Genomic DNA, 50312 nt, shown 5'->3' on the forward strand with positions numbered 1-50312 from the left:
ATTAATAGCTTCTTTTGGTAAAAATCTATCCAAAGCTTTATAAAAATCTGCTTCGGATTGGCAAAATCCAGTAATTAAAGTTAATTTTGGGCTGTTCTCAAAGTTTTCTTCAATAAACTGTGTAATTCGTTCGTTGATGGTTTCGTTTTGAATTATTAAACCATTCTGGATAATTGGCATTTTGGAAATAGAATCTTGAATCAAAACTTTTAAAGTGGGTGAAACGAGATTTTTATTATCGTTTAACGCTTCAGGCTTATATAAATCAAAATAAAAAATCTGCTGTTTGCTTTTTAAAGATTCTTCAATAGTTTTTCTATGTGAAAATGACATTAATAGAATCTCATTTTCAAGATACTTAAAAATGTGCTGGTTAATGATTTGCGTTTGTCTTAATTCTTCTGAGTTCTTAGAAGGAATATTTGAAAGATTCACCAAGAAAATCAAAAGAGTTGCTAAGTAAAGTTCAGCTTCTTGGCAATGATTAAGTAATTCTATTTTTTCGCTACCAAACACAACGGTAGCTTTTTTGGTTTGGTTTAAAAGAGTTGATTTGATTTTAAAAACAGCTTGCTTATAATCGAAAGTTTCATCACGGTTTAAATCTTTCAAAATATCAGCTATCCTTTGAGAATGAAAGCCTAAATCGCTAATTGGTAGAGCTTCTCGGTAAAATTCTGGAACTTCTTCATCACCCGTAAAGAGGCGGTTACTGGAAACGCGGTTAATTTCAGGAATGAATGAAATTTTGGGGTTGTTTTCACCCACTAATCTATTCAAAATACTGTTGACGAAATCTTCTTGGTTTCGTTTTTTCTTTTCAGATTTTTGCAAAATATAACAAAACCATCCTAATCTAAATTCTGTCACATGATTTCTCCTTGAGATTTCTGAGATTTTTTACCTGATGAATGAGATAAAAATATTCGCTACACTATAACCATAAACAAAGTCGACAATGTTTATAACGTAAATTATATCAAAATCAAAGGAGAAATCTCATGAATCATATTCAAAAATCGACCCCAAAAGCAGAACTTTCTCAACTTGTTAGCCCCTACCAGTTAGAAGTAGCTAAAACACTAAGTGAAGCTATGGCAGATAATCAAGCCTTAGAGCTTCTAGCTAATGATATTTTGCATAAAGTGGGCAATTTAGCACTTACTCAGTCTGAAATACTCAAAAATACTCCAGAAGCTAAAGACTATACAGATTATATTCTTAAAGCATTTACTTATTATGCTACTGAAAAGATGAAATGAGGTAGCTTTATGATGAATTACTTTATAGCTTTTATAATTATCGTTGTTGCTATATTTATTTGGGATTGGTTCGAAAAACCAAAACAAGCAAATAAAAAGCACTGTAGCGAAGAAGAAATCGCTCTGGCAGAATTTATGGAAAAACAGCAAGAAATCAATCAACTTTTCTTGGTCGCTAAAGCAGAAATGCGAAAAATTTCAAGAAAATAAAAGGATTGTTTAGCCTAGACAAATAGTCAAAACATGTTGAAATATACTACTGTTTCACTGCCTAAAATTCATTCTAATCGCTTTAAAAACTGAAGGCAGCGAAATTTAACTTTTTATCAATTTTCTTGTATAAATAGAGGCAGAAAGGAGACTAGCCATGAAAAAACTAATGGCATATATTCTTGGATTTGTTGCTTGTGCTTGGCTTATTAACTGGGCGGTGAAACTAATTCTGGAAGTTTGGTGGTTCTTGGTTTTGATAATAGCGGTTGTTTTTATTGGCTGGTTCGCCTTTCGGATTATTAAATCTAAAGATTGGAGGTAGAAATGAAAAGAAAATTCGATTCACTATCTTGGAGCGAGTGGAATTGGCAACGTCCTTTTTCTGAAGAAGACGTCAAAAGTTTACTTGGTCAGTTGGTTGGTCTAACTCGACGTAAAAGTATTATTTTTGAAGTTCGCATGACTAAAAACCGTGTGCAGTATCTTCTAGGGACGGAAGAACAAGATAAACGTCATATTCATCAGCTGATTCAATCGCACCGAGCTATTCAGTTTTCAAGAGCTCCAAAACGCGAAAAACTTTCGGTTGCACGGTTAGTGAACATCAAAGAATCTCACTATGCTTTAAAAACGGACTCTGTAGAAAACATGATACGTTCAAGCCTTGCAATTTCAAAAATACTTCAGCCAGATGAAACAGTAGTTGTTCAGTTGGTCATTGGTGCAGGCTCACCACCTCGGCCGCAGCCAAAAGATTTGCCGAATTTATCCGTTAAATGGTATCAAGTGATTACAAATAATATTCCTGAACTTTCCGAAAGTTCCAAAAAGCTGATGAAACAAAAATTAAACCAATCTACTTTTAAGTGTGAAATTCGTCTTGGTGTCCAATCTCGCAGTATTTTGCGAACAAAGGAATTTTTTAATAGTTTGTTAAGTAGTTTTCGCATGATGGAATCAAATGCAACCATTGAATTAAAACCATTAGCTATCCAAAAACTAAATCAAGCACAACCTTCTTGGGCTTATCCCTATAGCTTGGGAATTTCAGACCTTGCTTGTTTTCTACTTCTACCAATTGGTGAAGAAAATATTGCAGGCGTGCCAAATGTTCACCCTAAATTAGTGACTCCGCCTTTGGGCTACAATATTAATCGGAAGATTCAGCGAAGTCTGGCGCAAACGGTTGAAAGTCAACCAAGACCAATTCAAATTTCAGCACAAGCTGGCAAAAAGCACACCGTTTTTCTCGGTTCAACAGGTTGTGGTAAGACTACCACTATGAGTCATTTGATTTTATCAGATATAAAATCTAAACATCATAGTGTAGTTGTGGTAGATGCCAAAGGTCAACTTACTCATGAACTTTTAGAGCGCACACCAACTGAACACGATGAAGATACAGTAGTCATTTCACCAACCACCAAACGAGTTGTTGGCATCAATCCTTTTGAACTCACCAAATATGGTATTGAACCCGAAGTTATCGCAGATTATCTACTGGAGCTATTTAAAGGGCTTTATCCTGAACATTTTGGAATTTACTCGCTGGACATTTTGTCACACAGTTTTCTAACGCTTGCTAGAATTCCAAATACCTCTTTAGTGATGTTACCAAGTTTGCTCACTAATAAGTCCTTTCGAAATAAACTATTAAGAGAGTTAAAAGACCCAATTGGACTGGAGAGCTTCTGGAACTGGTTTGAGCTACTCAGTGAAGCCCAACGTCACCAGATATTAAACCCCATTTTGAATAAATTCCGACAGTTTTTGCTTCGTCCGCAACTTCGGGCAATGTTGGGACAAACTAATCCAAATTTCAGTCTTGCAGAAATCTTCAAAAGCCGAAAAATCGTATTGATTCCACTAAATAAATCGGTAATCGGTTCAGAATCTGCGAAACTCATTGGTAGCCTCATCACTTCATTGCTCTGGATGTTAATTTTGCGCCAGTCGTCAGTTGAGCCAAGCAAACGCCAATCGGTCTTTATCTATATTGATGAAACACCAAGTTTCCTAGGAATCCCCAATTCTAACTTAGATGAAGCACTTTCACAATCTCGCCAATTTAATGTTGGCTGGAATATCGGCTTCCAGCATCTTGCACAGATGTCACCTCAGTTAAAAGCTGGTATTGAATCTAATGTTGCGAATAAAATTGTTTTTGGCTTAAATCTTGATGAAGCTCGCGAAATGGCAAAATATACTCTGGAGATTGATAAGGAAGATTTTTACAGCTTACCACCATTTTGGGCATATATTCGTACTGAAATTTCACAAAATACTTATTGTTGGATTATTGGTAAAGCCTACCCACCTAAACCAAAAATTAGAGATAGTCGTGTACCATTTTTGAATAGCTTGAGCCGATACGGACAAGATATTTCAGAAATTGAAAGCCAATTCGAAAACTATATTTTTGAAAAATCTACTTCGAAAAATGAAAATTCTAACCCAAAATTAACAGATTTAGGGCGCAGAAAGCGTTCCAATCGCTCTTCGAATCGTGTTGATGAAGAAAAATCTTCCACCTCTGATAAATAAAGGTTTTCAGGATTTTTACTCACACGACTTACTCCGTAACTAAGCACATTTTACAGGAGCACACCCTTTAAATTTTAATGGAGAACAAAACAGATGAAATGGAATTACAAAATAGATAACAACACGCAAATTCTTTACTTTTTGAGTCAAGCAAGATTTGCGACCACTAACCAATTAGCCAGACTCTTTTTCGCGGATAGCGATCGATTTGAGACTACTATTCGCCGCACTAATTTTGCACTGCAAAGCCTGAAGAAAGCTGGATTGATTTCACACTTGAAACGGCGAGTTGGTGGCGCACGCCGTGGCTCTGCTTCTTATGTTTGGCAAATTACTTTTCAAGGACTAAAATTTCTTAAAAACCAAGATAAAACAGTTGTTTTGCGTTATAAAAATAAATACGAGCCAACCCAACATCATGTTGAACATACTTTAGCGATTACGGAAATTTTTGTTGAGACACTGGAGACCGTTCGAAATTCAGATAAACTGTCATTTGAAACCTTTTCGTTTGAACCAAATTCATGGCGAAGCTATCAGAAACTCTCTGGTATTGGAATGACTTTGAAACCAGACGCTTATTTGGAACTGATTAATCACGATTATGAAGACCATTATTTTCTGGAAATAGACCGAAGCACGGAAAGTCTTGTACGTATCCTAAATACTTGTAAGAAATATATTGAATATTATCGGTCAGGTATTGAACAACGCCAAAAGGAAGTTTTTCCCTATGTTTTGTGGGTTGTGCCGGATGACAAGCGAAAGCTGGCAATTTCGAAAGTGATCCAAAAAGAACTCTACAATTTTTGGGAATTATTCACTGTGATTACTTTAGACGAATATTCAGATTATATCAAAGGAGGGGTTTCGAATGAATCAGAAGAATCAAGATAGAGATTCAAAACAGGCTTTACACACCGCCGATGAAATTTGTCGAATTGGTCGAACGACTTACTTAATCCGTCACCGTTTTACTGGAAATCGCAATCTTGAAAATGTCCTAGAAAGGTTGATTTTAAGCGATAAATCACTACTTTAACAGTAGTAAAAATGGTATAATAGAGGTATAAGGTGTGTGAACTCCAAAAGGAGAAAAACACATGAACAGAACTTTGACAATTTCAGATTATAGACAGGTAGATACTTCAAAACTTTCAGATATTACGGTAGTTTATTGTCGCTTAAGTCAAGACGATGGTCTGGACGGAGATAGTAACTCAATTACCAATCAGAAGAAAATTCTGCTTGATGTAGTTACAAGAGAAAATCTATCTAATCCTATTTTGTTTGTCGATGATGGTTTCAGTGGAACAAACTTCGACCGTCCAGCTATTTCGGAAGCACTTAGACTAGTGGAAAATCGACAAGTTTCAAACTTTATCGTTAAGGATTTGAGCCGTTTAGGACGTTCTTATATCAAGGTTGGTCAACTAACGGAAATCACCTTTCCTAGTTTTGATGTCCGCTTTATCGCCTTTAATGATGGAGTAGATTCGAATAGGCCTAATGAGAGCAACTCCATTTTCTTACCAATTAAGAGTTTAATGGACGAAATGTATGCGGCGGATACCAGCAAGAAGATTCGGGCAGTGGTGCAATCTAAAGCGAGAGCTGGCGAACGTGTTACAGTAAATCCACCTTATGGCTACCTCAAAACCCCAAACAACCCTAAAAATTGGATTGTTGACCCAGTTGCCAGTGAAGTCGTGAAGCGGATTTTTCAGGAAGCGAAAAGTGGAAAAAGTCTCTCAGAGATTTCGAAAGGGTTAGAAAATGACAAAATTTTTAAACCAGACCGTCACCGAATAGAAATTGGTTTGAAACCTATTTCCTCCAGTCCAAATGTGGAGACTCTACCGTATTTTTGGACACGAGAAACCTTAAGCGCTATCTTAGGGCGTGAAGAATATCTGGGGCATACGGTCAATCTTCGAACACGGACAAAATCTTATAAAGACAAACGTAAAGTAGATAACCCAAAAGAAGATTGGCTGATTTTCAAAAATACTCATGAAGCAATTATCGACCAAGAAACTTTTGATATTGTTCGAAAAATGCGAAATCATAAGCGGTCTAATCAACGGTATAAAAATCGGATTGATCACGAGAATTTGTTTGCGGGATTGGTTTTTTGTGGAACTTGCGGAAGGAAACACTATTTCTGCCCATTTCAAAGTAAAACAGGACTCAATCACGACCACTACAAGTGTTCTGGATATCGCAAGCCGATTGATGGTTGCGAAAATCCACACTACATTCAAAAGTCCGCCTTGATTGAGATTGTGAGTGGTAAGCTCCGCCAAACTATTCAGGAAATCCACTTCGACCAAGAAGCCTTTTTGAAAAAGTTAGAACAGCAAAGCCAAGCTCAATTCAGCAAAAACAATAAACGCCAGCGCCAGCAACTTCAAAAGGATGAACACCGCTCTAAAGAGATTGACAGCATCATTCAGAAGCTTTATGAAGACAATCTACTTGGTAAAATTTCAGATGAACGCTTTATGAAACTAAGTCAGAGCTATGAAGAAGAACAGAAACAACTTCAAACTTCCATTTCTGATTTAACTGAAAAACTCGCCAAACAACAAGAAGATAGCTTGAATATCTCCAAGTTTATGGCGAGAATTTCAAAATATACAGAGCTTCCAAAATTAACCGTTGAAATAGTGAATGAACTGATTGACAAGATTGTTATTCAGAAACCAACTGGCACGAAACGCAACCGCATTATTCAGATTGACATTTATTATAATTTCATCGGGAAGCTAAACAACGAAAAAAGCGAGCCAAACAACTAGGCTCGCTAATATTAACCCATTTAACTAAACTGCTATATGTCAGGTCAGCTTCTTCCGAGCTTTTTTCTTATAGTTTTTTGGCTTTAGCAATGGTTGTATCAATACTTGAAACTACACTATGGGTGAGGCCTGTACGCTCAAGGTCCATGAGACCGGCGATAGTAGTCCCACCAGGGCTACAGACCTTGTCAATAAGGTCATGTGGACTGTCGCTACCAAGACTGAGATTTTCAGCAGTAGCTAGAACCGTCTGTGTGGCAATGGTCAGAGCGACCTGCTTACTTAGGCCGTTTTTGACACCAGCCTTGGCTAGAGCCTCGATAAAGAGGGCGATGTAGGCAGGGCTAGAACCTGCTAAGGCAGTAAAGGTATCAAAGTCCTTCTCAGCCAATTCAACAGTGGTTCCAAAACTGTCTGTGATTTCCTTGGCAACTGCCAAAAGGTCCTCGGATACCTTATCATTAGTGCAAAGACCAGTAGTGCTTTTGAGAATTTGAGCATTAAGGTTCGGCATGATACGAATAAGAGGAAGGTCTGGACTGGTGAGGGAAGCGAGGCGTTCTAAGGTCACTCCAGCAGCCATACTTATGATAGGTTGATGGAAATTGAGATCGGCTAGTACCTTATCAAACATTTGAGGTTTGATACCAAGGATGACCAGGTCAGCATTATCCAACAATTCCTGATGGGAAGCAGCCGCTTCAACCTCTAGTTCCTCTGCAATCTGGCGTGAACGAGCCAAGGAAGACCCTGAAATAATGATACGATGTGAGCTTTTATTTAGGCCGTTGATAATGGCTGTAGCCATCTTTCCGACACCGATAAAACCTATAATCATGGGTTACTCCTTGTCTTAGTAGTTTTTAATTAAATCTACTGTTGAGCGATCCAACTTCTTAACAATAGCTTGTAAGAAGGCCTGTGCTTCTAGGAAGTCATCCATCGCATAAAGGGTTTGGTGCGAGTGAATGTAGCGGGCACAAACACCGATAGTTGTTGATGGAACACCAGCATTCTGCAAGTGAGCGGCACCAGCATCTGTTCCGCCCGCAGCACAGTAGTATTGGTATTTGATACCCGCTTCTTCAGCTGTAGTCAAAAGGAAATCTTTCATATTTGGCAACATGATGTGACCTGGATCGAAGAAACGAATAAGGGTACCATCGCCTACCTTACCTTGATTACCATAGATATCCCCTGCAGGAGAACAGTCCACTGCAAAGAAAACTTCAGGATCAAATTTAGTGGTAGAGACATGGGCACCACGTAAACCAACTTCTTCTTGAACATTGGCACCAGCAATTAGAGTATTGTTGAGTTCTTGATTCTTAACGTTTTCCAAGAGTTCACGAATCATGAGAACACCATAACGGTTATCCCAAGCTTTAGAAATGACATTCTTTTGATTGGCTGTGAGAATTGTTTCTGATTCAGGAATGATGACATCACCTGGGAAAACACCGTAGGCATTTGCTTCTTCTTGGTTGGCAAAACCAGCATCAAAGACGATATCAGAAACACTAGGAAGACTTGAAGCTCCGCCACTAGCACGTAAGAAATGAGGTGGAACTGAACCCGAGATGACAGGATAGACACGACCGTCACGAGTGTGTAGGGTGAAGCGTTGTGAGCTGACAACCAGTGGGTTCCAACCACCAAGTTCGACGACACGGAAAGTCCCGTCTGCTTTGATTTCCTTAATCATAAACCCAACTTCATCCATGTGGGCAGCCACAAGCACCTTAGGGGCATTTTCTGCTTGGCTATGCTTGATACCGAAAATACCACCGAGACCATCTGTTTGGACCTCATCTACAAGTGGGGTGATGTTTTTGCGAAGGTAGTCGCGTACAGGAGCTTCAAAGCCTGAAGTAGCACTGAGCTCGGTTACTTCTTTAATTTTGTCAAATAGGGTAGTCATAAAATCCTCCTTGAGTAGTACTTGCTACTATTTTAGCACGATTCTCAAGAGATAGGTAGCCTCTCCCCATTCGTCTAAAATTATGGTAAAATGTTTCTTATGAAACGTAAAACATTGGCCTTGTTTGCTGGAGGCGTAGGAGCTTTAGGTCTCTTGGCAATGGCAGAGAAGTATAGACAGTCACGTGCAGAAATGAAGAAGGCTGCATTAATCCAAGATATTAGACAAGAATTATCTCACTTGGGGACTATCGCAGTTCTTTATACAAATCCCACTGATAAGGAAAATCCAGGACTTACAGGAGGTATCGTCTTAGAGGATGGACGTTCCTATAGCTTTGTTTATGCAGAGGATATCTTGACCTATGAGGAGGAGCAGGCATGATTATTCCTAAGAATCTTGAAGAATTGGCAAGCTATGTTGAAAGTGATCAAAAGGTGGTTTTCTTTTTCACTGCTGATTGGTGTCCAGACTGCCAGTTCATCTATCCAGTTATGCCTGAAATTGAAGCCCTCCATCCAGATATGACCTTTGTGCGTGTTAACCGTGATGATTATATGGCTTTGGCACAAACTTGGAATATCTTTGGTATTCCAAGTTTTGTCGTGACTCAGAAAGGTCAGGAATTGGGACGCTTGGTCAATAAAGCTCGTAAAACCAAAGAAGAAATCAATGTCTTTTTGTCGGAGATTTAAAAGATGAAAATCAATCACTTTCCTAATATCTCTCTTGATATTTCAGAAACCAAAGAAAAGTATCTGACAGAAAAAAATGAGAGGATCATCGAAGAATTATGCCAAGTTTTAGTAGAGCATTCCAAAATTGAAAGTGATATCTTCCTAAAACACCAAGAAATAAACACCTACAAAAAGGAAAATAATCTTCCTACACATCAAACTATTCCTAGAGAAATGGAGTTATTTGATGAATTTAAAGAGAAGTTGACTCCTTTAGCTCAAAAACACTTGACTGATAACTGTTATAAAAGAGGTTTTTCAGCTTCTTTTGGTTCTCCAGGCACCTATGATTTTGTGTTAGAGCCTTGTCGAGTTAAGTTTATTATGAAGAGTAAGGCTAAGATGTTTCTCGAATTTTCTTATGGGAATGACTTTTGGTACCATAAACAATTTATCGTAAAATTAACAGAGAGTGACTGGAAAATTGACAAGATTAGTTATCGCTATGGTAGTAATGACGATTCTTGGCATGTCAGTCGATTTTAAAATCTATAAAAGAACTATTGAAGGAGAACCCATGATTTTTGCATACAATAAGGAACAAGTTGGTGACGTTTTGTTGGTTATCTTGGAAGATACTAAGGACATCAAACGTAGCGTAGAACGTAAAGGTAAAGTGGCGCGTGTCACAGCTGATGAAACAGGCAAGACTCTTGCTTGGAATATTTTTGAAGCGTCAAGCCTCATTGATATTGAAGGTAACGGTCAAGTTTTCTTGTCAGACCAAGATGTAGCTGTTTTGAACGAGGAATTGGCTAAAGAGGGCTTTGAAGAGCGTTTGGAAAATACACAAGGTCCAGTCTTTGTGGTTGGACAAATTGATGAAATGGTTGCACATCCAGACAGTGACCACCTTAACATCTGCCAAGTGAACATCGGTGATAAGAAGGTCCAAATCGTTGCAGGAGCACCAAACGCAGCCCTTGGTCTTAAAACTATCGTAGCTCTTCCTGGTGCTATGATGCCTAGCGGTGCCCTTATCTTCCCAGGAAAACTTCGTGGTGAAGATAGTTATGGTATGATGTGTGCCCCACGTGAGTTGGCACTTCCAAATGCCCCACAAAAACGTGGTATTATTGAACTTGATGATTCAGCAGTAGTCGGTGAGGCTTTTGATCCAGCTAAACACTGGAAAGGGTAAATAAGACAAGAAGCGGTAAGTAAGCCGCTTTTTTTCAGGAGAGCTCGTCTTGGCAAATGGTTCAAAATTTTCGAGAACCTCTTTATGCTTACCAAGTTCATCATCAAAATATAATAGTATTGCTCTCAATCTCTATTATTTGCCAAAACAACTTTATCCGAGCAATTATCTAAAAAATGTGGCTTCAAGTTTATTAATCAAGTTGTATTTTATTTATCTGTCAGACTCAGATTTGGTGATGATTATAAAAGAAAGGAAAGTTCAATGGCTTACAACAAACATAAGGGAGTCCTTGTTTTTATGATTCTCTATACAGTCCTCTTTGTTTTTGACGGTATACGAGTATTTGATGCTCCCTTACCTTCTTCTTTAACGACCTATTTAGTTTATACCATCATGTTTTTGTATGGTTGCTTCTTATTTAAGTCTGAATTGCTCAAAAAGTGGGAAGAGGTCAGAAGTTCTAAAAGAAAATTTTTCTTGGGGGTTTTAAAAGGCTGGCTCTTACTTGTCCTGGTGACCATTTTCTTTGGACTACTATCGGCAATATTGAGGCAGGTTTTGGGACTAAGTGAACAAGGACTAAACGAGGCTAATATACAAAGTACCTTTAAAGAACAACCACTACTGATAGCAGTTTTCGCCTGTATCATTGGACCTTTGGTGGAAGAACTCTTTTTCCGTCAAATTTTATTGCATTGTTTACAGAGACATTTGCCAAGCTGGCTAAGCATTTGTGTGGTAGGATTTGTTTTCGCCTTGACCCATATGCACAGTTTGTCTTTATCAGAGTGGGTCAGTGCAGTTGGTTACTTAGGTGGCGGAGTAACCCTTTCAATTATTTATGTGAATGAAAAGGGAAATATTTACTATCCCTTGATGGTTCATGTGCTAGGAAATATTTTATCTTTTATAGTATTGGTCATTGGTAGTATGCAATAAGTGAATTCCAAACTATTTCAGCTTACAAAGAAAAAGGCAAAGGACTCTCGTCTCTCTTCTATCAATAAAACAACTTCAAAACGGAGTGTTAAAATTATTTTAAGTGGTAACTCTGGGTCAGCAGAGGATGATTTGAGTAAGTAAACTAATGACAAGTTTGTATGGCGATAACTGTTCTTTGAATCGACAGCTCATACCAAGCTTCCTACTTCCTTTGCTAGTAGCTCAGCTCATCTTCAGATGTCTAATATTTAGTGACAAGTACATTTATTGCAGAACTCATCCTGCTTTTCACCCGAATAGATTTTACTTTTTTCTATTTAATTGAAGTCAATAATGTGATATATATATCTTATTTTTATTCTTGCTTTTTCAAAATCTGTCACTTTTTTTACTTCTACTTACGAATAGATAGGTGGAGGTAAAAAAATGTATAACAAAGTTATTTTAATTGGACGTTTGACGGCGACTCCTGAAATGGTAAAAACTGCTAGTGATAGGTCTTTTACACGTGTCACAGTTGCGGTTAATCGTCGCTATAAGACGCAAAATGGTGAGCGTGAGGCTGACTTTATTACAGTGGTTGTCTGGGGGCGTTTGGCTGAGACCTTAGCATCTTATGCTAGCAAGGGGAGTTTAATTTCTCTTGATGGGGAGCTTCGTACCCGTAGGTACGATAAGGATGGTCAAACCCATTACGTTACTGAAGTGCTTTGTTCCTCTTTCCAACTTCTGGAGAGTCGTGCTCAGCGTGCTGTGAGGGAAAATAATCCTGATAATGACTTGGCTGACCTCGTCTTGGAAGAAGAGCTTCCCTTCTAGTTTATCCTTTGACTAGCTATCTAGGTCTCCCATCTTTGAAGAACCTCTCTAAAAAATCATTATCTTGTTCCATACCTTGTTTTGAAGAATTGTTGGAGATAAAATATTAAACACTTGTTAGACTAATAAACAGTAAAATTAGATAAGACTTAGGATGATAGGTGTTTAATAGTGTAGATAGACTAGAAAAAATAGTTTATGAAGCCCTAAAAGGTTGATATATCAACCTTTTAAATGTTAAGCAAAATATTCAAAAGAATGCATACAATTAACAGTTGTTTCTAATCTATATCATTGTTTTATTACCGATTTTTAAATTAAATGATAGAGGTTTCATGATAAACTATAGATGGGTAAGGAAAAAGCTATAAAAGTTACTTTTATAGTAGGCATTATTTGTTTGGAAGGAAAGTGTGAAATATCACAACTATAACGCTATCCTTGCAATTGTTTGAGACAGTTGCATTTTTGTTTATCGTTGTGAGGCCCTAGGCCTGTATAATGATTTCACAGACAATTGACTATGACACTCCGACTGACATATGAATTAGGATGTTAAGCGGTCGTTGACTTTTCGTCTAGCCTTGGGGGAACACATTGGTGTGATTCCTAAGACTCACCAGACTAATGTGTTTGAAGCTAGGATGATTCGTCTTAGCTTTTTTGTGTCCTTTAAAATGGAGGTCTTCGGTATTTCTTTTCTTATGCTATAATAGAAGGACTAAGTGAGATATTGTCTCGCAAATCTTGGAACGGGAGTGACACTAATGCTTGACTTTACCCAAGAAGAGAAAGACTTTTTTATGTCTGAAGCTCTTAAGGAGGCCGAAAAATCTCTAGTTAAAGCAGAGATTCCAATTGGCTGTGTCATCGTTAAAGATGGCGAAGTCATAGGTCGTGGGCACAATGCACGTGAGGAGCTCAATCAAGCTATCATGCATGCGGAGGTCATGGCTATTCAGGAGGCTAATAGGACTGTGGGCAATTGGCGTTTGTTAGATTGTACCCTCTTTGTAACCATCGAACCCTGTGTCATGTGTAGTGGGGCAATTGGCTTGGCTCGTATTCCTAAAGTGATCTATGGAGCAAGCAATCAAAAGTTTGGTGGTGCGGGTAGCCTTTACGATATCCTAAGAGATGAGCGTCTCAACCATCGCGTAGAAGTAGAGACTGGTGTCATGGAGGAAGAGTGTGCTAAGATTATGCAAGACTTTTTCCGTCAGAGTCGTGAACGCAAAAAAGAAGCCAAACGATTGGCTAAATTGGAAACAAGGCAAGATATGTAAACAAAAGTGCAAGTCCAAAGGGACTTGCACTTTTTAATGGAAGAAGAGTATTTTTGTTTTCCTGAAGGCAGTTTAGGTCACTCTTTCTATGATTTTTTTTCTTTTTCTCTTGTTAAAAGAAAAATAGGCATAAAGAGGATTAGAGTACCAAAAGCGGACTTCAAATTAGTATCAATAATTGGTGTTCCTAATCGTACATGAAAGATAAGGTTGATTAGGAGTATCAAAAGTAGGCTACCGATAATTCCAGCTAAAGCTATTTTTACGAGTAAATAGTTATTCATTTTAGGTGATTGATTAGCAGTAGTATCATTTGTTTGATTTTTTGTATGTTTCATGAGTTATCATCCTCAAAATCTTTGAGATGTCAGGTGAGTTCTGTTAGTTAGTGGGTGAGGTTATAGAAAGACTTACCTGCAGCATAGCTAAGGTCATAAGTCAGTTTTGCAGCAGCAATGCCAACAGAAATAGCGGCCCAAGGAACCACTCCACCTGATACAGCTTCAAGTTCTTGAGTAGTCATGTTTTTACGATTGTTAATGGTCTTAGTCATTGTTCATATGTCCTTTCTTTTATCGCGCAGAGTCCATGTAGCCATTGTAGGCTCCAAGGCATACCATAGTTCCAATAGGTCCTGAAGCTAGGCAGAGCCCTCCAATGGCAAGGTTAGTCTTCCATCCGCCTCCTGTTACTGAGGCTAGGTCAGCTGCCTTCATTTCTTTATTAATCATTGTCATTCTCCTTTTTTTATTTTTGGTGAGTTTTTAAATCTCATACCCTCTCACCACGAGTTAAGAGATGTGTTAAACATGACTTCTCCTTTCAATAGAGTCAGCCATGTCACTAGCTTTTGGTGCTTTCCTCAAGCTATGGATTTATTATAAGGTGTCGAGAAATAAAAAAGTAGTGACATAAATGTCACCATGGTAAGTCTTATGTTTTATCGAAGTTTAGACTGACCGAAGGAAATAATAGGGACTGATAGGAAATAGGTCTAGCTAGTCTTATCGTAAGTTCTCTACTTGCAATCACTTCGATTTATGGTATAATATTTTTCGGAGCAACATCTGTGCGTGAAGCGGGTCAGGGGAGGAATCCAGCAGCCCTAAGCGATTTCAGGTGTGTGCTCTTTTTTTGTGTCGAGGAGGATTTATGGCCAAATTTAGTGTTTTTAAAGATCAAGAGAGCCTTTTTGCTTGTCCAATCTGTCAGGTGCCAATGCATTTGGATTTGTCTAGCTTGGTTTGTCAGAATAGGCATACCTTTAATATAGCTAAGCAGGGCTTTGTCAATTTTTTAAGACAGACTAAGGGAGATAAGCACTATGATATGGCTTCTTTTGAAAAGAGGAGTCAGATTCTTGCAGCAGGTTATTACGATCCTATCCTGGAGGTGATTTCAGAGCGCTTGCGTGACCTTCCTGGACACTCGCACGTGTTAGATGTTGCCTGTGGTGAAGGCTATTATAGCCGTCAGTTGGCTCAAGAGTTTGACAAGGATTTCATGGCCTTTGACTTGTCTAAGGATTCTATCCTTCTTGCGGCTCGTCAAAATCCTCAGAAAAATGTAGCTTGGTTTGTTGGTGATTTGGCTCAATTGCCCTTACGTGAACACAGTATCGATGTCATTTTAGATATCTTTTCACCAGCTAATTATCAAGAATTTGGAAGACTTTTGTCTGATCAGGGCTTGATTTTCAAGGTTATTCCTCACGAAGATCATCTTAAAGAGTTTCGTCAACTGTTACCGGAGGCGCAGGCTTATTCTAACCAGGATGTTCTGGAACATTTTCAAGAGTCTTGTGAGCTTTTGGAGCGTGTGCCGATTGCTAAGACTTGGTCTATGCCATCAGAGCATGTTCAAACATTTGCTGAGATGACACCTCTTTTCTTCCATGCCAATAAGGATACTTTGGACTTGACTTCAGTGACGCAATTAACCGTTGCGGGAGAGCTGCTGATTGGTCGTATTAGAGATGATAAGCAATCCTAACAGTCGTTGGGATTTTTTTGATGGGAAAATATCTCAGTTAGCTTGTTTGGTCTTCCTAAAAGGTGTATGATGGGACCAATAAGTAAGAAAGTTTCAGTAATGGGTAAAAAGTGATGAAAAATAGAGCCTATAAGAACTACATATTTGATTTTTATGGTACCTTGGTTGATATCCTAACCGATGAGAAGGATCCTATGTTATGGGATAAATTAGCCCAACTTTACCAAGCTTATGGGGCGGATTATAAGGGTGAAGGTCTTAAAAAATCTTATGCTAAGCATGTGGCTCAGACTCGTAAGGAGTTAATAGAGATTAAAGGAGTTACTTATCCAGAAGTTGATTTAGCTCACATTTTCAACCAGCTTTATGTAGATGGTCGGTCTCAGTCTAGTTGCCATAATCAGCCAGAAGATTGGGGCCAACTGATAGCTATGGTATTTCGCGTCTTATCTCGTAAGCAGTTGTTAGCTTATCCGCATACCAAGGAGGTTTTGACCTTTCTAAAAGAGCAGGGCTGTCGTCTCTATCTCTTGTCTAATGCTCAAGCAGCCTTTACTAATGCTGAGATTGACTTAATGGAGTTAAGACCTTACTTTGATGCCATTTACCTGTCTTCGGATGTGGGTATCTGTAAGCCTCAACCTGAATTTTTGAAGCAAGTTTTGGATGATTATGGGTTAAAGCCATCTGAGACTGTCATGGTGGGAAATGACCTGACGACTGATATTGCTGTGGCTGAGGCAGTTGGGATCGATGGTATCTTGCTGAATACCTTCCCTTATTCTCGTCGAGAGTTGGAGAATTCCCCAATCAAACCAGATCGAGTGATTACTGACATAGAGGCTCTAAAGACAAATTTTACATAAAAATACACTCTATTTGGCAAAAGCAAAGACAATTATCAGAATTTTTGGTATAATAATTCCTAACTTTATGTGAATGGAGAATCTCATGACTGCACAAAAAATGTCTGCACAAGAAATTATCGCTTTTATCGGTAATGCTGAAAAGAAAACGAATGTTAAAGTAACTTTTGAAGGGGAATTGGCAACCGCTGTTCCAGCTTCTGTCACTAAGCTTGGTAATGTTCTTTTTGGAGACTGGAAAGATATCGAACCACTTCTTGTAAACTTGACTGAAAACAAGGACTATGTTGTGGAACAAGATGGCCGTAACTCAGCTGTTCCATTGCTTGATAAGCGTCACCTTAATGCGCGTATCGAACCAGGCGCTATTATCCGTGACCAAGTAACTATCGAAGATAATGCTGTTGTTATGATGGGTGCTGTTATCAACATCGGTGCTGAAATCGGTGCTGGTACTATGATTGATATGGGAGCAATCCTTGGTGGTCGTGCTACTGTTGGTAAAAACAGCCACATCGGTGCGGGTGCGGTCCTTGCTGGTGTGATTGAACCAGCTTCAGCAGACCCAGTTCGTATCGGTGACAACGTTCTTGTTGGTGCTAATGCTGTTGTTATTGAAGGTGTTCAAGTTGGTAACGGTTCAGTCGTTGCTGCTGGAGCTATCGTTACTCAAGATGTTCCTGAAAATGTGGTTGTAGCTGGTGTTCCAGCTCGTATCATCAAGGAAATCGATGAAAAAACACAACAAAAAACAGCACTCGAAGACGCTTTGCGTAACTTGTAACATATTGATAGTAGAGGCCTGTAAGGCCTCTATTTCTAGATTCTCTATAAAATAAATATAAATAAAAAGGACAAAAACATGACACTTGATTTAATCAAAATCAGACGAGACCTTCACCAAATTCCCGAAATTGGTTTGGAAGAATTTAAAACTCAGGCCTATCTCTTAGAACGTATTGCTGAAATGACTGAAGGGAAGGACTTTGTGGAGCAACGTTCTTGGCGTACAGGAATTCTTGTCTATCTTCACGGGCATGCTCCTGAAAAAACCATTGGTTGGCGTACAGATATTGATGGCCTCCCAATCGTAGAGGAAACAGATCTTGACTTTAAGTCTACTCATGAAGGTCGTATGCATGCTTGTGGACACGATATGCACATGACCACAGCACTTGGTCTTTTGGACCAGATGCTTCAAGTACAGCCTAAAAATAACATGCTCTTCCTCTTCCAACCAGCTGAAGAAAATGAAGCTGGTGGTATGCTTATGTATGAAGATGGTGCCTTTGGAGATTGGTTGCCAGATGAGTTCTATGGCCTCCACGTCCGCCCAGATTTCAAGGTAGGTGATATTGCGACTAACACAAGTACCCTTTTTGCTGGGACTTGTGAAGTCCTTGTTACTTTCAAGGGGAAAGGTGGACATGCGGCCTTTCCACATGAGGCCAATGATGCTCTTGTAGCAGCTTCTTACTTTATTACTCAAGTGCAAACGATTGTCAGTCGTAATGTTGACCCTATTCAGGGTGGGGTAGTTACCTTTGGTTCTTTCCATGCAGGAACGACTAATAATGTTATCGCTGAAACTGCAGAGGTTTATGGAACTATTCGTACCCTTACTCAGGAAATGAGTCTCCTTATCCAGAAGCGCGTGCGCCAGATTGCAGAAGGTGTAGCAGCTAGCTTTGGTATGGAAGTGGATATCATGTTGAAACAAGGTGGTTATCTTCCTGTGGAAAATAATCCAGCCTTGGCTAAAGAGTTGATGGCCTTCTTTGATGCTAGCCCAGAAGTTAACCTGATTGATTGTCCACCGGCTATGACTGGAGAGGATTTTGGTTATTTGCTTAGTAAAGTTCCTGGTGTCATGTTCTGGTTGGGAATCGACACGCCATATGCACTTCACCATCCTAAGATGAGTCCAAACGAAGATGCCCTCGCTTTTGCAGTGGCTGAAATTGGAAAATTCCTTAAACACAAGGCAGAAGCCTAATCAGAGTCGATAAAGCTAAAAAATCTACCAAGTCTGACTTTTGGTAGATTTTTTGATATGATAAACCTATGAAAAATGAACTTAGAAAAACAGTCTTGGCTCAATTAACTTCACAAGAACCTGAGACTAAGGCTAAGATAGATAAACATCTTTTGGAGCAATTGATTGCCTTACCTGCTTATAAAAAGGCTCAGGTGATTGCGACTTATTTGTCTTTTCCTCATGAATATGACACCAGTCTTTTAATCAATCAGGCTTTAAAGGATGGTAAACGACTTTTGATTCCTAAAACATATAAACAAGGTCGAATGATTTTTGTGGATTATGATCCAGATAATCTTGTTGCAACCTCTTTTGGCTTGATGGAACCTGCGTCTGATTTGGCTGTGGAAAAATCAGAGATTGATTTGATTCATGTGCCAGGAGTAGTTTTCAATGATGAAGGCTATCGTATTGGTTACGGAGCAGGTTACTATGACCGCTATTTGTCTGATTTTGAAGGGGATACAGTTAGTACGGTTTATCCTTGCCAGAAACATGATTTTCAACCAGACAGCTATGATATTCCTGTTAAGGAGGTCGTCACATGCCAGTAAATGAGTGGAAAAAATACCCAGCAACCTATCTATTGTTGGGGCTTACGACGTTGACTTTTATCTGTCAATATCTTTTAAACGGCTTTCAAGCGACTTCGCCTTTGAGCCTTTTTAAGATGGGAGCTATGTATGGTTCCTTCGTTCAATACAGTCCCTTGAACCTCTGGCGTCTTGTAACACCAATTTTTGTGCATATAGGTGTTGAGCATTTTCTATTTAATATGCTTGCTCTTTACTTTATGGGGAAAATGGCTGAGCAGATTTTTGGGACTCCACGTTTTCTAGGGCTTTATTTGTTAGCTGGTGTTATGGGAAATGCCTTTACCTTACTTTTTACGCCTAATGTTATTGCAGCTGGTGCTTCGACATCCTTGTTTGGACTTTTTGCGGCTGTTGTGATTCTTGGTTATTACAGTCACAGCCCCTTGCTTAATCAGTTAGGCCGTAATTATTTGGTTTTGATTGTTATTAACTTAATCTTCAACCTTTTTACACCTAGTGTTGGGATTACAGGCCATCTCGGTGGTTTAGTTGGAGGTGCTCTTGCAGCTATCTTTTTGGCCAACAAGGTTGAAAGTCGCTTATTTAGTAAAGGTTGGCGTTCTACAGCCCTTTTAACCTACATTTTACTATTGCTGATTCTTCTAGGATTCACTTATTTTTAAGTCATATGAAAAAACCATCGAATGTCAGGTTCGATGGTTTTTATATTAGTCTTTTTTAGCTGGTTTGCCTTCAAGTTTGTGGCCCAAGTCAATGAGGTATTGCTTGAGGTCATCTTTAACTTGAGGATGTTTAAGTGCGTAATCGATAGACGTTTTCATGAATCCGAATTTGTCACCGACATCATAACGGTTTCCAGTAAATTCGCGAGCAAAGACGCGTTGTGTCTTGTTAAGTGTATCGATGGCATCAGTCAGTTGGACTTCGTTTCCAGCACCTGGTTTTTGAGTTTCCAAAATACCGAAAATTTCAGGTGTTAGAAGGTAACGTCCGATGATAGCAAGATCACTTGGTGCATCTTCTGGATTTGGTTTTTCAACGAAAGTTTCAACGCTATAACGTCCATTTTCGCCTTTGCCTTGAGGGGCGATGACACCATATGAAGAAACTTCTTCGTGAGGTACAGGCATAACTGCAATGGTTGATGCATGTGTTTCCTCATAGTCGTTAATGAGCTGCTTAGTCAAAGGTACTGCTTTGTCATTAGTGATATCCATGAGGTCGTCACCAAGCATGACAACGAATGGCTCATTTCCGACAAATGCTTTGGCTTGAAGAACTGCATCTCCAAGACCACGCGGATGGCTTTGACGGATAAAGTGGAGGTTGATAGCAGTGGTGTCATTAACCAATTTCAACAAGTCTGTCTTACCTTTTTGTTCCAAGTTGTATTCTAACTCGAAGTTTGAATCAAAGTGGTCTTCGATAGAACGTTTTGACTTACCAGTAACCACCAAGATATCTTCAATACCTGATTTGAGGGCTTCTTCAACGATAAATTGGATGGTTGGCTTGTCAACGATTGGCAACATTTCTTTGGCCAAGGCCTTAGTAGCTGGTAAAAAGCGTGTCCCGAGTCCTGCAGCGGGGATGATAGCTTTTCTAACTTTTTGATTCTTCATGAGAACTCCTTAGATTTTTATTTTTTATCCCATTCATTTTCAGAGCGCAATTCATTGGACATCATATTGAGAATAGATTCCTTGATATCAGCACCCTCATAGATAGATTTGTAGATTGCTGTTGTAATTGGCATGTAGACACCGAGTTCTTGGGCGATTTCGTAGGCAACCTTTGTGGTTGAAATACCTTCGATAACCATTCCCATGTTACGTTCAATGTTTTCTAGTTTTTCTCCACGACCGAGCGCATCCCCAGCACGCCAGTTACGTGAATGGATAGAAGTTCCTGTAACAATAAGGTCACCAACCCCAGATAGACCGCTGTAAGTCAAAGGATCGGCACCGAGTTTCACACCAAGACGAGTAATTTCTGCAAGTCCACGAGTAATAACGGCTGCCTTAGCATTGTCCCCATATCCCATACCGTGGAGGGCACCTGCACCTACCGCGATAATGTTTTTAAGAGCACCAGCTGTTTCAACACCAATCACATCTGAATTGGTGTAGAGGCGGAAGTAGTTATTACTGAAAATGCCTTGGACATAGCGTGCCACTTCAAGATCCTTAGATGCTGCTGTAATCAAAGTGATATCGCGAACGATAGTTTCTTCAGCGTGGCTTGGACCAGATACGACAACAATGTCACTGCGAAGTTCCTCAGGAATCTCTTCTTCAAGGATTGTTGAAAGACGTTCGTGTGTTCCGGGTTCCAATCCTTTTGAAGCATGCATGACAACGACTTTGTGGTCCAAAAGTTCGGCAACTTGTTTAGCAACTAAGCGAGTAACCTTGGTTGGAACAACAAAGAGAACAGCGTCGACACTATCTAGGGCTTCAGACAGTTCCTTGTAGGCTTTAATGTTTTCATCCAAAACCACATCCTTAAAGTAGCGGGTGTTGGTGTGTTTCTCGTTAATTTCATCAATTTGTTCAGGGATGTTTCCCCAAATACGGACCTCGTGTCCGTTGTCGTTGAGTACCTGAGCAAGGGCAGTTCCCCATGAACCAGGGCCCAAGACAGCGATTTTTTGTTTTTTCATCATTAGGTCTCCCTTTAGGTCCTTTCTAACAAAGTAGAAAAAGACTGTATTCTTTCTCATTATAACATAAGAAAAGCATGTTTGTCTTGTACTCTCTGTTAGGAAGGCTGACGGCCATTTATTTTTTCAGCCAATTTTGGGCAATGTAGCCTCCAATGAGGGCAGCCATGAGCGTTCCTCCAATCAGGATTAAGATATGACTGCCTGTAAAGGGAACCATAACTTGATTGACATAATCTTGAGTTTTCCCTTTGGCCAGGAGTTGTGCGATATAAGCTTTGGGCGCAAGCCACATGGTGATAATGGGTGCTAAGTTTCCTAGAGAAAAGATCATATAGGAGAGTAGATTAAGTTTATTATTCTCATAGTTCCCTTTCTTAGCTAGAAAATCAGCGACAAGGCCAGCTAAAAAGCTAGGAAGAAAGGCTAGAACAAAGTGCCCAGAGGCAAAGAAGAAGAGGGACATAAAGATACCCAGACAGGTAATAGCTCCAAATTGTTTAGTTTTTCTGATAAGCCCCAAGTAGACCCAGCCTGCAAAGATAGCCGCTAAAGCAGGCGTATGATACATATTTTTGACTTTGAAAAAGATTAAATCAATGGCAACTGCAAAGGCTAGGCAAATAAAATAGAGTAGAATAGCTAGACTGGTTTGTTTGATGAATGTCTTTTGACGCATGAGGTCTCCTAATCAATGTGAGGTGTTTTAGTTTTATTGAGCCAAGAGTATGCCAAACCAATGAAAATACCTCCGCCAATCCAGTTTCCGAAGAAAACGACTATCCACTGACGTAGAATATTTGCCAAAGTGAAATTATCCACAGCGTCACGCACACCGTTGAAACCGAGCAACATGAAAGAGGCAAAGTTAGCAATCAAGTGTTCATTAATTAAAAATACAAACATGAAGATAGCTGATAGCGCAATGAAAATCTTAGCAGATTCTTCTTTGAGGAGCATGTAGCCCAAGATGGCAATATTAACGAACATATTCGCTGTAATACCTTCTGTAAAGTTCATCCAATCTGTTTTTCCAAGCTTGGTTGAGACAGCAGTAACTAAGAAACTCTTGTCAGTCAAATGTTGGAAAGAGAAGGATTGGTTGAAGAACCAGGCCAAGATAAGGGCACCGACAAAATTAAAGAAGGTACAGTAGAGGAGGATGGTACACACCTTGCTCCATTTGATTTTACCATAATAGGCACCACTGGTCAGGAACATCATGTTTGAAGTAGCCAACTCTCCATTGAATATGAGAACGAAGACCAGTCCGATGGCAAAGATAAAGGCAAAAACAAAACGAGAAAGGGCTGGAATACCTGTAGCGATAACATCCGCACCAATAATTCCTACAGCAGTCGACATGGTAAGATAAGCTCCTGCAAGCATAGAACGCAAGGCATAGCGCCCCAGACTTTCGTCAAAGAGAGCTTCTTTTTTAGCACAAGCAGCGAATACTTTTTCTTGAAATTGAGACATAGGTTTACCTCTAAAATATGTGGCATGGAGCATGGCGAATGCGCAAGCTCGAGTGAAACTTAATCTAGGATGACCATGAAAAAAAGTCAGGACAGTTGTCCCAACTTTTCCAAGTCTTAATATGAGGATGCTCCAGATGTGGCATCTGCGGCTGGGGCTGCGTCGCCACCATGACCACCCGCATCTGATGCACCAGATGTGGCATCGCTACCGCCATGACTAGCTGCAGCTGGTGCAAAAGGACCGCTTCCTCCGACAAGGCGTTGACCAGTTGTTTCGAGATACCAGTCAAGCCATGGTTTAAAGTTAAAGACGATTTCATTGATTCCTGCATAAGAACCATCATCATAGTACATAGCCTGATAGTTATGCGTATTGATAACTCCTTCAGGTGACCCTGGAACAATCGTACGAACATATTCTTGGTTACCATTACGAAGTGTACCGATAACCCATTCCACATTTTTCATACGAGCTGGTGGAAGTGAGCCGTGAACAGTTGACATACGGCTACCAGATTGAGGCGGTACACGTTTGGCGAACATAGTATCAGGATCTTGATGGGCGTTATTGTAGTAGAGGAACTGGTTGTTATCATCGGCATAGGTCAATTCAAATGGCATAGCCTTGAGGAACATGTCAATTTGATTAACCGTCAAAATACCGTGGTCCAATTTCACGTAGGTATCACCAGATACCGCACCAGTGATTTCAGCTACTTTTTCTACCCACTCTGGATCGTCAGGATCAACTTCGGTAACAGTTGTAGCGATTGGGTTGTTACAATCCAAGTCTTCAGGTTCAATTGGTTTTGGTTTTTTCAATTTAGAAACCACTCCTACATATTGGATGAAATTGTCTAAGCATTGTTCAAGGAAATTAATAGTACCTTCGTTGGTAATGTTCCCCTCAAGGTCAAAAGCTTCTTTAGCCTTTCCAAGCAAGAATTCATTACCTGGAAGTGTATAAGCATTAACACCAGGTGCTTCAAGGATTTTACGCAAATGCACTTGGGCACGTGAAGTTCCTTGGTCGTAGTAAGAAGCACCAACAATCATTACAGGCTTGTTTTCAAAAGGGTGCACTTCGAATGATAGCCACTCTAATACTGATTTAAGTGCTGCAGAGATAGTGTGATTGTGCTCAGGTGTTGCAATGATGACACCGTCAGCGCGTGTAATTTTGTTATTAAGTAAGCGAAGTTGGAAACTTTCATCCCATTTTTCATCTTGGTTAAACATAGGAACTTCATCAATTTCCAAAACTTCAAGTTCAAATTTAATTTTAAAATGTCTTCTGATAAATTCGAGCAGTTTACGGTTATATGATTGATCATAATTTGCTCCAACGAGTCCAACAAATTTCATAGTTTATATTCTCCTGTCTTATAGGCTTTCCCAGTCGAAGTCTTCAGCTTCTTTATGTAGCAACTCTGTAGCATGTGAGAGTTTACCAGTAATTTTGACGTAGAGACGGAAGTCATCGAAAATAGCATCTAATTTTTTGATGACATCGAGGTCAACTAAATCGCCGTTGCTATCAAAAGCTTGAAGGGAATGTGAAAGCAAGAATTCGTCTGGAAGCACGTTAGCTTTGATTTCTGGAGCATTCAAAATTTGACGAAGTTGTAGCTGTGCACGAGAAGCTCCTAGAGTTCCATAAGATGCTCCTGTAATCATAACAGGCTTATTCAAAAGAGGGAAAACACCGTATGAGACCCAAGCTAAAGCATTCATGAGAACAGCTGGAATTGAGTGGTCATACTCAGGTGTTCCAATAATAACCCCATCAGCCTCATCGATTTTTTTAACGATTTCAAGGACACTTTCTGGCAATTGTTTGTTAGCGGGTTTGTTAAAGACAGGGAGGTCTTTGATTTCAACAAGTTCGATGTCTGCCTTATCTGCAAAATGTTTCTGAATATATTGCAATAATTGTCTATTAGTTGAACGTTTTGAATTCGTACCAACAAGTCCGATGAATTTCATGACAATTCTCCTTAAAAGTATTATATCTATTATTATGTTAGCGTTTTCCTGGTTAAAAGTCAATCTTCGTTTAATGAGAAAGTGATTAGACTATTACCTTTGTCATCTTATTTCGAATAGATTATAATAGGATAGATTTAAAAGTCTGAAGCTAGCATGGCTAGTTTTACAAGAATTAATTTATAGATGTATCGAAAGGAAAAATAATGACAAAAATTCGTGGATTTGAACTTGTATCAACCTATACCAATCAGGACTTGCTTCCAAAACGGGAGACAGCCCATGCAGCTGGTTACGACTTAAAGGTGGCAGAGCGCACAGTGATTGCACCAGGAGAAATCGTCCTCGTCCCAACTGGGGTCAAGGCTTATATGCAAGCGGGTGAGGTGCTTTATCTTTATGATCGTTCTTCTAATCCTCGCAAAAAAGGTCTGGTCTTGATCAACTCTGTGGGGGTTATTGATGGCGATTACTATGGAAATCCAGGGAATGAGGGTCACATCTTCGCCCAGATGAAAAATATTACTGATCAGCCCGTGACTCTTGAAGTCGGCGAACGCATCGTTCAAGGTGTCTTTATGCCCTTCTTAATTGTAGATGGAGATGAAGCTGACGGTGTTCGTACAGGTGGTTTCGGATCGACAGGGAAATAGAGAAAGAATATGGCAGACTATTTATTAGTTGTAGATATGCAGTCAGATTATGTTGCTGTAGGAAAAGCATATCATGAAGAACTGACTGCAGCTGTAAATGACAAAATTGCTAGCTATCCCAGCGACCGGGTTATCTATATTCTCAATCGTTTTTTCTGGGAGAGAAAAGATAGAAAGAAGAAATTTGCGACCGGCTTGCTGCTTGTATCTTCTCGTATCTTTGAGAAGCGTCGGGCTTCTTGCTTTACTAATCCAGATTTAAAAGATTTTTTAGAGGGAGACGGTGCTAAAAGCATAGAGTTTATAGGGGTAGATGGCAATGGCTGTGTTAAGGCTTCCGTTTTGGCAGCTGTCAAGGAGAATTATCAGGTTTCTGTCGATTTGTCCGCTGTCGGAGTTGCCAACCAGAAGAAATTTAAAAAAACATTGCATAAGTGGCATTCTGTCGGAGTAATCGTATAAGGAGAATTATCATAGCAAAGAAAAAATCAACTTTTGTTTGTCGAGAATGTGGCTACAATTCACCCAAATATCTAGGGCGCTGTCCCAACTGTTCTTCTTGGTCCTCTTTTGAAGAAGAGGTTGAGGTGCAGGAGGTGAAAAATGCCCGTGTCAGTTTGACGGGTGAAAAGTCTAAACCAACTAAATTAAAAGAAGTATCCTCAATCAATTATGCTCGCATAAAGACTGACATGGATGAGTTTAACCGTGTTTTAGGTGGCGGTGTGGTTCCGGGTAGTTTGGTTCTTATTGGAGGAGATCCAGGAATAGGGAAATCAACCCTCCTCTTACAGGTGTCAACGCAACTGGCTAACAAGGGTACGGTCCTCTATGTATCTGGAGAAGAATCTGCCGAGCAAATCAAATTGCGGAGTGAACGTTTAGGTGATATTGATAACGAATTTTATCTGTATGCTGAGACCAATATGCAAGCCGTTCGCAGTCAAGTAGAGGTCATAAAACCCGATTTCCTCATTATCGACTCTATTCAGACCATCATGAGTCCAGAGATTTCTGGCGTTCAAGGTTCTGTATCTCAGGTTCGTGAAGTCACTGCTGAACTCATGCAGATTGCCAAAACCAATAACATTGCCACATTTATTGTTGGGCATGTGACCAAGGAGGGACAGCTGGCTGGACCACGTATGTTGGAACACATGGTAGATACGGTACTCTATTTTGAGGGGGAACGTCATCACACCTTCCGTATTTTACGAGCAGTCAAAAACCGTTTTGGTTCAACCAATGAGATTGGGATTTTTGAGATGCAGTCTGGTGGTTTGGTAGAAGTGCTAAACCCTAGCCAGGTTTTCTTAGAGGAACGCCTAGACGGTGCCACAGGTTCTGCCATTGTTGTGACAATGGAAGGTAGCAGACCTATCTTAGCTGAAGTTCAAGCCTTGGTGACACCAACCGTCTTTGGTAATGCCAAGCGGACAACGACGGGACTGGACTTTAACCGTGTCAGCCTCATTATGGCTGTTTTAGAGAAACGTTGTGGCCTTCTTCTCCAAAATCAAGATGCCTATCTCAAATCGGCTGGTGGTGTCAAATTGGACGAGCCAGCTATTGACCTTGCTGTAGCCGTTGCGATTGCTTCTAGTTACAAGGAGCTTCCAACCAATCCACAAGAAGCTTTCATAGGAGAAATTGGGTTGACTGGAGAGATTCGCCGAGTAACTCGCATTGAACAGCGTATTAATGAGGCTGCTAAATTAGGTTTTACTAAGATTTATGCTCCTAAAAATTCGCTTCATGGCATGAAGATTCCAGAAGGTATCCAGATCATTGGGGTCACGACGGTAGGAGAAGTACTCAAAAAAGTTTTTTCTTAAAAAAATGCCTCAAAGCCAGAATTTGGAAGCGCTTGCAAAAATACCTGTTCGATGCTATACTTTTCTTAAGAATAGGGAGGTATTTATTATGCAATTTTTTACAGACAGCAACATGCAGTTCCCTTTAGTAGAGTTATCTCTTAATCAAGGTGAAACAGTCTTTATCCAGCGTGGCAGTATGGTATATCACACACCGAATGTGACACTGAGTACCAAATTAAATGCCAGTGGATCAGGTTTAGGTCGCTTTGTAAAAGCAGTTGGGCGTTCAATGGTTTCGGGCGAAAGTAGCTTTATTACTCAGGTTGTCTCGCAGTCCAATAATGGCTATATAGCCTTGGCCCCTGATTCTCCAGGTCAAGTGATTCCACTTTATTTAGGTGAAAAACAGTACCGACTCAACGACGGTGCCTTTCTAGCACTTGATGGCACAGCTTACTATACAATGGAGCTCCAGTCTGTTGGTAAGGCTCTTTTTGGTGGTCAGGGTGGTTTCTTTGTAATGACTACCCAAGGCCAAGGAACTCTCTTGGCAAATGCTTACGGCTCTATTAAAAAAATTGAGCTAAACAATCAAGAAGTGACTATTGATAATGCTCATGTCGTTGCCTGGAGTCAGACACTTGATTATAATATTCACCTGGAAAATGGTTTCTGGCAGTCTATTGGGACAGGAGAGGGTGTTGTTAATACCTTTAGAGGAACAGGTGAAATTTATGTTCAAAGTCTCAATCTTCAAACCTTTGCAGGCTTGCTTAATAGATACTTGCCAAAACGTTCATAATATAAATTGAAGGAGGATGGATGCTTGTTAGCATTTATTCTCCTTTTTTATGTTGCGGACTCAATAGCTGACAAGTTAATAAAAAGATGATAAGATAGTGTGTAAATAATTTGATAGTCAAATTATTTTCTTCATTAGAAAGTGAGTTATTATGTCTTATTTTGAAAACTTTCTCAATGCCAACAAAGCCTATGTTGACCTCCACGGGACAGCCCATCTTCCCTTGAAACCAAAGACTAAGGTGGCTATTGTGACTTGTATGGATTCACGCCTTCACGTTGCTCAGGCCTTGGGGTTGGCCCTAGGTGACGCTCATATTTTGCGTAATGCGGGTGGTCGTGTGACGGAAGATATGATTCGTTCTTTGGTCATTTCTCAACAACAGATGGGGACACGAGAAATCGTAGTTCTTCACCATACAGATTGTGGTGCTCAGACCTTTAAGAACGATGAGTTTACCGCCTATCTCAATAAAGAACTTGGTGTTGATGTTTCTGATCAAGATTTTCTTCCATTCACAGATGTGGAAGAGAGTGTTCGTGAAGATATGGCCATTCTTCGTCAGTCACCGCTTATCCCTGAGGATGTTATCATCTCCGGTGCGGTTTATGATGTAGATACTGGCCGAATGACTCAAGTTCACCCCTAATACCGAAAAGTTAAGCAGGCATGGTTGCCTGCTTTTTTCATGGTTGGATATAAAAAAACTCAGCACAAAATAAATTTGCTGAGTTAAGCTGGTTTTTAAGAAACGATAAAAATGAGAATCACAGTCCCTAAATAGAAAAGACTGGTGATAAAAAAGCTGATACGCCAGAATAACTTAAGAAAACGTTTAAACTTGAAGGATTGTGTTTTTCTTAGCATCTGAATCGTGATAATGATAGCCGCCAAGGATAATAAAATGGTGATGTAAGGCAAAAAGCTATGGGTAAAGAAACGGGCTGACACAGCAACTATCTCAATAAAATAAAGAGGGAAGGTAAGGTCAGCAAAATTAAGCCCGAGGTATTTTAAACTGAAGAAGCGGTGGATAATAAAAGCAAAGATAGGTGTTAGAATCAAAAATGCTATAGCAAAGAATTTATATAGAATCATAAGTCTATTTTACCTCGAAAAGCCCTTTATGTAAATTTTTTCCTAAACTTAATAAGAAATTCTTGCATCTAAAAAGAATTTCTGTATAATAGATAAGGTATGTAAAAACATACTTGTGGGAGGTAACAAAACTTACTTACCGCCAAAACCACAATAGGAGGAAATTACAAAATGGCTAAAAAAGTCGAAAACATCGTAAAACTTCAGATTCCTGCTGGTAAAGCGACTCCAGCTCCACCAGTTGGACCAGCTCTTGGTCAAGCCGGAATCAACATCATGGGATTCACTAAAGAGTTTAACGCTCGTACAGCTGACCAAGCTGGTATGATCATCCCAGTTGTTATCTCTGTGTATGAAGATAAATCATTTGATTTCATCACTAAAACACCACCAGCTGCTGTTCTTTTGAAAAAAGCTGCAGGTGTTGAAAAAGGTTCAGGTACTCCAAACTCAGTTAAAGTTGCTTCAGTAACTCGTGCACAAGTACAAGAAATTGCTGAAACTAAAATGCCTGACTTGAACGCTGCAAACATCGAATCAGCTATGCGTATGATCGAAGGTACTGCACGTTCAATGGGATTCACTGTTACTGACTAATTCAGTTAACAAGAAAACCACAGACGTCGTCTCACTTCGCTGAGTGACGTGGAAGATGAAAGTCGTTATGACCACATTACACAAGGAGAAATAATTAACATGGCTAAAAAAAGCAAACAAATGCGTGCTGCTCTTGAGAAAATCGACAGCACAAAAGCTTACAGCGTAGAAGAAGCTGTAGCTCTTGCACAAGAAACTAACTTCGCAAAATTTGATGCTACTGTTGAAGTATCATACAACCTTAACATCGACGTTAAGAAAGCTGACCAACAAATCCGTGGAGCAATGGTATTGCCAAACGGTACTGGTAAAACTCAACGCGTTCTTGTATTTGCTCGTGGTGCTAAAGCTGAAGAAGCTAAAGCAGCAGGTGCTGACTTCGTTGGTGAAGACGAACTCGTTGCTAAAATCAACGGTGGATGGCTTGACTTTGACGTTGTTGTTGCAACACCAGACATGATGGCAATCGTTGGTCGTCTTGGACGTGTCCTTGGACCACGTAACTTGATGCCAAACCCTAAAACTGGTACAGTAACTATGGACGTTGCTAAAGCAGTTGAAGAGTCTAAAGGTGGTAAAATCACTTACCGTGCTGATAAAGCAGGTAACGTACAAGCTATCATCGGTAAAGTTTCATTCGAAACTGAAAAATTGGTTGAAAACTTCAAAGCATTTAACGATGCAATCCAAAAAGCTAAACCAGCTACAGCGAAAGGTGCTTACATCACAAACCTTTCAATTACTACTACACAAGGTGCTGGTATCAAAGTTGATCCTAACTCATTGTAAGAGTAGTAAAGGGCCTATCTTCGGATAGGCTTTTTTCTTGCTCTAAACACGAAATTTGAGTAGAAAATAAAAAATATTCAGAAAGTAGTGTTGCTTTTTCGAATTTATGGTATAATTTAAACGTATACACATAATTATTGATTTTTGAATTTTTTACGTTGCAAATTTAAGGAGGCAATGAATGAAAAAGAGTAAGGTATTTTTACTGGCAGCCGTAGGCCTGTTATCTGTAGGTGTTTTAACGGCTTGCTCGTCATCAAGTAAGACGTCTGGTAAGACTTATAATTATGTCTACGGTGGCGATCCTGCAACCCTAGACTATGTTTCTACAAATAAGAAAAATATGACGACAGCCGTTAGTAACGGTGTTGATGGTTTGTTTGAAAATGATCAATACGGGAATCTAAAACCTTCTGTCGCTGAAAACTGGTCTGTTTCTCAAGATGGTTTGACCTATACTTACAAGATTCGTAAGGATATCAAATGGTACACTTCAGACGGCGAAGAATATGCCAATGTAACAGCTAAAGACTTTGTGACAGGACTTAAGCATGCTGCGGATACAAATTCTGAAGCGATTTATTTGCTACAAAACTCAGTTAAGGGCTTGAATGATTACCTTTCAGGTGCCAACAAGGACTTTTCAAATGTAGGTATCAAGGCTATTGATGATTACACCTTGCAATATACGCTTAGTCAACCAGAACCTTATTGGAATTCAAAATTGACCTACTCTGTTACTTGGCCTGTTAATGGAGAATTCTTGAAATCTAAAGGTAAAGACTTTGGTAAGTCAACAGATCCGACTTCTATTCTCTATAACGGTCCATACCTTCTTAAATCTTTGACAACGAAATCATCTATTGAGTTCACCAAGAATGAAAACTATTGGGATAAGGATAATGTCTACTTTGATACAGTTAAATTGACTTATGATGATGGTACAGACCAAGAATCCTTGGAACGTAACTTCACAGATGGAGTCTATAACTTAGCTCGTCTATACCCAACTAGTTCAAACTATTCTAAAGTTGAAAAACAGTACAAAGACAATATTTTCTATACACAACCTGGAGCAGCTGTAGAAGGTGTCGGTATTAATATCGATCGTCAAACTTATGGTCATACATCTAAAGAAAATGACCAGCAAAAGACATCAACTAAGACAGCTCTTCTTAACAAAGATTTCCGTCAAGCATTAGGTTTTGCTATTGACCGTACGAATTATGCTGCACAACTTAACGGTAAAGAGGGTGGTAGTACTGCCGTTCGTAATATCTATGTTAAACCAGACTTTGTTCAAGCAGATGGTAAAGATTTCGGAACTATGGTAATGGATCAATTACCAAGCTATGGTGATGAGTGGTCTGGTGTGAATCTTGCAGATAGTCAAGATGGTCTTTATAATCCAGAAAAAGCTAAGGCTGAATTTGCTAAAGCTAAAGAAGCTCTTCAAGCAGAAGGGGTTCAGTTCCCAATCCATTTGGATGTTCCTGTCAATCAGTCAAATAAAATCTTTGTGAATCAAGTGCAGTCACTTAAACAATCTATTGAATCCGCTCTTGGAAAAGATAATGTTGTACTTGATCTTCACCAATTGTCAACTGATGATTTCTATAATATTACCTACTCTGCTTCAAATGCAGCTGCAGAGGATTGGGACTTGTCAGTAGGTGTGGCTTGGGAGCCTGATTACCTTGATCCATCAACTTATCTTGATGTCTTGAAGACTACAAATAGTGAAAATACTAAATCTTTCATGGGCTATGACGATCCAAATAGTCAAGCGGTTCAAAAAGTAGGTCTTAAAGAATATGACCAATTGGTTGATGATGCTTCTAAGGAAACAACAGACTTGACGGCTCGTTATGAAAAATATGCAAAAGCTCAGGCATGGTTGACAGATAGTGCCCTCTATCTTCCAACGACTACTTATAACGGAGCAGCCGCTGTAATTTCTCGTATTAAGCCATTCTCAGGAGCATATGCTCAAGCCGGTGATAAAGGTTCTACATACTACTTCAAGTATCTTAAATCTCAAGATGATATTGTAACTAAGAAACAATACGACTCAGCTTATAAAGATTGGCTTAAAGAAAGAGCAAAATCTAATGACAAAGCTCAAAAAGATCTTGCCAAACACGTTAAGTAATCTATCGAAAACGTCTACCTTTAGGTAGTCGTTTTTTTGACAAAATTTCTCGAACCACCCCTAGATTGTGATATAATAAAAAAGATTGGTACTCGCTTCTAGATTTTTATTTGGAAAGTTTGGGGGATAGAGTTGCCTACTGGTACTTATCGTCTTAAGGTTGTTCCAAAGGGAAGGACTTTAGGCTTAATAGGTATCCAAAGACTGAAGAATGAAACATAAAAAGGAGATTTATCTTGGCTAAAGATATCCGCGTTCGTTACGCACCAAGTCCAACAGGGCTTCTACACATTGGTAATGCTCGTACAGCATTGTTTAACTACCTTTATGCACGTCATCATGGTGGTACATTCATTATCCGTATTGAAGATACTGACCGTAAACGTCACGTTGAAGATGGTGAGCGTTCACAGCTTGATAACTTGCGTTGGTTGGGAATTGACTGGGATGAAAGTCCTGAAACACACGAAAACTATCGTCAATCAGAGCGTTTGCCACTTTACCAAAAATATATTGATCAACTTTTGGCAGAAGGTAAAGCCTATAAGTCATATGTAACTGAAGAAGAGTTGGCTGCGGAGCGCGAACGTCAAGAAGCGGCAGGTGAAACTCCTCGTTACATTAACGAGTTCCTTGGTATGACTGAAGAAGAAAAAGCTGCCTATATCGCAGAACGTGAAGCGGCAGGTGTTGTACCTACAGTTCGTTTGGCAGTTAATGAGTCAGGAATTTATAAATGGCATGATATCGTTAAGGGAGATATCGAATTTGAAGGTGGTAATATCGGTGGTGATTGGGTTATCCAGAAGAAAGATGGTTACCCAACTTACAACTTTGCGGTAGTTGTTGATGACCACGATATGCAAATCTCACACGTTATCCGTGGAGATGACCATATTGCCAATACACCAAAACAACTCATGGTTTATGAAGCTCTTGGCTGGGAAGCACCTGAGTTTGGACACATGACCCTTATCATCAATTCTGAAACTGGTAAGAAGTTGTCTAAACGTGATACTAACACCCTTCAGTTTATCGAAGACTATCGTAAAAAAGGTTACCTTCCAGAAGCAGTCTTTAACTTCATTGCTCTTCTTGGTTGGAATCCTGGCGGTGAAGACGAAATCTTTTCTCGTGAAGAACTCATTAAACTTTTTGATGAAAACCGTCTAAGCAAGTCACCGGCGGCCTTTGATCAGAAGAAATTGGATTGGATGAGTAACGACTACATTAAGAATGCAGATTTCGATAAAGTCTTTGCTCTTTGCAAACCTTTCTTGGAAGAAGCTGGTCGTTTAACAGATAAAGCTGAAAAATTAGTGGAGCTCTACAAACCACAAATGACAGCTGCGGAAGAAATTGTCCCTCTTACAGATCTCTTCTTTGAAGATTTTCCAGAATTGACAGAGGCTGAAAAAGAAGTTATGGCTGGTGAAACAGTACCAACAGTACTTGAGGCTTTTAAAGCCAAACTCGAAGCTATGTCTGATGATGAGTTTGTTGTTGAAAACATTTTCCCTCAGATTAAGGCTGTTCAAAAAGAAACAGGAATCAAAGGGAAAAACCTTTTCATGCCAATCCGTATTGCTGTTTCAGGAGAAATGCACGGTCCAGAATTGCCAGACACTATTTTCTTGCTCGGTCGTGAAAAATCAATCAAACATATTGATCAAGTTCTTGCAACGCTATAAAAACAAACCCAACAATTGTTGGGTTTTCGAATGCACATAAGTGATGTGTCAATGATTATATGATTATTGATAAGACTGCATTTGTAATATAATGATGATATTTCGTAATCATATCATCATTTTCAAAACTTTAAATTAGTTTTATAATAGATTGGTAATAAAAATTAGGGAGGAGTGAGCATTATGAGAAGATTTGGTTGGTATTTCTACTACGTTATTGGCATGTACCCATAAAAAGAGGTAATGAGTCAGTTAAAGAGCTTAGTTTTTCTAAGCTCTTTTTTATGTTTATGAAGAGTAAGGGATATGTGGGGTCGTCTGATGTTAGATTGTTCTGAATCAGGAAAAAATAGCTTTATATTTTTAGCTTTTTCTAATAGGAGTGACGCTAAATTATATATTTATGTTACAATAAAGTAGGTTGATTTTGAAAGGAAGGGGGGAGTCTAGAGATGATCGTTTTATTTACGGTTCTACGTCTATTGGCTATTTTAATTGTTAGTCACGATATGTCAGGTTTGCTCAAAACTTGGAAGAGTAAATGCTGGTTTATCGCAGGGAGTCTCTTGCTCTCTCTATTTGTTGGAGGCATTACAGGGTCGCTCTTAGCACTTTTGTTCTGCTATCTTTTCTTAAATAAAATATCAAGTAGTGAAAAGAATTCTTTTCTTTTCACCTTTTTGCCGTGGGTTTTTGTTGAAGTCACCTCGAAACTGCTTCAACTTTACTTTTTCCCATGGATTTTTCAAATTAATTATTTACAGGTCAAGGACACCCCAGTACTTATTGCTTTGTCTTATCTCTTGATTTACCCAATTTTTCATCTGATTGTCAAAGTATTCTTTATTGACTTTGGTGCTCTCAATGTTATGGGAAATAACCATACTTACCAAGTTAGGCAACGCTTATTGGTTGGGGTTACTCTGGCTTATATTGTTTTATCTTTAATTATTTTCTATGCCAGTAACATCTTTCCTTACACAGGCCTCTTTATTTATTTAGCAGGCAGTATTACGATTGTTTACTCCATTCTCTTTATTTTGCTCTTTGCTCAGCTTAATATCTATTCTAAGAGAAGAGTGAAAAACCAGTTGGCCGAAGAAATGGCTAGACATGAGGAAAGTTTAGAGGAATATAGCCACCGTTTAGAAAATCTCTATAATGATATTTCTCAGGTGAAGAAGGATTATCTTGAAGGACTTAAGACAATGGAGGTTAGTATCCAACGTCGAGACTTACCTGCTTTGAAACAAGAGTATGCAGAGCTTTTAGAGAAATCTGGAAATAGCTTAACTTTGTCAAATTATGAATTGTCACGTTTGATTAACTTAGAAATCACGTCTCTCAAGAGTCTCTTTTCTGCTAAAGTGCTTGAGGCAGAGAACTTAGGAATTAAGGTCAATTTGGAGTTACCAGATGTTATATCGTCAACTCAGATAGAGGCCTTAGATTTGGTTGTGATTTCTTCTGTCTTCTTAAACAATGCTATTGAGTCGGCAGTGGATTCTGAAAATCCTACTTTAACCATATCCTTCTTTAAAAATCAAGGTTATCTTATCTTGGTTATTGATAATACAACCAGAGAAGAACGTATTCCTGTGTCAAGGATTTTTGATGAAGGGGTTTCTAGCAAAGGTGAAGGCCGAGGACTTGGTTTGTCTAAGGTCGCAGATATACTTAATCGCTATCCAAAAGTAAATCTTGAGACTCGTAGTTGTGACCATCATTTTACCCAGGTCCTCTCTTTTCAGGATAATTGATAAATCAAAGATAATATTTGTGGAGGATAAGGGAAAATAGAAAGGGGAAAAGCATATGCAACTTGCGATTGATGGCCTTATTGCTTTGGTTGTTGTCGTTTCACATCTTGTGATTTTAGCTAGAATGGCTTATCTAGATGTTTTTACTTACCGTTATATTCCTTATGTAATCGTAGTAACTGCCGTTAAGTGGTTAGCCAAGGTTCTATGGCAAATTGATATTCCAGATGCAATCTATCTCCTAGTCTTTATTTTTCTTGAAAAACCTCAGGCTTTACGAGAAGAAAAGTATTTTTATGCTTTCTTTGCCCCTGTCTTTTGGACCCTGATTACAAGTTTCTTTAGTTTTTATCTTTTCCGAGTTTTCTTTAATAAGCCGGTTGAGTTGGTTCCAAACCATTTAGGAATCTTGGCTGTAGATAGTGTTGTCCTTCCTTTCTTTCTAGGCTTGCAAAAAATGTTTGGTTTAGATAGCTTTTTTAAGGAACCATATCAGGACTTGCAGGATAAATATAAGAGCATGCTTTTGCAAGTTGATCATATTTTAATTATCAGTTATCTGCTTATCCTCTTTAAACAGGAGATATTCTCCTTGCTCCTGAGTCAGACCTACCTCCCGGGTTACCCTCAAATTTATATTTGGGTTGGTTTTCTTATACACATGTATATTCTTGTTCGTTTTGTTTCCTACGGTAAAGATGTTCGTGATAGTAAAATTCTTAGAGAACAAGAGGAGCATTTGAGGAGTCTGGAAGCTTATAATGAAAAAATCGAAACTGCCTATAAGAGTGTACGCTCATTTAAACATGATTATGAAAACATACTCATTAGTATGCAGACAAGTATTGATAGTGGGGATTTTGACCTTATTGAACAAACCTATCAGGATATTTTGAAAAAGGCAGGTCAAGAACTCATTGAAGAAGATGACGAAAATGTCTCTTGAGTATAAACAGGAAATATTATCATGAACTTACAACTTTGGACCATAGTATCCCTTGAAAATAGTATTATTCAAATTATTAGTTTTCATATTACCTGGTTTATTTATAAAAAACTAACAAGGAGCACACTAGCTTACTGGAAAGTATTTTGTTTAAGTCTCTTAGGTATAGTGGTATCACTTGGTAAAGGTGATGGCTTCTATTATCAAGTTGTTATCTTTTTAGCTTTGGCCTTAAAGGAACGTCGGGAACATCGTTTGACGCTCTGGGCAAGCCTCTTTTTTGGAGCTTTCTCGGTTATTTTTACAGATTTATTTGCGACTTTTACCCCATTTTATGTATTCAATAATCTGTTTACAAATATGACTTTGAGTGAGATTCAAGAAAACTTCTTCCTCAAATTGTTATCGTTTGTACTGATTTACCCATTCTTTCTCTATGTCAATTATCTTTCAAGTTCAGATGTTGATAAGGTCAAGGAATTGATTTATTCACGTGGTCGCGAACGTCTGTTGATAGCCGTTGATCTGACTTTTGCACTCTACATTATTTGTAGTACTCTTTTGGTATCAACAGGTAGTGATGTGGGAGGGCCGGTTTTTATTGCGATGGCAGTTTATCTCCTAATGGTAACAACCTTGAACCGCTATTCTCATAAATTTGTCAGAGAACGTAGTAAGGAAGCTGTGGGGACCTATGTCTATAACTTGGAAGTCTATAATAAACATATTGAGGATCTTTTTACAAAAGTAAAGCCTATTGAAAAAGATTTTGAGAGTCTTTTGGTAGCTCTTGAGACTCCATTGGCTAAAAATCAATTATCAGAGGTTTTATCTGTTTATCATGAGCATTTGAATCATCTTAAACTTGATAATTTGGACTTAAATGATAAGTTGGCTCCTCTGTTCGAGATTCCTTATCCGGTATTAAGAAGTTGGATTGTAAACCAAATCATTCCTTTGGAACAAAAGGGCATCACCGTTAGGTTGGATGTCAACGTTGATGCTTATCCTAACAATTTAAATATTGCAGTTCTTATTAGAGTTTTAGAACGTTGCGTGAACTTAGCTGAAAAACTTTGGGCCAAGGAGCCGGAGACAGATATTGGTTTCCTTATTCAACAGAATGAGGATGGCAATCTCAGCTTTATTCTTGAAAATACTAACCAGGAAGCTGATCCGAAGCTCGACGATAGTCTGACTATTAGTCGTGATTTTGCTCAGTTTTGCTGGTCAAACGGTATCGGTTTAACAAATAAAAAAGAATTATTTAAAACCTATCAAATTGTCACGGTAGGACTATAATCGTAGAAAGGGGGGATAACTATGCTGGGTAACATCTTATTTCAAATTTTGATGTTTGTCATCATTTGGGATATCTACTTACGTATTGGTGGGCAAAACACTAATCTTAAAAATCGTATGCTTTATTTGTTATTTGATGTTGCTCTATGCATTTGGGGACAACTTATTGGACGTTACATAGGCATAGTACCTCCCTTAGTAGCCATTGTAACATTGACGTTTAGTTACCAACTGAATAAAAGTGTCACTTCTGTAGAGCGCTTTTTTCTAGGTTTTTACCCGGTGGTACTAGTCGATTTGGCAAGACGTTTTTTGGCTACCTTCTTCTTCCCGCCGATACTTGGCATAACTGCTGCTACTTTAAACAACAATATTTGGTGGTCTATGGTACCACTTTCCTTTGTCATGTTGACGGTCAGAATAGTAGATTTTATTTTACGTCTAGATTTTACAGATATCTTGAAAGTTGCTGCCCAACAAGAAAAAAAGAACCGTCTGGGTTTGGTCAACATGCTTCTTTTGCTTTATTATTTAGTTATCTTTTTGGTGTCGACATTTGATACTTATTTTCCAGAGTTACATCTTGAGAGTAGGTTTCGTGTACCATTGGTAATGGGATATCTCTACTTACTCCTCTTTGTATTAGGAGCTGTGAACCAGTTTGCTAAGGAAAAAATAGAGCAGGATTTGGCGATGAAGCAAGCCAACTATCTTGATGATTTGAAGCGCGAGAATACTAGGGTGGAAGGTTTGTATAGAGACTTGATGCATGTTCGCTCTAACTATAATTTTCTGCTTAATAATTTGAGAGATATCGAAAGAACAGGAGATATTCGTTCTTACAAAAAAGATTTAGTTGATCTTTATGTCAATCGAGATCAGCACAGCTTTTCGACTCAGGTCACAGATTTGGATAATATCCAAAACCCAAGTATTCATAGTCTACTTTCATCAAAATATCATGAAGCTCAGATGTATCGACTCAATATTCATGCAGAGATTCCAGATCCAGTGACCCATAGCTATCTAACTGATTTAGATTTAGCTGTAGTTTTGGGTCACCTCATGGATAATGCTATTGATGGTGCTCGTAAAGCCAGTGAGGGTTTCATTAGTCTGGCCTATTTTGATGAAGAAGATTGCCAGAGTTTTATTATTGAAAGTACAATTGCAGATGAGCAAGTTCCACTTTCAATGATGGGTACCCAGACTCCTCATCCTGAGGGTGGTATAGGTGTTAATGCTGTTCAAGATATCTTGGAACGTTATCCGAATACGTCCTTCTCTGTTCGTAGTCAGAATCATAAAATGATGCAAATACTAGAAATGAGGCCCTAATATGAATATTTACATTTTAGAAGATGACTTAATGCAGCAAACACGTATTAGTGACATCATCAGAGAATTGGTTTCAGAGGGCACGTTTTCCGTACGAAAACTTGAAGTTTTTTCTAAACCCCACAAACTATTGTCCAGTATCAACGAGAAGGGTAACCATCAGGTTTTCCTTTTGGATATTGATATTGATGGTGAGCGAAAGAAGGGGCTAGAGGTAGCCTCAGAAATTCGCCAACAAGATGCTAATGCGGTTATTATTTTTGTGACAACTCACTCAGAGTTTGCACCTATTAGTTTTAAATACAAGGTTTCTGCGTTAGATTTTATTGATAAGACAGTCTCTAATGCAGAGTTCAAACAACAACTAAAACAAACATTGACTTTTGTAAATCAAAAAGTTGGAGATGTGGATGATGATGAGATATTTGTGTTTGAAACAGCACAGTCTCGAATTCAAGTCCCTATGAGAGATATTTATTATTTTGCGACTGCTGTGACACCTCATAAGGTGATGCTGATTACCAAAACAGAGCGTTTGGAGTTTTATGCCAATCTTGGAGATATTACTTCGGTGAATAAAAAACTCTTTTCTTGTCATCGTTCGTTTTTAGTTAATTTGGATAATATTTCTCGTATTGATAAGAGTCAGTTGATGATTTACTTTGAGAATGGCGATTCTTGTCCAGTTTCACGTTTGAAAATGAAGGCCTTGCTTAAAAAATGGTCAGAGGTAAAAGAACATTAGTCATCGACTAATGTTCTTTTTAGTCTAAAAAAGCATGTGTTTATTTTATAGGTGATTGATTATCTTATAGGTGAGCAAATTCTGTAAAAACACAAAATAGATGTCCTTTAGTGATGGAATTTAGAGATTTATAAAAAAATAACTAAAAAAAAATGCAGTTCAGGATGAAAAAACGACATTCTATGAAATCGTGTAGACAATTAAATTGAAAAAAGTTATTATATAATCAAGATATGTGATTCGGAAATGAGACATCGTCAATCTTATTGAAATCTACATACACTTTATGAAAATAAATAATGTACTTTTATATAACTTTTTCCTAATCCCCATTTTTTATTGGCCGCTCGTCCAATTACATATCTTTTTTATAGAAATTAATAGGCTTGAGAAATCAAGCCTTTTTTGTTTTTAAGGGGATTAGTGCAGATTAGGATAAAAAATACATTCTGTGAGTGAAATTCGACATTTTAGGAAATGAAGATATACATTTTGGGATTGCATGCTATAATGTAATCAAGGTTAGAGAGCAAGAAGAATGTATGGTTTAAGTTAGTCCCTTAAACATAATAATTTCCCTCATTCATTCTATCTAAAATTGCTGTTGTGTTCTCTACCGATGATGCTGTTGTTCAAAAGGTCTGTACTTTGTACAGGCCTTTTGGCATTTTAGAAGATAAATAGTTAAAGATGCTTTTGAATCTATTTGTATCGTTTCAAGAGTGTTTTTTTATTTTCCACCATTCTTTGCATAAAATTGAATAAAAATTAAGGATTACGCACTTTTTGGGTCGAAATAATAAATAAAAACAAATAAAAGCGAAATAAATATAAAAAAATAACAAAAAACTGTTGACAAGTGAATAAATATGCAATATAATAAATCTCGTAAGGTTGATAGAGATAGCAACCGCAAGAAAATATAAGAAAAGAGAAAATATTATGTCAAAAGAGAAAGTTATTCTTGCCTATTCGGGAGGTCTTGATACCTCAGTCGCTATTACATGGCTTAAAAAAGATTACGATGTTATCGCTGTTTGTATGGATGTCGGTGAGGGTAAAGATCTTGAGTTCATCCATGACAAAGCTTTGACAGTTGGAGCTATCGAGTCATACGTGCTTGATGTCAAAGACGAGTTTGCTGAAGACTATGTACTTCCAGCACTTCAGGCTCACGCTTACTATGAACAAAAATATCCTTTGGTTTCAGCGCTTAGCCGTCCAATCATTGCTAAAAAATTAGTTGAGATTGCTCATGAAACAGGAGCAACAACTATCGCTCACGGTTGTACTGGTAAAGGTAATGACCAAGTTCGTTTCGAAGTTGCCATTGCTGCCCTAGATCCAAGTCTTAAAGTAGTAGCGCCAGTGCGTGAATGGAAATGGTCTCGTGAGGAAGAAATTGAGTATGCTAAGGCTAATGGTGTTCCAGTTCCAGCAGACCTTGATAATCCTTACTCAGTCGATCAAAACCTTTGGGGACGTGCTAACGAGTGTGGTGTTCTTGAAAATCCTTGGAATCAAGCTCCAGAAGAAGCTTTTGGAATTACCAATTCACCAGAGTCTGCACCAGATGAAGCTGAATATGTCGATGTAACCTTTAAAGAAGGGAAACCAGTTGCCCTTAACGGTAAAGAAATGAAATTGGCTGACCTTATCCAAGAAATGAATGTTATTGCTGGCAAGCATGGTGTTGGACGTATCGACCACGTTGAGAATCGTCTTGTGGGTATCAAGTCACGTGAAATTTATGAATGCCCAGGAGCTATTGCGCTTTTGACAGCTCATAAAGAAATTGAGGACCTAACTTTGGTACGTGAAGTTTCTCATTTCAAACCAATTCTTGAAAATGAATTGTCAAACCTTATCTACAATGCTTTGTGGTTTAGCCCGGCAACACAAGCTATCATTGCTTATATTAAGGAAACACAAAAAGTTGTTAATGGTATCGCTAAAGTCAAACTTTATAAAGGGCATGCTCAGGTTGTAGCACGTCAATCAGCTAATTCATTGTATGATGAAAACTTGGCTACTTACACATCAGCGGACAGCTTTGATCAGGATGCTGCGATTGGATTTATCAAGCTTTGGGGGCTTCCAACACAGGTAAATTCTCAAGTTAACCATCCGTTTGACAATTAATGACAGATTTCATAAGAAAAGCAGGATATGAGAAGGAAAATTCTTAATATCAGATAAAAGTGGACAGGGAGCCACATCTGATACTCTTTTCTTATAACTTATATTATTATCGTTAAGGCGTTCTGAGAAGCGTCACGAGCCTAAATAAACTACGACTGAGATCGGGATTTAGGAAAACAAGTGTCCAGAGAGACAAATTAAGCTAGACAAATACTATCTAGCTTTTTTCATTTAAGTTATTGTGACCCAAGAGGTCGTTACTTGTTATAAGTATTAAGAAAGGATGGAAGATTATCTCAGTGTAGGGAAATCTTCAAAATAAAACTATGGCAGAAAATCATAAACTATGGGGCGGTCGGTTCGAAGCTAGTCTTGAAAAATGGGTAGAAGAATTTGGTGCTTCAATCTCCTTTGACCAAAAGATGGCAGAGTTTGACCTTAAAGGGTCTATTGCCCATGTCACTATGCTTGGTGAGACAGGAATTATTACCAAAGAGGAAGCTTTACAAATTAAACAGGGATTGGAAGAGCTGCTTGAGGAATATAAGGCTGGTAAACTAGAATTCGATGTTTCCAATGAAGATATTCATATGAATATGGAGAGCCTTTTAACAGCTAAAATTGGACCAGTAGCGGGAAAACTTCATACAGCACGTTCACGTAACGACCAAGTGGCAACGGATATGCACTTGTATCTGAAAGCTAAATTAGTGGAAGTTATTGAGAAGCTTGATAATTTACGTGGTACTTTAGTCAACCTAGCAGACAAACATACCTACACAATTATGCCAGGCTACACCCACTTGCAGCATGCACAACCGATTTCTTTTGGTCACCACTTGATGGCTTATTACAACATGTTTACACGTGATGCCGAACGTTTTGAATTTAATATCAAGCATACGGATATTTCTCCACTTGGAGCTGCTGCACTGGCAGGAACAACTTTCCCAATTGATCGTAATATGACATCTGACTTAATGGGCTTCGCAAATCCATATAGCAATTCCTTGGATGCTGTTTCTGATCGTGACTTTATTCTCGAATTCTTGTCAAACTCAAGTATTCTAATGATGCATATGACACGTATTTGTGAAGAAATCATTAACTGGTGTTCTAACGAGTTTAAGTTTGTGACTCTATCAGATACTTTTTCAACAGGCTCTTCCATTATGCCTCAAAAGAAAAACCCAGATATGGCAGAACTAATTCGTGGAAAATCAGGTCGTGTCTATGGCAATCTGATTGGATTATTGACTGTGATGAAGTCATTACCTTTAGCCTACAATAAAGATCTCCAAGAAGATAAAGAAGGTATGTTTGATACGGTAGAAACGATTACTGTTGCTATTGATATTCTCGCAGGTATGCTCAATACAATGACTGTTAACGACAAGCATATGGCAGAATCAACAGAGAAAGATTTTTCAAATGCTACAGAGTTGGCTGATTATCTTGCGTCTAAAGGACTTCCATTCCGTGAAGCACATGAGATTGTTGGAAAACTTGTCCTTGAGTGTACCAAAGCTGGTTATTATCTTCAGGATGTTCCTCTCGAACGTTATCAAGAAGTTTCGGATTTAATTGAAGAGGACATCTATGAGACGCTTAAATCTCATACAGCTGTTGAACGTCGTCATTCCCTTGGTGGAACTGGTTTTGACCAGGTTAAATGGCAAATCAAAGAAGCTCAAAAAGCTCTAAAAAAATAAGTCTCTAAGGCCCTAACCATAAGGTTTTGGGCTTTTTTGCTATTTATGATATAATAGTACTAATTTTGAGTTTGGAGTCGTATTTTGAAAAAATCTTATCGCGTTAAGAAAGAGAAAGACTTTAAAGCATTATTTGATGCGGGACACAGTGTTGCTAATCGAAAATTTGTTGTCTACTGTCTGGATCGTGATCTACCTCATTTTAGAGTAGGTTTGTCGGTCAGTAAGCGTCTTGGTAATGCGGTTACTCGGAATCGGGTAAAACGTCGTCTACGACATGCACTGATGGACATGTCATCTCAGTTAGAACATCAAGATTTTGTCGTTATTGCTCGTAAAGGTGTCGAAGACTTAAGTTATCAAGACATTTATAGCAATCTCGTTCATGTCTTAAAAATAGCAAAGTTATATAAGGACTAGAAAATTATTTTGCTTCTTTACATTGTAGGATAAACTAAGATCATTCCTGATTTTTGAGATAGTCTTAATGAATGGAAGCAAGCAGTTCTTTATCGTATTAAAAAGGAGTTTTTAGTGAAGAAAAAACTTAATTTATCTGTTTTAGGTGCAGGAGTTCTCTTACTTTTGTCCGCATGTGGACGAAGTGATGTTACAAGTCATTCTACAGGCCTTTGGGAACGTCTCATTTTAATGTTTGGGAAGGCTATTCAAGGGCTCTCATTCGGAGGTTCCATTGGATTAGGGATTATCATTTTCACGATCTTAATTCGTGCGGTAATGATTCCTCTTTATAATCGCCAAATTAAGTCAAGCCGTGAACTACAAGAGTTGCAGCCAGAGTTACGTCGCTTGCAGAGTGAGTATCCTGGACGCGAGAATCGTGAAGCTCTTGCTTATGCACAACAAGATCTTTATAAAGAGCATGGTGTAAATCCTTACGCAAGCTTTGTTCCTCTCTTGATTCAATTTCCTATTTTGATGGCTCTTTATGGAGCACTCACGCGAGTGCCAGAATTGCGAGAAGGAACATTCCTCTGGGTTGACCTAGGTCAGAAAGACCCTTACTTTATTCTTCCGATTTTGGCGGCTGCTTTCACCTTCCTTTCAACTTGGTTGACCAATAAGGCAGCTAAAGATCGTAGTGCAATGCTTCTTGTTATGAATATCATGCTTCCAATCTTTATTTTCTGGTTTGGAACTCAGATTTCTTCAGGGGTAGCACTTTATTGGGCGGTTTCAAACGCCTTCCAAGTTATTCAGATTTTGGTTTTTAATAATCCGTTTAAAATCATCGAAGAGCGTAATCGTTTGGAAGCGGAAGAAAAAGAACGTAAAGCTAAGATTCGTCGTGCCAAGAAAAAGGCGCATAAACGTAAATAAGGAGGCTTATTATGGTTGTCTATTCTGGACGAACAGTCGAACAAGCTATTGAAAAAGGTTTGAAAGATCTTAATTTACCCCGTATGAAGGCTCATATTAAGGTTATTTCTCGTGAGAAAAAAGGTTTTTTAGGGTTCGGAAAGAAGCCAGCTCGAGTTAGCGTTGAACCAATAAATGAAAAGATAGCTCATGAAGCAGATCAAAACACCGTTAAAGTGGCTCCTGATGCTATAAAACAATTCGACGATTCTGTCGCAAGTCCAAAAGACGAAACGATTGCTTTCAATAAAGTGACAAAACTCGTTACGGTTTCAGATAATAAGGAAATTACACAAGAAAACTTAAAGCAACCAGTGTCTACAGAGCACCTTGGTGAAGAGCTGCTAGATAATAAACAGGAGCAACCAAAGGCAACAATTATTCCTCTATCTGTTAAACGTGAGTCATCAGAAGAGGATGCTACAGAATTTATGGCAAGTTCGCTTGAACCTCAACTAGAATCAATCGCTAAAGTTCAGACTTTGGAAACTCCAGAAGGAGATTTCAGTGATTTTGTGGCATCTGAGTTTAGTTCGGATGATTCTTCTGAAAATAATTTAGAAGATATTCAAGCAGCTGCAGATGATGTTTTATCTTATCTCGAAAAAATTATCTATGAAATGGATGTTGATGCTAGCCTAGAGGTTAGTCACAATCGTCGCAATATTATCATTCAGATTGAAACAGACCAGCCTGGTCGTGTTATCGGTTATCATGGCAAGGTTCTCAAGTCTTTACAACTTTTAGCGCAAAATTATTTGCACGATTGTCATTCTAAACGCTTTAGTGTTGTTCTTAATGTTCGTGATTATTTGGAGCAGCGCACAGAGACTTTGATTGATTTAGCAGAAAAAACAGCAGCTAAAGTAAAAGAAACAGGCCGAGAGTATGTTATGGATCCAATGACGAATAGCGAACGAAAAATTATCCATAAGGCACTTTCTCAAATTGAAGGGGTTGAAAGTCACTCGGAAGGGGACGATCCTAATCGTTACGTTGTTGTGACAAAAGTATAATTAGAATAGCGTTATTGCTTACAGAAACTAGTCTTAATTGAAGGCTAGTTTTTTTGACAATCAAAAGTAGACGGTGTATACTTTAATAAAAAGTAATCGCTGTCTACTAATATGCAAATAGGAGTCAAAATGAAACGTAATACTGCTGAATTGAAGGAAAAGTTAATCACAACTGGAATTGAGGAGATAAGAATAAGAGGGATTGATCAACTATCTATCCGAACGGTGGCTCAAAGATGCGGGATCACCCATGGAGCACCCTATAAGCACTTTGAAAATAAGGGTGTATATCTTCAGGTAGTTTTAGAGCGTTTATCCGAGATCTTTTTGAAGTATCTGACACAAGGAATAGACTCTCCTCTTGATGTAAGGGATCACTTAGTATTAATGGGGTGTAATTTTGTGGAATTTGCTCAAAAAGAAACAAACAGTTTTGAGGCCTTATTTATTAAGTTTCCTTTCAATTATATGGAACTAACCCAGAACAGTATCTCTGTTAATGCCCATTTACCAGGATTTGAGCACTTTAAGAGTGTGGTTTTGAAGCTAAAAAGTGAAATGAACATTTCTGGTAGTGAGACAGAAATATTAGTTCATATCTGGAGTTTTATTACTGGATTAGCTGTTTTGGTAAGGAGTCCTATTGGTGATAATTTCAATAGTAACACTATTAAAGAGACTGTTAGTACTATGTTAGACATCTACGTTAAAGGAGCTAAACAATGAAAACTTTAATTATCTACGCACATCCAAACGACAAGGGGTACAATGCCTCTATACTAGAGACAGTCAAGGAGAATTTATCGTCTAAACATGAGTTAAAGGTTCTAGATTTGTATAAAGAGCGGTTCGATCCTGTTTTACGCTTTGATACAACGCATAGGAGAAGAGACTTAGCGCACGATGTAGCTATGAAAGACTATCGAGATTTAATAATTTGGGCAGATCAGTTGATTTTTATTTTTCCAATTTGGTGGAGTGGAATGCCGGCTATCTTGAAAGGATTTATTGAACGCGTCTTTGTTGCTGGTTTTGCCTATGAAAATACACCCCGTGGATTGGATGGTTATCTGACTGGGAAAGCTTGGATTATTACAACCCACAATACACCGAAAATTATTCTACCTTTAGTTCAAGATTATAGCAAAGTTCTAAAATTTCAAGTCCTAAAACCTTGTGGTATTAAATCAGTCAAAGTTACCCAGGTTTCACCTGTTGAGTATATGGGTGACCATAAGCGAAAAGAGGTGCTCAAGAAAATAGCTAAAATAGCAAGAACGTTATGAGCAAGCGATGATATAGGGATAGTAATGTGGTCTACAATTATCACCAGCCTAAGGGTTTCAAAGATATAATAAAATTAATATCTAAGTAATTCTTGACAAGATTAAGCTATTGCTATAAAATAGTATGGTATGTTTAGTAACTGATCAAAAATAGCCGGCTAAACGAATACGAAAATCTATCAGGAGGTATTCAACGTGAAACGTACTTATCAACCAAGTAAAATCCGTCGTCAACGTAAACACGGATTCCGTCACCGTATGTCAACTAAAAATGGACGTCGTGTTCTTGCAGCTCGTCGTCGTAAAGGACGTAAAGTTCTTTCAGCTTAAGACATTATTGAAAGCAACAGTGCTCGAGACTGTTGTTTTTTTGTTTGCTATGAATGTTAGTGTTGATGTTTGATGCTATTCATCGAGAGTTTGAAAATATAGAGCTGACAATTCTTGTAATTTTTGATAAACTAAAGCGGTTGTGTATAATGACCACTGACTAAAAAATACTTAGGACTGTTTTTCCTAATGTAAGGAGTATAAATGACTGATTTTCCTATTAAATATCGTCTTATAAAGAAAGAAAAACACACAGGAGCACGCCTGGGGGAAATTATCACGCCTCATGGGACCTTTCCAACGCCGATGTTTATGCCTGTAGGCACCCAAGCTACAGTAAAAACGCAATCTCCTGAAGAATTAAAACAGATGGGTTCAGGGATTATTTTGGCCAATACCTATCATTTATGGCTAAGACCTGGTGATGAGCTCGTTGCTAAAGCTGGAGGACTCCATAAATTCATGAATTGGGACCAAGCGATTCTTACAGATAGCGGTGGTTTCCAAGTTTATTCATTGGCAGAAAAACGCAATATTTCTGAAGAAGGTGTAACATTTAAAAATCACCTTAATGGAAGTAAGATGTTTTTATCTCCTGAAAAAGCGATCTCGATTCAGAACAATCTCGGTTCAGATATTATGATGAGCTTTGACGAATGTCCTCAATTTTACCAACCATACGATTATGTGAAAAATTCTATTGAACGGACAAGTCGTTGGGCAGAACGAGGGCTAAAAGCACACCGTCGCCCACATGATCAAGGCCTATTTGGAATTGTGCAGGGAGCAGGTTTTGAAGACCTTCGTAGACAATCTGCACAGGATTTGGTTTCTATGGATTTTCCAGGTTATTCAATTGGAGGTCTTGCGGTTGGAGAAACTCATGAAGAGATGAATGCGGTTCTAGACTTTACTGTACCTTTGCTTCCTGAGAATAAACCACGTTATCTTATGGGTGTAGGAGCACCAGATAGTTTAATTGATGGTGTTATCCGTGGCGTTGATATGTATGATTGTGTTCTTCCAACTCGAATTGCTCGAAACGGAACTTGTATGACGAGTCAAGGGCGTCTCGTGGTTAAAAATGCGGCGTATGCAGAAGATTTTAGCCCTATAGATCCTGAGTGTGATTGTTATACATGTAAGAATTACACACGTGCTTATGTGAGACATTTGTTGAAAGCAGATGAAACGTTTGGAATTCGCCTGACAAGTTACCATAATCTCTACTTCTTGGTAAATTTAATGGCCAAGGTACGACAAGCTATTATAGATGACAATTTACTTGAGTTTCGCCAAGATTTCATTGAAAAATATGGTTATAATGCAAGTAAAAGAAATTTTTAAATAATTTATTTAGCAGTACATGATTGTACTGCTTTATTTTTTTCAAAAACCCTATTGACAAGAACTAAATTGGGTGTTAGAATATAAAAGTTGTCTTAACAGACTTGCCACAAACTTGAAAAGGTTCCAAAACTTTAAAAAAGTTATTGACAAGATAA

At 38.6% G+C, this 50312-nt stretch carries 56 protein-coding genes and 1 other RNA gene; 44 read left to right on the top strand and 13 right to left on the bottom strand.

All coding sequences use genetic code 11. The features are described 5' to 3' along the window. Window positions 1-870: hypothetical protein (locus H7U04_RS08285; protein WP_201059660.1), on the bottom strand; the 870-nt coding region annotated here is incomplete at its 3' end. 131 nt (window positions 871-1001) lie between these two features. Here H7U04_RS08285 and H7U04_RS08290 point away from each other — a divergent pair. The 7 genes from H7U04_RS08290 to H7U04_RS08320 all read left to right on the top strand — a co-directional run bounded on the left by H7U04_RS08290 (window position 1002) and on the right by H7U04_RS08320 (window position 6820). Then, on the top strand, window positions 1002-1262 hold the full coding sequence (locus tag H7U04_RS08290) for a hypothetical protein (protein ID WP_201059662.1): 261 nt from the start codon (window positions 1002-1004) through the stop codon (window positions 1260-1262). Between the two features lie 9 nt (window positions 1263-1271). Beyond that, entirely contained in the window at window positions 1272-1472 is a 201-nt protein-coding gene (locus H7U04_RS08295) for a hypothetical protein (RefSeq protein ID WP_201059664.1), read from the top strand. Window positions 1473-1629: 157 nt separating this feature from the next. Beyond that, window positions 1630-1797, top strand: coding sequence for a hypothetical protein (locus H7U04_RS08300; RefSeq protein WP_201059666.1), 168 nt, complete (start codon window positions 1630-1632; stop codon window positions 1795-1797). Between the two features lie 2 nt (window positions 1798-1799). Then, a complete protein-coding gene (locus H7U04_RS08305; RefSeq protein ID WP_201059669.1) occupies window positions 1800-4019 on the top strand; it encodes a type IV secretory system conjugative DNA transfer family protein in 2220 nt (739 codons plus the stop codon). 93 nt (window positions 4020-4112) lie between these two features. After that, a complete protein-coding gene (locus H7U04_RS08310; protein WP_201059671.1) occupies window positions 4113-4916 on the top strand; it encodes a replication-relaxation family protein in 804 nt (267 codons plus the stop codon). After that, complete coding sequence (locus tag H7U04_RS08315) at window positions 4894-5061, top strand: hypothetical protein (RefSeq protein WP_162837456.1); 168 nt, start codon at window positions 4894-4896, stop codon at window positions 5059-5061. Before H7U04_RS08310 ends, H7U04_RS08315 begins: the two co-directional genes overlap by 23 nt. A 61-nt stretch (window positions 5062-5122) precedes the next feature. After that, on the top strand, window positions 5123-6820 hold the full coding sequence (locus tag H7U04_RS08320; protein WP_201059673.1) for a recombinase family protein: 1698 nt from the start codon (window positions 5123-5125) through the stop codon (window positions 6818-6820). Window positions 6821-6887: 67 nt separating this feature from the next. On the opposite strand, the gene proC is transcribed toward H7U04_RS08320, so the two are convergent. Together proC and pepA are read right to left on the bottom strand one after the other, a co-directional pair. Next, window positions 6888-7658, bottom strand: a complete 771-nt coding sequence (proC, locus tag H7U04_RS08325) for a pyrroline-5-carboxylate reductase (protein WP_073688780.1) — start codon at window positions 7656-7658, stop codon at window positions 6888-6890. A 15-nt stretch (window positions 7659-7673) separates the two neighbouring features. Beyond that, complete coding sequence (pepA, locus tag H7U04_RS08330; protein ID WP_014632550.1) at window positions 7674-8741, bottom strand: glutamyl aminopeptidase; 1068 nt, start codon at window positions 8739-8741, stop codon at window positions 7674-7676. A 99-nt stretch (window positions 8742-8840) separates the two neighbouring features. Between pepA and H7U04_RS08335 the strand changes: the two genes are divergently transcribed. From H7U04_RS08335 to tadA, 7 genes are all read left to right on the top strand, one after another. Continuing rightward, entirely contained in the window at window positions 8841-9125 is a 285-nt protein-coding gene (locus H7U04_RS08335) for a DUF4651 domain-containing protein (protein WP_002885838.1), read from the top strand. Beyond that, complete coding sequence (locus tag H7U04_RS08340) at window positions 9122-9436, top strand: thioredoxin family protein (protein WP_064523491.1); 315 nt, start codon at window positions 9122-9124, stop codon at window positions 9434-9436. The genes H7U04_RS08335 and H7U04_RS08340 overlap by 4 nt, the downstream gene beginning before the upstream one ends. Before the next feature lie 3 nt (window positions 9437-9439). Further along, on the top strand, window positions 9440-9964 hold the full coding sequence (locus tag H7U04_RS08345; protein ID WP_064523488.1) for a hypothetical protein: 525 nt from the start codon (window positions 9440-9442) through the stop codon (window positions 9962-9964). A gap of 31 nt (window positions 9965-9995) precedes the next feature. After that, entirely contained in the window at window positions 9996-10619 is a 624-nt protein-coding gene (gene ytpR / locus H7U04_RS08350) for a YtpR family tRNA-binding protein (RefSeq protein ID WP_002885779.1), read from the top strand. A gap of 264 nt (window positions 10620-10883) precedes the next feature. Then, a complete protein-coding gene (locus tag H7U04_RS08355) occupies window positions 10884-11561 on the top strand; it encodes a CPBP family intramembrane glutamic endopeptidase (protein ID WP_045001371.1) in 678 nt (225 codons plus the stop codon). 429 nt (window positions 11562-11990) lie between these two features. After that, window positions 11991-12383 carry a single-stranded DNA-binding protein gene (locus H7U04_RS08360; RefSeq protein WP_064523486.1) on the top strand — a complete coding sequence of 131 codons (393 nt, stop codon included), beginning with the start codon at window positions 11991-11993 and terminating at the stop codon, window positions 12381-12383. A gap of 767 nt (window positions 12384-13150) precedes the next feature. After that, complete coding sequence (tadA, locus tag H7U04_RS08365) at window positions 13151-13669, top strand: tRNA adenosine(34) deaminase TadA (protein WP_048790863.1); 519 nt, start codon at window positions 13151-13153, stop codon at window positions 13667-13669. A gap of 86 nt (window positions 13670-13755) precedes the next feature. Here tadA and H7U04_RS08370 read toward each other — a convergent pair whose 3' ends face one another. The 3 genes from H7U04_RS08370 to H7U04_RS08380 are packed head-to-tail and all read right to left on the bottom strand — an operon-like array spanning window position 13756 to window position 14400. Continuing rightward, window positions 13756-14007 carry a hypothetical protein gene (locus H7U04_RS08370; protein WP_064523483.1) on the bottom strand — a complete coding sequence of 84 codons (252 nt, stop codon included), beginning with the start codon at window positions 14005-14007 and terminating at the stop codon, window positions 13756-13758. Window positions 14008-14054: 47 nt separating this feature from the next. Further along, entirely contained in the window at window positions 14055-14222 is a 168-nt protein-coding gene (locus tag H7U04_RS08375) for a class IIb bacteriocin, lactobin A/cerein 7B family (RefSeq protein WP_002885883.1), read from the bottom strand. Between the two features lie 19 nt (window positions 14223-14241). Further along, window positions 14242-14400, bottom strand: coding sequence for a class IIb bacteriocin, lactobin A/cerein 7B family (locus tag H7U04_RS08380; protein ID WP_002885650.1), 159 nt, complete (start codon window positions 14398-14400; stop codon window positions 14242-14244). A 321-nt stretch (window positions 14401-14721) separates the two neighbouring features. Between H7U04_RS08380 and ffs the strand changes: the two genes are divergently transcribed. The 7 genes from ffs to H7U04_RS08415 all read left to right on the top strand — a co-directional run bounded on the left by ffs (window position 14722) and on the right by H7U04_RS08415 (window position 19784). Further along, an RNA gene (ffs, locus tag H7U04_RS08385) (signal recognition particle sRNA small type) lies at window positions 14722-14807 on the top strand. A 14-nt stretch (window positions 14808-14821) separates the two neighbouring features. Continuing rightward, a complete protein-coding gene (locus H7U04_RS08390) occupies window positions 14822-15661 on the top strand; it encodes a methyltransferase domain-containing protein (RefSeq protein WP_073689933.1) in 840 nt (279 codons plus the stop codon). A gap of 113 nt (window positions 15662-15774) precedes the next feature. Further along, window positions 15775-16527, top strand: a complete 753-nt coding sequence (locus H7U04_RS08395) for an HAD family hydrolase (protein ID WP_073689932.1) — start codon at window positions 15775-15777, stop codon at window positions 16525-16527. 85 nt (window positions 16528-16612) lie between these two features. Continuing rightward, window positions 16613-17311 (top strand): 2,3,4,5-tetrahydropyridine-2,6-dicarboxylate N-acetyltransferase, encoded by a 699-nt coding sequence (gene dapD, locus H7U04_RS08400; protein WP_037598512.1) that lies wholly within the window; start codon window positions 16613-16615, stop codon window positions 17309-17311. Between the two features lie 78 nt (window positions 17312-17389). Beyond that, on the top strand, window positions 17390-18523 hold the full coding sequence (locus tag H7U04_RS08405) for an N-acetyldiaminopimelate deacetylase (protein WP_037601504.1): 1134 nt from the start codon (window positions 17390-17392) through the stop codon (window positions 18521-18523). A gap of 68 nt (window positions 18524-18591) precedes the next feature. Beyond that, the gene (locus tag H7U04_RS08410) at window positions 18592-19119 is read left to right on the top strand and encodes a 5-formyltetrahydrofolate cyclo-ligase (RefSeq protein WP_073689931.1); all 528 of its coding nucleotides are present in this window, start codon (window positions 18592-18594) and stop codon (window positions 19117-19119) included. Continuing rightward, window positions 19110-19784, top strand: coding sequence for a rhomboid family intramembrane serine protease (locus H7U04_RS08415; RefSeq protein ID WP_073689930.1), 675 nt, complete (start codon window positions 19110-19112; stop codon window positions 19782-19784). Before H7U04_RS08410 ends, H7U04_RS08415 begins: the two co-directional genes overlap by 10 nt. Before the next feature lie 45 nt (window positions 19785-19829). Here the strand turns inward: H7U04_RS08415 and galU are convergent, their stop codons facing one another. The 6 genes from galU to H7U04_RS08445 all read right to left on the bottom strand — a co-directional run bounded on the left by galU (window position 19830) and on the right by H7U04_RS08445 (window position 25251). Further along, window positions 19830-20744 (bottom strand): UTP--glucose-1-phosphate uridylyltransferase GalU, encoded by a 915-nt coding sequence (gene galU / locus H7U04_RS08420; RefSeq protein WP_002891986.1) that lies wholly within the window; start codon window positions 20742-20744, stop codon window positions 19830-19832. A 17-nt stretch (window positions 20745-20761) separates the two neighbouring features. After that, window positions 20762-21784, bottom strand: coding sequence for an NAD(P)H-dependent glycerol-3-phosphate dehydrogenase (locus tag H7U04_RS08425; protein WP_060971571.1), 1023 nt, complete (start codon window positions 21782-21784; stop codon window positions 20762-20764). Window positions 21785-21902: 118 nt separating this feature from the next. After that, window positions 21903-22463 carry an MptD family putative ECF transporter S component gene (locus tag H7U04_RS08430; RefSeq protein ID WP_037600087.1) on the bottom strand — a complete coding sequence of 187 codons (561 nt, stop codon included), beginning with the start codon at window positions 22461-22463 and terminating at the stop codon, window positions 21903-21905. 8 nt (window positions 22464-22471) lie between these two features. Continuing rightward, window positions 22472-23263: a formate/nitrite transporter family protein gene (locus tag H7U04_RS08435; RefSeq protein ID WP_014635096.1), complete on the bottom strand. Its 792-nt coding sequence runs from the start codon at window positions 23261-23263 to the stop codon at window positions 22472-22474. A gap of 116 nt (window positions 23264-23379) precedes the next feature. After that, complete coding sequence (locus H7U04_RS08440; RefSeq protein WP_002885631.1) at window positions 23380-24630, bottom strand: NAD(P)H-dependent oxidoreductase; 1251 nt, start codon at window positions 24628-24630, stop codon at window positions 23380-23382. A gap of 18 nt (window positions 24631-24648) precedes the next feature. Next, window positions 24649-25251, bottom strand: coding sequence for an NADPH-dependent FMN reductase (locus tag H7U04_RS08445; protein WP_002886986.1), 603 nt, complete (start codon window positions 25249-25251; stop codon window positions 24649-24651). Between the two features lie 206 nt (window positions 25252-25457). Between H7U04_RS08445 and H7U04_RS08450 the strand changes: the two genes are divergently transcribed. The 5 genes from H7U04_RS08450 to H7U04_RS08470 all read left to right on the top strand — a co-directional run bounded on the left by H7U04_RS08450 (window position 25458) and on the right by H7U04_RS08470 (window position 29172). After that, window positions 25458-25904, top strand: coding sequence for a dUTP diphosphatase (locus H7U04_RS08450; protein ID WP_002886985.1), 447 nt, complete (start codon window positions 25458-25460; stop codon window positions 25902-25904). A gap of 9 nt (window positions 25905-25913) precedes the next feature. Continuing rightward, on the top strand, window positions 25914-26366 hold the full coding sequence (locus H7U04_RS08455; RefSeq protein WP_110980830.1) for an isochorismatase family protein: 453 nt from the start codon (window positions 25914-25916) through the stop codon (window positions 26364-26366). Window positions 26367-26377: 11 nt separating this feature from the next. Then, entirely contained in the window at window positions 26378-27739 is a 1362-nt protein-coding gene (gene radA / locus H7U04_RS08460) for a DNA repair protein RadA (RefSeq protein ID WP_110980829.1), read from the top strand. 88 nt (window positions 27740-27827) lie between these two features. Continuing rightward, window positions 27828-28523 carry a TIGR00266 family protein gene (locus H7U04_RS08465; protein ID WP_037598509.1) on the top strand — a complete coding sequence of 232 codons (696 nt, stop codon included), beginning with the start codon at window positions 27828-27830 and terminating at the stop codon, window positions 28521-28523. 151 nt (window positions 28524-28674) lie between these two features. Next, window positions 28675-29172 carry a beta-class carbonic anhydrase gene (locus H7U04_RS08470; protein ID WP_002885818.1) on the top strand — a complete coding sequence of 166 codons (498 nt, stop codon included), beginning with the start codon at window positions 28675-28677 and terminating at the stop codon, window positions 29170-29172. A 95-nt stretch (window positions 29173-29267) separates the two neighbouring features. On the opposite strand, the gene H7U04_RS08475 is transcribed toward H7U04_RS08470, so the two are convergent. Next, window positions 29268-29621, bottom strand: coding sequence for a DUF3397 domain-containing protein (locus tag H7U04_RS08475; RefSeq protein WP_037600084.1), 354 nt, complete (start codon window positions 29619-29621; stop codon window positions 29268-29270). Window positions 29622-29792: 171 nt separating this feature from the next. Here H7U04_RS08475 and rplK point away from each other — a divergent pair, with 171 nt between their 5' ends. The 18 genes from rplK (at window position 29793) to tgt (ending at window position 50154) form a co-directional block, all read left to right on the top strand. Further along, window positions 29793-30218 (top strand): 50S ribosomal protein L11, encoded by a 426-nt coding sequence (gene rplK, locus H7U04_RS08480; RefSeq protein ID WP_002885648.1) that lies wholly within the window; start codon window positions 29793-29795, stop codon window positions 30216-30218. Between the two features lie 99 nt (window positions 30219-30317). Further along, the gene (gene rplA / locus H7U04_RS08485) at window positions 30318-31007 is read left to right on the top strand and encodes a 50S ribosomal protein L1 (protein ID WP_037598508.1); all 690 of its coding nucleotides are present in this window, start codon (window positions 30318-30320) and stop codon (window positions 31005-31007) included. A gap of 181 nt (window positions 31008-31188) precedes the next feature. Further along, window positions 31189-33159: a peptide ABC transporter substrate-binding protein gene (locus H7U04_RS08490; protein WP_110980824.1), complete on the top strand. Its 1971-nt coding sequence runs from the start codon at window positions 31189-31191 to the stop codon at window positions 33157-33159. Between the two features lie 236 nt (window positions 33160-33395). After that, complete coding sequence (gene gltX, locus H7U04_RS08495; RefSeq protein WP_073950622.1) at window positions 33396-34850, top strand: glutamate--tRNA ligase; 1455 nt, start codon at window positions 33396-33398, stop codon at window positions 34848-34850. Between the two features lie 452 nt (window positions 34851-35302). Then, entirely contained in the window at window positions 35303-36610 is a 1308-nt protein-coding gene (locus H7U04_RS08500) for a GHKL domain-containing protein (RefSeq protein ID WP_037600068.1), read from the top strand. Window positions 36611-36665: 55 nt separating this feature from the next. After that, window positions 36666-37556 (top strand): hypothetical protein, encoded by an 891-nt coding sequence (locus H7U04_RS08505; protein ID WP_002891966.1) that lies wholly within the window; start codon window positions 36666-36668, stop codon window positions 37554-37556. A 21-nt stretch (window positions 37557-37577) separates the two neighbouring features. Then, window positions 37578-38858: a hypothetical protein gene (locus H7U04_RS08510; RefSeq protein ID WP_110980825.1), complete on the top strand. Its 1281-nt coding sequence runs from the start codon at window positions 37578-37580 to the stop codon at window positions 38856-38858. Between the two features lie 21 nt (window positions 38859-38879). Beyond that, entirely contained in the window at window positions 38880-40196 is a 1317-nt protein-coding gene (locus tag H7U04_RS08515; RefSeq protein WP_073690047.1) for a GHKL domain-containing protein, read from the top strand. Window position 40197: 1 nt separating this feature from the next. Beyond that, entirely contained in the window at window positions 40198-40941 is a 744-nt protein-coding gene (locus H7U04_RS08520; RefSeq protein ID WP_073690048.1) for a response regulator transcription factor, read from the top strand. Between the two features lie 942 nt (window positions 40942-41883). After that, window positions 41884-43083 carry an argininosuccinate synthase gene (locus tag H7U04_RS08525; protein ID WP_037598503.1) on the top strand — a complete coding sequence of 400 codons (1200 nt, stop codon included), beginning with the start codon at window positions 41884-41886 and terminating at the stop codon, window positions 43081-43083. 326 nt (window positions 43084-43409) lie between these two features. Next, on the top strand, window positions 43410-44795 hold the full coding sequence (gene argH, locus H7U04_RS08530; protein ID WP_037600057.1) for an argininosuccinate lyase: 1386 nt from the start codon (window positions 43410-43412) through the stop codon (window positions 44793-44795). A gap of 84 nt (window positions 44796-44879) precedes the next feature. Further along, window positions 44880-45215, top strand: a complete 336-nt coding sequence (rnpA, locus tag H7U04_RS08535; protein ID WP_002891957.1) for a ribonuclease P protein component — start codon at window positions 44880-44882, stop codon at window positions 45213-45215. Between the two features lie 114 nt (window positions 45216-45329). Continuing rightward, the gene (locus H7U04_RS08540) at window positions 45330-46136 is read left to right on the top strand and encodes a membrane protein insertase YidC (RefSeq protein ID WP_064523431.1); all 807 of its coding nucleotides are present in this window, start codon (window positions 45330-45332) and stop codon (window positions 46134-46136) included. A gap of 11 nt (window positions 46137-46147) precedes the next feature. Further along, window positions 46148-47191: an RNA-binding cell elongation regulator Jag/EloR gene (gene jag, locus H7U04_RS08545; protein WP_110980826.1), complete on the top strand. Its 1044-nt coding sequence runs from the start codon at window positions 46148-46150 to the stop codon at window positions 47189-47191. A gap of 129 nt (window positions 47192-47320) precedes the next feature. Beyond that, window positions 47321-47917 (top strand): TetR/AcrR family transcriptional regulator, encoded by a 597-nt coding sequence (locus H7U04_RS08550; RefSeq protein ID WP_073690050.1) that lies wholly within the window; start codon window positions 47321-47323, stop codon window positions 47915-47917. After that, window positions 47914-48477: an NAD(P)H-dependent oxidoreductase gene (locus H7U04_RS08555; RefSeq protein WP_073690051.1), complete on the top strand. Its 564-nt coding sequence runs from the start codon at window positions 47914-47916 to the stop codon at window positions 48475-48477. The genes H7U04_RS08550 and H7U04_RS08555 overlap by 4 nt, the downstream gene beginning before the upstream one ends. A gap of 195 nt (window positions 48478-48672) precedes the next feature. Further along, window positions 48673-48807: a 50S ribosomal protein L34 gene (gene rpmH / locus H7U04_RS08560; RefSeq protein ID WP_002885866.1), complete on the top strand. Its 135-nt coding sequence runs from the start codon at window positions 48673-48675 to the stop codon at window positions 48805-48807. A 204-nt stretch (window positions 48808-49011) separates the two neighbouring features. Beyond that, window positions 49012-50154 carry a tRNA guanosine(34) transglycosylase Tgt gene (gene tgt / locus H7U04_RS08565; RefSeq protein WP_037600045.1) on the top strand — a complete coding sequence of 381 codons (1143 nt, stop codon included), beginning with the start codon at window positions 49012-49014 and terminating at the stop codon, window positions 50152-50154. The last annotated feature ends 158 nt before the right edge of the window (window positions 50155-50312 follow it).

Source organism: Streptococcus sp. 22.1 (assembly GCF_016648645.1).
In the GTDB taxonomy this organism is placed as follows: Bacteria; Bacillota; Bacilli; order Lactobacillales; family Streptococcaceae; genus Streptococcus.

Bases quoted from the DNA above. Each gene is read 5' to 3' on its own strand.
- H7U04_RS08295 (WP_201059664.1), top strand. From the start codon at position 1,272: ATGATGAATTACTTTATAGCTTTTATAATTATCGTTGTTGCTATATTT.
- H7U04_RS08445 (WP_002886986.1), bottom strand. From the start codon at position 25,251: ATGAAATTCATCGGACTTGTTGGTACGAATTCAAAACGTTCAACTAAT.
- H7U04_RS08360 (WP_064523486.1), top strand. From the start codon at position 11,991: ATGTATAACAAAGTTATTTTAATTGGACGTTTGACGGCGACTCCTGAA.
- H7U04_RS08305 (WP_201059669.1), top strand. From the start codon at position 1,800: ATGAAAAGAAAATTCGATTCACTATCTTGGAGCGAGTGGAATTGGCAA.
- dapD (WP_037598512.1), top strand. From the start codon at position 16,613: ATGACTGCACAAAAAATGTCTGCACAAGAAATTATCGCTTTTATCGGT.
- H7U04_RS08500 (WP_037600068.1), top strand. From the start codon at position 35,303: ATGATCGTTTTATTTACGGTTCTACGTCTATTGGCTATTTTAATTGTT.
- H7U04_RS08425 (WP_060971571.1), bottom strand. From the start codon at position 21,784: ATGAAAAAACAAAAAATCGCTGTCTTGGGCCCTGGTTCATGGGGAACT.
- proC (WP_073688780.1), bottom strand. From the start codon at position 7,658: ATGATTATAGGTTTTATCGGTGTCGGAAAGATGGCTACAGCCATTATC.
- pepA (WP_014632550.1), bottom strand. From the start codon at position 8,741: ATGACTACCCTATTTGACAAAATTAAAGAAGTAACCGAGCTCAGTGCT.
- H7U04_RS08510 (WP_110980825.1), top strand. From the start codon at position 37,578: ATGAACTTACAACTTTGGACCATAGTATCCCTTGAAAATAGTATTATT.
- H7U04_RS08390 (WP_073689933.1), top strand. From the start codon at position 14,822: ATGGCCAAATTTAGTGTTTTTAAAGATCAAGAGAGCCTTTTTGCTTGT.
- H7U04_RS08455 (WP_110980830.1), top strand. From the start codon at position 25,914: ATGGCAGACTATTTATTAGTTGTAGATATGCAGTCAGATTATGTTGCT.
- H7U04_RS08340 (WP_064523491.1), top strand. From the start codon at position 9,122: ATGATTATTCCTAAGAATCTTGAAGAATTGGCAAGCTATGTTGAAAGT.
- H7U04_RS08290 (WP_201059662.1), top strand. From the start codon at position 1,002: ATGAATCATATTCAAAAATCGACCCCAAAAGCAGAACTTTCTCAACTT.
- H7U04_RS08515 (WP_073690047.1), top strand. From the start codon at position 38,880: ATGCTGGGTAACATCTTATTTCAAATTTTGATGTTTGTCATCATTTGG.
- H7U04_RS08415 (WP_073689930.1), top strand. From the start codon at position 19,110: ATGCCAGTAAATGAGTGGAAAAAATACCCAGCAACCTATCTATTGTTG.
- H7U04_RS08320 (WP_201059673.1), top strand. From the start codon at position 5,123: ATGAACAGAACTTTGACAATTTCAGATTATAGACAGGTAGATACTTCA.
- H7U04_RS08345 (WP_064523488.1), top strand. From the start codon at position 9,440: ATGAAAATCAATCACTTTCCTAATATCTCTCTTGATATTTCAGAAACC.
- H7U04_RS08520 (WP_073690048.1), top strand. From the start codon at position 40,198: ATGAATATTTACATTTTAGAAGATGACTTAATGCAGCAAACACGTATT.
- H7U04_RS08525 (WP_037598503.1), top strand. From the start codon at position 41,884: ATGTCAAAAGAGAAAGTTATTCTTGCCTATTCGGGAGGTCTTGATACC.
- H7U04_RS08300 (WP_201059666.1), top strand. From the start codon at position 1,630: ATGAAAAAACTAATGGCATATATTCTTGGATTTGTTGCTTGTGCTTGG.
- H7U04_RS08355 (WP_045001371.1), top strand. From the start codon at position 10,884: ATGGCTTACAACAAACATAAGGGAGTCCTTGTTTTTATGATTCTCTAT.
- tadA (WP_048790863.1), top strand. From the start codon at position 13,151: ATGCTTGACTTTACCCAAGAAGAGAAAGACTTTTTTATGTCTGAAGCT.
- ytpR (WP_002885779.1), top strand. From the start codon at position 9,996: ATGATTTTTGCATACAATAAGGAACAAGTTGGTGACGTTTTGTTGGTT.
- argH (WP_037600057.1), top strand. From the start codon at position 43,410: ATGGCAGAAAATCATAAACTATGGGGCGGTCGGTTCGAAGCTAGTCTT.
- H7U04_RS08375 (WP_002885883.1), bottom strand. From the start codon at position 14,222: ATGACTAAGACCATTAACAATCGTAAAAACATGACTACTCAAGAACTT.
- H7U04_RS08550 (WP_073690050.1), top strand. From the start codon at position 47,321: ATGAAACGTAATACTGCTGAATTGAAGGAAAAGTTAATCACAACTGGA.
- H7U04_RS08505 (WP_002891966.1), top strand. From the start codon at position 36,666: ATGCAACTTGCGATTGATGGCCTTATTGCTTTGGTTGTTGTCGTTTCA.
- H7U04_RS08315 (WP_162837456.1), top strand. From the start codon at position 4,894: ATGAATCAGAAGAATCAAGATAGAGATTCAAAACAGGCTTTACACACC.
- H7U04_RS08450 (WP_002886985.1), top strand. From the start codon at position 25,458: ATGACAAAAATTCGTGGATTTGAACTTGTATCAACCTATACCAATCAG.
- H7U04_RS08435 (WP_014635096.1), bottom strand. From the start codon at position 23,263: ATGTCTCAATTTCAAGAAAAAGTATTCGCTGCTTGTGCTAAAAAAGAA.
- H7U04_RS08440 (WP_002885631.1), bottom strand. From the start codon at position 24,630: ATGAAATTTGTTGGACTCGTTGGAGCAAATTATGATCAATCATATAAC.
- H7U04_RS08370 (WP_064523483.1), bottom strand. From the start codon at position 14,007: ATGAAACATACAAAAAATCAAACAAATGATACTACTGCTAATCAATCA.
- H7U04_RS08405 (WP_037601504.1), top strand. From the start codon at position 17,390: ATGACACTTGATTTAATCAAAATCAGACGAGACCTTCACCAAATTCCC.
- H7U04_RS08430 (WP_037600087.1), bottom strand. From the start codon at position 22,463: ATGCGTCAAAAGACATTCATCAAACAAACCAGTCTAGCTATTCTACTC.
- H7U04_RS08490 (WP_110980824.1), top strand. From the start codon at position 31,189: ATGAAAAAGAGTAAGGTATTTTTACTGGCAGCCGTAGGCCTGTTATCT.
- H7U04_RS08465 (WP_037598509.1), top strand. From the start codon at position 27,828: ATGCAATTTTTTACAGACAGCAACATGCAGTTCCCTTTAGTAGAGTTA.
- H7U04_RS08555 (WP_073690051.1), top strand. From the start codon at position 47,914: ATGAAAACTTTAATTATCTACGCACATCCAAACGACAAGGGGTACAAT.
- jag (WP_110980826.1), top strand. From the start codon at position 46,148: ATGGTTGTCTATTCTGGACGAACAGTCGAACAAGCTATTGAAAAAGGT.
- galU (WP_002891986.1), bottom strand. From the start codon at position 20,744: ATGAAGAATCAAAAAGTTAGAAAAGCTATCATCCCCGCTGCAGGACTC.
- rplA (WP_037598508.1), top strand. From the start codon at position 30,318: ATGGCTAAAAAAAGCAAACAAATGCGTGCTGCTCTTGAGAAAATCGAC.
- H7U04_RS08380 (WP_002885650.1), bottom strand. From the start codon at position 14,400: ATGATTAATAAAGAAATGAAGGCAGCTGACCTAGCCTCAGTAACAGGA.
- H7U04_RS08335 (WP_002885838.1), top strand. From the start codon at position 8,841: ATGAAACGTAAAACATTGGCCTTGTTTGCTGGAGGCGTAGGAGCTTTA.
- H7U04_RS08470 (WP_002885818.1), top strand. From the start codon at position 28,675: ATGTCTTATTTTGAAAACTTTCTCAATGCCAACAAAGCCTATGTTGAC.
- H7U04_RS08410 (WP_073689931.1), top strand. From the start codon at position 18,592: ATGAAAAATGAACTTAGAAAAACAGTCTTGGCTCAATTAACTTCACAA.
- tgt (WP_037600045.1), top strand. From the start codon at position 49,012: ATGACTGATTTTCCTATTAAATATCGTCTTATAAAGAAAGAAAAACAC.
- H7U04_RS08395 (WP_073689932.1), top strand. From the start codon at position 15,775: ATGAAAAATAGAGCCTATAAGAACTACATATTTGATTTTTATGGTACC.
- H7U04_RS08310 (WP_201059671.1), top strand. From the start codon at position 4,113: ATGAAATGGAATTACAAAATAGATAACAACACGCAAATTCTTTACTTT.
- rplK (WP_002885648.1), top strand. From the start codon at position 29,793: ATGGCTAAAAAAGTCGAAAACATCGTAAAACTTCAGATTCCTGCTGGT.
- H7U04_RS08475 (WP_037600084.1), bottom strand. From the start codon at position 29,621: ATGATTCTATATAAATTCTTTGCTATAGCATTTTTGATTCTAACACCT.